The organism is Sporosarcina sp. SAFN-015 (genome assembly GCF_059415085.1).
This window is the reverse complement of sequence record NZ_JBPFDR010000006.1, coordinates 146,289-201,106: the sequence shown is the minus strand read 5'-3', so window position 1 is coordinate 201,106 and position 54,818 is coordinate 146,289. Positions and strand designations below refer to the sequence as shown.

Annotated in this window: 71 protein-coding genes and 2 pseudogenes (2 of these 73 cut by a window edge); 69 read left to right on the top strand and 4 right to left on the bottom strand. The window is 46.5% G+C overall.

Annotation, left to right across the window (positions count from 1 at the left end):
• The 3 genes in view from gcvT to gcvPB are tightly spaced (at most 25 nt apart) and all read left to right on the top strand, a layout consistent with a single transcriptional unit that may run on beyond the window.
• Window positions 1–560, top strand: partial view of a glycine cleavage system aminomethyltransferase GcvT gene (gene gcvT / locus ACR65H_RS12635; protein ID WP_440500670.1) — the 3' portion only. It extends 544 nt beyond the left edge of the window; the window shows 560 of its 1,104 coding nt (coding positions 545–1,104); the start codon falls outside the window, past its left edge; the stop codon is at window positions 558–560.
• A gap of 25 nt (window positions 561–585) precedes the next feature.
• A complete protein-coding gene (gene gcvPA / locus ACR65H_RS12630; protein WP_440500668.1) occupies window positions 586–1,932 on the top strand; it encodes an aminomethyl-transferring glycine dehydrogenase subunit GcvPA in 1,347 nt (448 codons plus the stop codon).
• Window positions 1,925–3,403, top strand: a complete 1,479-nt coding sequence (gene gcvPB, locus ACR65H_RS12625) for an aminomethyl-transferring glycine dehydrogenase subunit GcvPB (protein ID WP_440500667.1) — start codon at window positions 1,925–1,927, stop codon at window positions 3,401–3,403. Before gcvPA ends, gcvPB begins: the two co-directional genes overlap by 8 nt.
• Before the next feature lie 54 nt (window positions 3,404–3,457).
• Here gcvPB and ACR65H_RS12620 read toward each other — a convergent pair whose 3' ends face one another.
• Window positions 3,458–4,726 carry an AAA family ATPase gene (locus ACR65H_RS12620; RefSeq protein WP_440500666.1) on the bottom strand — a complete coding sequence of 423 codons (1,269 nt, stop codon included), beginning with the start codon at window positions 4,724–4,726 and terminating at the stop codon, window positions 3,458–3,460.
• Between the two features lie 69 nt (window positions 4,727–4,795).
• Window positions 4,796–5,113 (bottom strand): rhodanese-like domain-containing protein, encoded by a 318-nt coding sequence (locus tag ACR65H_RS12615; RefSeq protein ID WP_440500705.1) that lies wholly within the window; start codon window positions 5,111–5,113, stop codon window positions 4,796–4,798.
• Window positions 5,114–5,246: 133 nt separating this feature from the next.
• Between ACR65H_RS12615 and ACR65H_RS12610 the strand changes: the two genes are divergently transcribed.
• The gene (locus ACR65H_RS12610; protein ID WP_440500665.1) at window positions 5,247–6,116 is read left to right on the top strand and encodes a lipoate--protein ligase family protein; all 870 of its coding nucleotides are present in this window, start codon (window positions 5,247–5,249) and stop codon (window positions 6,114–6,116) included.
• Between the two features lie 173 nt (window positions 6,117–6,289).
• Complete coding sequence (locus ACR65H_RS12605) at window positions 6,290–8,851, top strand: vitamin B12-dependent ribonucleotide reductase (protein ID WP_440500663.1); 2,562 nt, start codon at window positions 6,290–6,292, stop codon at window positions 8,849–8,851.
• 267 nt (window positions 8,852–9,118) lie between these two features.
• Here ACR65H_RS12605 and ACR65H_RS12600 read toward each other — a convergent pair whose 3' ends face one another.
• Window positions 9,119–10,102 (bottom strand): DUF1385 domain-containing protein, encoded by a 984-nt coding sequence (locus ACR65H_RS12600; protein WP_440500661.1) that lies wholly within the window; start codon window positions 10,100–10,102, stop codon window positions 9,119–9,121.
• Between the two features lie 168 nt (window positions 10,103–10,270).
• Between ACR65H_RS12600 and ACR65H_RS12595 the strand changes: the two genes are divergently transcribed.
• From ACR65H_RS12595 to ACR65H_RS12400, 40 genes are all read left to right on the top strand, one after another.
• On the top strand, window positions 10,271–10,687 hold the full coding sequence (locus ACR65H_RS12595) for a hypothetical protein (RefSeq protein ID WP_440500659.1): 417 nt from the start codon (window positions 10,271–10,273) through the stop codon (window positions 10,685–10,687).
• A 75-nt stretch (window positions 10,688–10,762) separates the two neighbouring features.
• Window positions 10,763–11,209, top strand: coding sequence for a type II 3-dehydroquinate dehydratase (aroQ, locus tag ACR65H_RS12590; RefSeq protein ID WP_440500658.1), 447 nt, complete (start codon window positions 10,763–10,765; stop codon window positions 11,207–11,209).
• Entirely contained in the window at window positions 11,206–12,264 is a 1,059-nt protein-coding gene (locus ACR65H_RS12585) for a M24 family metallopeptidase (protein ID WP_440500657.1), read from the top strand. Before aroQ ends, ACR65H_RS12585 begins: the two co-directional genes overlap by 4 nt.
• A 22-nt stretch (window positions 12,265–12,286) precedes the next feature.
• Window positions 12,287–12,844 carry an elongation factor P gene (gene efp, locus ACR65H_RS12580; protein ID WP_440500656.1) on the top strand — a complete coding sequence of 186 codons (558 nt, stop codon included), beginning with the start codon at window positions 12,287–12,289 and terminating at the stop codon, window positions 12,842–12,844.
• Between the two features lie 129 nt (window positions 12,845–12,973).
• On the top strand, window positions 12,974–13,183 hold the full coding sequence (locus tag ACR65H_RS12575) for a SpoIIIAC/SpoIIIAD family protein (protein ID WP_060209461.1): 210 nt from the start codon (window positions 12,974–12,976) through the stop codon (window positions 13,181–13,183).
• Window positions 13,162–13,560: a SpoIIIAC/SpoIIIAD family protein gene (locus tag ACR65H_RS12570; protein WP_440500654.1), complete on the top strand. Its 399-nt coding sequence runs from the start codon at window positions 13,162–13,164 to the stop codon at window positions 13,558–13,560. Before ACR65H_RS12575 ends, ACR65H_RS12570 begins: the two co-directional genes overlap by 22 nt.
• Window positions 13,561–13,575: 15 nt before the next feature.
• Window positions 13,576–14,475, top strand: a complete 900-nt coding sequence (locus tag ACR65H_RS12565; protein WP_440500653.1) for a stage III sporulation protein AE — start codon at window positions 13,576–13,578, stop codon at window positions 14,473–14,475.
• A gap of 8 nt (window positions 14,476–14,483) precedes the next feature.
• A complete protein-coding gene (locus tag ACR65H_RS12560) occupies window positions 14,484–14,651 on the top strand; it encodes a hypothetical protein (RefSeq protein ID WP_440500652.1) in 168 nt (55 codons plus the stop codon).
• 67 nt (window positions 14,652–14,718) lie between these two features.
• Window positions 14,719–15,141 (top strand): SpoIIIAG-related protein, encoded by a 423-nt coding sequence (locus ACR65H_RS12555; protein WP_440500651.1) that lies wholly within the window; start codon window positions 14,719–14,721, stop codon window positions 15,139–15,141.
• Window positions 15,128–15,667 carry a SpoIIIAH-like family protein gene (locus tag ACR65H_RS12550; RefSeq protein WP_440500650.1) on the top strand — a complete coding sequence of 180 codons (540 nt, stop codon included), beginning with the start codon at window positions 15,128–15,130 and terminating at the stop codon, window positions 15,665–15,667. Before ACR65H_RS12555 ends, ACR65H_RS12550 begins: the two co-directional genes overlap by 14 nt.
• Window positions 15,668–15,811: 144 nt before the next feature.
• Complete coding sequence (gene accB / locus ACR65H_RS12545) at window positions 15,812–16,330, top strand: acetyl-CoA carboxylase biotin carboxyl carrier protein (protein ID WP_440500649.1); 519 nt, start codon at window positions 15,812–15,814, stop codon at window positions 16,328–16,330.
• A 14-nt stretch (window positions 16,331–16,344) separates the two neighbouring features.
• Window positions 16,345–17,691, top strand: a complete 1,347-nt coding sequence (gene accC / locus ACR65H_RS12540; RefSeq protein WP_440500647.1) for an acetyl-CoA carboxylase biotin carboxylase subunit — start codon at window positions 16,345–16,347, stop codon at window positions 17,689–17,691.
• Between the two features lie 75 nt (window positions 17,692–17,766).
• Window positions 17,767–18,168: an Asp23/Gls24 family envelope stress response protein gene (locus tag ACR65H_RS12535; protein WP_440500645.1), complete on the top strand. Its 402-nt coding sequence runs from the start codon at window positions 17,767–17,769 to the stop codon at window positions 18,166–18,168.
• Window positions 18,169–18,281: 113 nt separating this feature from the next.
• Window positions 18,282–18,662 (top strand): transcription antitermination factor NusB, encoded by a 381-nt coding sequence (gene nusB / locus ACR65H_RS12530; protein ID WP_440500644.1) that lies wholly within the window; start codon window positions 18,282–18,284, stop codon window positions 18,660–18,662.
• Between the two features lie 19 nt (window positions 18,663–18,681).
• Window positions 18,682–19,548, top strand: a complete 867-nt coding sequence (folD, locus tag ACR65H_RS12525) for a bifunctional methylenetetrahydrofolate dehydrogenase/methenyltetrahydrofolate cyclohydrolase FolD (protein ID WP_440500643.1) — start codon at window positions 18,682–18,684, stop codon at window positions 19,546–19,548.
• 105 nt (window positions 19,549–19,653) lie between these two features.
• Window positions 19,654–21,009, top strand: coding sequence for an exodeoxyribonuclease VII large subunit (gene xseA / locus ACR65H_RS12520; protein WP_440500641.1), 1,356 nt, complete (start codon window positions 19,654–19,656; stop codon window positions 21,007–21,009).
• A complete protein-coding gene (locus ACR65H_RS12515) occupies window positions 21,010–21,252 on the top strand; it encodes an exodeoxyribonuclease VII small subunit (RefSeq protein WP_440500640.1) in 243 nt (80 codons plus the stop codon).
• On the top strand, window positions 21,245–22,129 hold the full coding sequence (locus ACR65H_RS12510; RefSeq protein WP_440500639.1) for a polyprenyl synthetase family protein: 885 nt from the start codon (window positions 21,245–21,247) through the stop codon (window positions 22,127–22,129). The genes ACR65H_RS12515 and ACR65H_RS12510 overlap by 8 nt, the downstream gene beginning before the upstream one ends.
• 128 nt (window positions 22,130–22,257) lie before the next feature.
• Window positions 22,258–24,159: a 1-deoxy-D-xylulose-5-phosphate synthase gene (dxs, locus tag ACR65H_RS12505; RefSeq protein WP_440500637.1), complete on the top strand. Its 1,902-nt coding sequence runs from the start codon at window positions 22,258–22,260 to the stop codon at window positions 24,157–24,159.
• Window positions 24,156–24,977: a TlyA family RNA methyltransferase gene (locus tag ACR65H_RS12500; RefSeq protein ID WP_440500636.1), complete on the top strand. Its 822-nt coding sequence runs from the start codon at window positions 24,156–24,158 to the stop codon at window positions 24,975–24,977. Before dxs ends, ACR65H_RS12500 begins: the two co-directional genes overlap by 4 nt.
• Window positions 24,978–25,020: 43 nt before the next feature.
• Complete coding sequence (ahrC, locus tag ACR65H_RS12495; protein ID WP_440500635.1) at window positions 25,021–25,470, top strand: transcriptional regulator AhrC/ArgR; 450 nt, start codon at window positions 25,021–25,023, stop codon at window positions 25,468–25,470.
• A 32-nt stretch (window positions 25,471–25,502) separates the two neighbouring features.
• Window positions 25,503–27,203 carry a DNA repair protein RecN gene (gene recN, locus ACR65H_RS12490; RefSeq protein WP_440500634.1) on the top strand — a complete coding sequence of 567 codons (1,701 nt, stop codon included), beginning with the start codon at window positions 25,503–25,505 and terminating at the stop codon, window positions 27,201–27,203.
• A 100-nt stretch (window positions 27,204–27,303) separates the two neighbouring features.
• Window positions 27,304–28,275 (top strand): SpoIVB peptidase S55 domain-containing protein, encoded by a 972-nt coding sequence (locus ACR65H_RS12485; protein ID WP_440500632.1) that lies wholly within the window; start codon window positions 27,304–27,306, stop codon window positions 28,273–28,275.
• A 208-nt stretch (window positions 28,276–28,483) separates the two neighbouring features.
• Window positions 28,484–29,272: a sporulation transcription factor Spo0A gene (gene spo0A, locus ACR65H_RS12480; protein WP_440500631.1), complete on the top strand. Its 789-nt coding sequence runs from the start codon at window positions 28,484–28,486 to the stop codon at window positions 29,270–29,272.
• A gap of 196 nt (window positions 29,273–29,468) precedes the next feature.
• Window positions 29,469–30,074, top strand: a complete 606-nt coding sequence (locus ACR65H_RS12475; RefSeq protein WP_440500630.1) for a hypothetical protein — start codon at window positions 29,469–29,471, stop codon at window positions 30,072–30,074.
• Window positions 30,075–30,280: 206 nt separating this feature from the next.
• On the top strand, window positions 30,281–31,177 hold the full coding sequence (locus ACR65H_RS12470) for a helix-turn-helix domain-containing protein (RefSeq protein WP_440500628.1): 897 nt from the start codon (window positions 30,281–30,283) through the stop codon (window positions 31,175–31,177).
• Between the two features lie 110 nt (window positions 31,178–31,287).
• Window positions 31,288–31,614, top strand: a complete 327-nt coding sequence (locus tag ACR65H_RS12465) for a helix-turn-helix domain-containing protein (RefSeq protein ID WP_440500626.1) — start codon at window positions 31,288–31,290, stop codon at window positions 31,612–31,614.
• Window positions 31,615–32,040: 426 nt separating this feature from the next.
• On the top strand, window positions 32,041–32,241 hold the full coding sequence (locus ACR65H_RS12460) for a hypothetical protein (RefSeq protein WP_440500624.1): 201 nt from the start codon (window positions 32,041–32,043) through the stop codon (window positions 32,239–32,241).
• Window positions 32,238–32,630, top strand: a complete 393-nt coding sequence (locus tag ACR65H_RS12455; protein WP_440500623.1) for a hypothetical protein — start codon at window positions 32,238–32,240, stop codon at window positions 32,628–32,630. Before ACR65H_RS12460 ends, ACR65H_RS12455 begins: the two co-directional genes overlap by 4 nt.
• Window positions 32,630–32,950, top strand: a complete 321-nt coding sequence (locus ACR65H_RS12450; protein WP_440500621.1) for a hypothetical protein — start codon at window positions 32,630–32,632, stop codon at window positions 32,948–32,950. Before ACR65H_RS12455 ends, ACR65H_RS12450 begins: the two co-directional genes overlap by 1 nt.
• A 68-nt stretch (window positions 32,951–33,018) precedes the next feature.
• On the top strand, window positions 33,019–33,438 hold the full coding sequence (locus ACR65H_RS12445; RefSeq protein ID WP_440500620.1) for a hypothetical protein: 420 nt from the start codon (window positions 33,019–33,021) through the stop codon (window positions 33,436–33,438).
• The gene (locus ACR65H_RS12440) at window positions 33,435–33,608 is read left to right on the top strand and encodes a hypothetical protein (protein ID WP_440500618.1); all 174 of its coding nucleotides are present in this window, start codon (window positions 33,435–33,437) and stop codon (window positions 33,606–33,608) included. Before ACR65H_RS12445 ends, ACR65H_RS12440 begins: the two co-directional genes overlap by 4 nt.
• The gene (locus tag ACR65H_RS12435) at window positions 33,601–33,792 is read left to right on the top strand and encodes a hypothetical protein (RefSeq protein WP_440500617.1); all 192 of its coding nucleotides are present in this window, start codon (window positions 33,601–33,603) and stop codon (window positions 33,790–33,792) included. Before ACR65H_RS12440 ends, ACR65H_RS12435 begins: the two co-directional genes overlap by 8 nt.
• Window positions 33,789–34,193, top strand: coding sequence for a hypothetical protein (locus ACR65H_RS12430; RefSeq protein ID WP_440500616.1), 405 nt, complete (start codon window positions 33,789–33,791; stop codon window positions 34,191–34,193). The genes ACR65H_RS12435 and ACR65H_RS12430 overlap by 4 nt, the downstream gene beginning before the upstream one ends.
• A gap of 4 nt (window positions 34,194–34,197) precedes the next feature.
• Entirely contained in the window at window positions 34,198–34,416 is a 219-nt protein-coding gene (locus ACR65H_RS12425) for a hypothetical protein (RefSeq protein ID WP_440500615.1), read from the top strand.
• A complete protein-coding gene (locus ACR65H_RS12420) occupies window positions 34,413–35,123 on the top strand; it encodes a P-loop NTPase family protein (RefSeq protein WP_440500613.1) in 711 nt (236 codons plus the stop codon). Before ACR65H_RS12425 ends, ACR65H_RS12420 begins: the two co-directional genes overlap by 4 nt.
• A gap of 183 nt (window positions 35,124–35,306) precedes the next feature.
• On the top strand, window positions 35,307–35,804 hold the full coding sequence (locus tag ACR65H_RS12415) for a YodN-related protein (protein ID WP_440500611.1): 498 nt from the start codon (window positions 35,307–35,309) through the stop codon (window positions 35,802–35,804).
• Window positions 35,791–35,976, top strand: a complete 186-nt coding sequence (locus tag ACR65H_RS12410) for a hypothetical protein (RefSeq protein ID WP_440500610.1) — start codon at window positions 35,791–35,793, stop codon at window positions 35,974–35,976. Before ACR65H_RS12415 ends, ACR65H_RS12410 begins: the two co-directional genes overlap by 14 nt.
• On the top strand, window positions 35,948–37,297 hold the full coding sequence (locus ACR65H_RS12405) for an AAA family ATPase (protein ID WP_440500608.1): 1,350 nt from the start codon (window positions 35,948–35,950) through the stop codon (window positions 37,295–37,297). The genes ACR65H_RS12410 and ACR65H_RS12405 overlap by 29 nt, the downstream gene beginning before the upstream one ends.
• Window positions 37,298–37,440: 143 nt before the next feature.
• A complete protein-coding gene (locus ACR65H_RS12400; protein WP_440500607.1) occupies window positions 37,441–38,418 on the top strand; it encodes a toprim domain-containing protein in 978 nt (325 codons plus the stop codon).
• A 158-nt stretch (window positions 38,419–38,576) separates the two neighbouring features.
• Here the strand turns inward: ACR65H_RS12400 and ACR65H_RS12395 are convergent, their stop codons facing one another.
• Window positions 38,577–38,789, bottom strand: coding sequence for a helix-turn-helix transcriptional regulator (locus ACR65H_RS12395; protein ID WP_440500605.1), 213 nt, complete (start codon window positions 38,787–38,789; stop codon window positions 38,577–38,579).
• A gap of 451 nt (window positions 38,790–39,240) precedes the next feature.
• Here ACR65H_RS12395 and ACR65H_RS12390 point away from each other — a divergent pair, with 451 nt between their 5' ends.
• The 24 genes and pseudogenes from ACR65H_RS12390 to thyX form a co-directional block, all read left to right on the top strand.
• Window positions 39,241–39,798: a hypothetical protein gene (locus ACR65H_RS12390; protein ID WP_440500604.1), complete on the top strand. Its 558-nt coding sequence runs from the start codon at window positions 39,241–39,243 to the stop codon at window positions 39,796–39,798.
• A gap of 132 nt (window positions 39,799–39,930) precedes the next feature.
• Entirely contained in the window at window positions 39,931–40,095 is a 165-nt protein-coding gene (locus ACR65H_RS12385) for a hypothetical protein (protein ID WP_440500603.1), read from the top strand.
• Window positions 40,092–40,676 (top strand): hypothetical protein, encoded by a 585-nt coding sequence (locus tag ACR65H_RS12380; RefSeq protein WP_440500602.1) that lies wholly within the window; start codon window positions 40,092–40,094, stop codon window positions 40,674–40,676. The genes ACR65H_RS12385 and ACR65H_RS12380 overlap by 4 nt, the downstream gene beginning before the upstream one ends.
• Window positions 40,677–40,893: 217 nt before the next feature.
• Complete coding sequence (locus ACR65H_RS12375; RefSeq protein ID WP_440500601.1) at window positions 40,894–41,667, top strand: hypothetical protein; 774 nt, start codon at window positions 40,894–40,896, stop codon at window positions 41,665–41,667.
• A gap of 109 nt (window positions 41,668–41,776) precedes the next feature.
• Window positions 41,777–42,103: a hypothetical protein gene (locus tag ACR65H_RS12370; RefSeq protein ID WP_440500600.1), complete on the top strand. Its 327-nt coding sequence runs from the start codon at window positions 41,777–41,779 to the stop codon at window positions 42,101–42,103.
• A gap of 2 nt (window positions 42,104–42,105) precedes the next feature.
• The gene (locus ACR65H_RS12365; RefSeq protein ID WP_440500599.1) at window positions 42,106–43,605 is read left to right on the top strand and encodes a hypothetical protein; all 1,500 of its coding nucleotides are present in this window, start codon (window positions 42,106–42,108) and stop codon (window positions 43,603–43,605) included.
• 183 nt (window positions 43,606–43,788) lie between these two features.
• Window positions 43,789–46,014 carry a DNA polymerase gene (locus ACR65H_RS12360; RefSeq protein WP_440500598.1) on the top strand — a complete coding sequence of 742 codons (2,226 nt, stop codon included), beginning with the start codon at window positions 43,789–43,791 and terminating at the stop codon, window positions 46,012–46,014.
• 19 nt (window positions 46,015–46,033) lie between these two features.
• Window positions 46,034–46,318, top strand: a complete 285-nt coding sequence (locus tag ACR65H_RS12355) for a hypothetical protein (protein WP_440500596.1) — start codon at window positions 46,034–46,036, stop codon at window positions 46,316–46,318.
• Complete coding sequence (locus tag ACR65H_RS12350; RefSeq protein WP_440500595.1) at window positions 46,318–47,307, top strand: hypothetical protein; 990 nt, start codon at window positions 46,318–46,320, stop codon at window positions 47,305–47,307. Before ACR65H_RS12355 ends, ACR65H_RS12350 begins: the two co-directional genes overlap by 1 nt.
• A complete protein-coding gene (locus tag ACR65H_RS12345; RefSeq protein WP_440500594.1) occupies window positions 47,307–48,407 on the top strand; it encodes a hypothetical protein in 1,101 nt (366 codons plus the stop codon). The genes ACR65H_RS12350 and ACR65H_RS12345 overlap by 1 nt, the downstream gene beginning before the upstream one ends.
• Entirely contained in the window at window positions 48,397–48,924 is a 528-nt protein-coding gene (locus tag ACR65H_RS12340) for a crossover junction endodeoxyribonuclease RuvC (RefSeq protein ID WP_440500593.1), read from the top strand. The genes ACR65H_RS12345 and ACR65H_RS12340 overlap by 11 nt, the downstream gene beginning before the upstream one ends.
• Window positions 48,921–49,070, top strand: coding sequence for a hypothetical protein (locus tag ACR65H_RS12335; RefSeq protein ID WP_440500592.1), 150 nt, complete (start codon window positions 48,921–48,923; stop codon window positions 49,068–49,070). Before ACR65H_RS12340 ends, ACR65H_RS12335 begins: the two co-directional genes overlap by 4 nt.
• Complete coding sequence (locus ACR65H_RS12330; RefSeq protein ID WP_440500590.1) at window positions 49,058–49,243, top strand: hypothetical protein; 186 nt, start codon at window positions 49,058–49,060, stop codon at window positions 49,241–49,243. Before ACR65H_RS12335 ends, ACR65H_RS12330 begins: the two co-directional genes overlap by 13 nt.
• 60 nt (window positions 49,244–49,303) lie before the next feature.
• Window positions 49,304–50,158, top strand: a pseudogene (locus tag ACR65H_RS12325) (glycyl radical enzyme family protein); the annotation flags it as partial.
• A 133-nt stretch (window positions 50,159–50,291) separates the two neighbouring features.
• Window positions 50,292–50,981, top strand: a complete 690-nt coding sequence (locus ACR65H_RS12320; RefSeq protein ID WP_440500588.1) for an NUMOD3 domain-containing DNA-binding protein — start codon at window positions 50,292–50,294, stop codon at window positions 50,979–50,981.
• A gap of 147 nt (window positions 50,982–51,128) precedes the next feature.
• A pseudogene (locus ACR65H_RS12315) lies at window positions 51,129–52,502 on the top strand (ribonucleotide reductase barrel domain-containing protein); the annotation flags it as partial.
• Between the two features lie 105 nt (window positions 52,503–52,607).
• Window positions 52,608–53,327: a PhoH family protein gene (locus tag ACR65H_RS12310; RefSeq protein WP_440500587.1), complete on the top strand. Its 720-nt coding sequence runs from the start codon at window positions 52,608–52,610 to the stop codon at window positions 53,325–53,327.
• Window positions 53,324–53,578: a hypothetical protein gene (locus ACR65H_RS12305; RefSeq protein WP_440500586.1), complete on the top strand. Its 255-nt coding sequence runs from the start codon at window positions 53,324–53,326 to the stop codon at window positions 53,576–53,578. The genes ACR65H_RS12310 and ACR65H_RS12305 overlap by 4 nt, the downstream gene beginning before the upstream one ends.
• Window positions 53,562–53,744 carry a hypothetical protein gene (locus ACR65H_RS12300; protein ID WP_440500585.1) on the top strand — a complete coding sequence of 61 codons (183 nt, stop codon included), beginning with the start codon at window positions 53,562–53,564 and terminating at the stop codon, window positions 53,742–53,744. Before ACR65H_RS12305 ends, ACR65H_RS12300 begins: the two co-directional genes overlap by 17 nt.
• Window positions 53,741–53,917: a hypothetical protein gene (locus ACR65H_RS12295; RefSeq protein ID WP_440500583.1), complete on the top strand. Its 177-nt coding sequence runs from the start codon at window positions 53,741–53,743 to the stop codon at window positions 53,915–53,917. Before ACR65H_RS12300 ends, ACR65H_RS12295 begins: the two co-directional genes overlap by 4 nt.
• A complete protein-coding gene (locus tag ACR65H_RS12290; protein ID WP_440500582.1) occupies window positions 53,914–54,090 on the top strand; it encodes a hypothetical protein in 177 nt (58 codons plus the stop codon). The genes ACR65H_RS12295 and ACR65H_RS12290 overlap by 4 nt, the downstream gene beginning before the upstream one ends.
• Window positions 54,091–54,513: a MazG-like family protein gene (locus ACR65H_RS12285; RefSeq protein ID WP_440500581.1), complete on the top strand. Its 423-nt coding sequence runs from the start codon at window positions 54,091–54,093 to the stop codon at window positions 54,511–54,513.
• The gene (locus tag ACR65H_RS12280) at window positions 54,510–54,704 is read left to right on the top strand and encodes a hypothetical protein (RefSeq protein WP_440500580.1); all 195 of its coding nucleotides are present in this window, start codon (window positions 54,510–54,512) and stop codon (window positions 54,702–54,704) included. Before ACR65H_RS12285 ends, ACR65H_RS12280 begins: the two co-directional genes overlap by 4 nt.
• A protein-coding gene (gene thyX, locus ACR65H_RS12275) for an FAD-dependent thymidylate synthase (protein ID WP_440500579.1) crosses the window boundary here: on the top strand, window positions 54,701–54,818 show its 5' portion. It continues 602 nt past the right edge of the window; only the first 118 of its 720 coding nucleotides appear in the window; the start codon lies at window positions 54,701–54,703; its stop codon lies off the right edge, out of view. The genes ACR65H_RS12280 and thyX overlap by 4 nt, the downstream gene beginning before the upstream one ends.

Here is a 54,818-nt window from a genome sequence, read left to right as displayed (position 1 = left end):
TTGCAGGCCATCAGGTCCTCGTTTCCCGTACGGGATATACCGGTGAAGACGGGTTCGAGATTTACGGATCGCCGCAGTCAATCGTCGCTCTTTGGCCGGCCATTTTGGAAGCCGGAGAAGAGGAAGGGGTTGTGCCAGCAGGTTTAGGGGCTCGTGATACTCTTCGTTTTGAAGCAGGCTTACCGCTTTACGGTCAGGAGTTGTCGAAAGATATCTCGCCGCTGGAAGCAGGGCTGGGATTCGTGGTGAAGCTGAATAAAGAAGAGGATTTCGTAGGGAAAGAAGTACTTGCAGCACAAAAGGAAAATGGCCTTTCAAGGAAGCTTGTCGGTCTTGAAATGATTGATAAAGGAATTCCACGGACTGGTTATAAAGTGTTTATTGGTGAAGAAGAAATTGGTGAAGTCACTACTGGAACGCAATCTCCTACGTTGAAAAAGAACATCGGTTTTGCACTTCTTGCAACGGAACATACGGCAGAAGGAACTAATGTGGAAGTAGAAATCCGCGGGAAACGATTGAAGGCAGTACTGATTGCAACACCTTTCTATAAACGATAAATGAATGAAGAGGAGACATGTTGACATGAAGCATCGTTATATTCCTATGACGGAAACAGATCGTGAAGAAATGCTATCGGCGATCGGAATTGCGACGGTTGATGAACTATTTGAAGATATTCCCGAAAAAGTGCGTTTTAAAGGCGAATTAAATATTAAACCAGCGAAATCGGAAACTGCATTGACGAAGGAGCTTGCGCAACTTGCAGCAAAAAACGCGGATGCGCGTACATATGCCTCTTTCCTTGGAGCGGGTGTGTATGATCATTACAAACCGATCATCGTTGATCATGTCATTTCGCGTTCTGAATTTTATACAGCCTATACACCTTACCAACCAGAAATTTCGCAAGGGGAATTGCAAGCGATTTTCGAATTTCAAACGATGATCTGTGAATTGACAGGAATGGACATAGCCAACTCATCCATGTACGACGGTGGCACTGCATTAGCGGAGGCAGGGACTATGGCAGCAGGTCATACACGCCGCACCAAAATCCTCGTATCTGAAACGGTTCATCCGGAAGCGCGAGATGTAGTGGCGTCTTATGCAGCAGGTCAATTTATCGACGTTGTCACAATCCCCCAGAAAGATGGTGTGACGGATGTAGCTTCGCTCGAGCAATTGCTCGATGATAATACAGCAGCAGTTATCGTTCAATATCCGAATTTCTTCGGTCAGGTGGAAGACATCCAAAAAATCGGAGAAATCACACATGATAAAGGCGGTTTGCTAGTCGTTTCAGCAAATCCGCTAGCCCTAGGTATATTGACGCCACCTGGCAAATTGGGTGCGGATATCACTGTTGGAGATGCGCAACCGTTCGGTATATCGGAACAGTTCGGCGGACCACATTGCGGATATTTTGCAACTACGAAAAAGTTAATGAGAAAAATGCCGGGAAGATTGGTAGGGGAAACTACCGATGGCGAAGGCAGACGTGGTTACGTTCTGACGCTTCAAGCACGTGAACAACATATCCGTCGTGACAAAGCGACTTCCAATATTTGTTCGAACCAAGCATTAAATGCCCTCGCTGCTTCGGTTGCGATGACAGCTTTAGGAAAAGTTGGCACAAAGGAAATTGCTTACCAAAATATCGCCAAAACTGCTTATGCGAAAAATGCATTCGAAAAAGCAGGGTTCGAAGTGAAATTTGGCGGAGTGCATTTCAATGAAATAGTTGTGGAGCTTAAAAAGCCGGTTAAAGAAGTGAATGCGAAGCTTCTTGATAAAGGAATCATTGGCGGATATGATCTTGGATTGACATATCCTGAGCTATCCAACCATGTATTGATTGCCGTTACTGAACAGCGTACGAAAGAAGAAATCGATGCACTTGTGCAGGAAATGGAGGCTAGCCATGCATAAAGATAACCAACCGCTCATTTTTGAAATTACAAAGGCAGGCAGGATCGGCTATAGCTTGCCTGATCTCGATGTTCCCGAAATCGATCTTTCAAGCCATTTGCCGGAAGGTCTTCTCAGAGAGGAATCTCCTGAGCTTCCTGAAGTTTCCGAGCTTGATATTATGCGCCATTATACAGCACTATCCAATCGAAACCATGGGGTTGACACCGGCTTCTATCCCCTTGGATCCTGTACGATGAAGTATAATCCAAAAATCAATGAAGCGGTTGCTAGATTCCCGGGATTTGCGAACATCCATCCGTTACAAGATGAATCGACTGTCCAAGGTGCAATGGAAATCATGTATGATCTTCAAGAACATCTGTCCGAGATTACAGGAATGGATGAAGTGACACTTCAACCGGCTGCAGGTGCACACGGAGAATGGACGGCCCTCATGATGATCCGTGCATTCCATGAAGCGAATGGCGAATCTCACCGTACGAAAGTGCTTGTGCCAGATTCCGCGCACGGTACAAACCCTGCTTCTGCTACAGTTGCTGGCTTTGATACAGTTACTGTTAAGTCGAATGAATTAGGTCTTGTCGATATCGATGATTTGAAATCGAAAGTTGGACCGGATACAGCTGCCCTCATGCTTACGAATCCGAATACACTAGGTCTCTTTGAAGAAGAAATTCTTGAAATGGCTGAGATTGTACACGGTGTAGGCGGAAAATTGTACTATGACGGTGCGAACTTGAATGCCGTCATGGCAAAAGCAAGACCAGGAGACATGGGCTTCGATGCGGTCCACTTGAACTTGCATAAGACGTTCACAGGTCCTCATGGCGGCGGCGGTCCAGGTTCAGGTCCTGTCGGAGTTACGAAGGAATTGGCTCCATTCTTGCCGAAGCCGATCCTTGTAAAAGAGGATGATCGTTATACATTCGAATATGATGTGCCTCAAACAATCGGACGCGTCAAGCCGTTCTATGGCAACTTCGGCATCTATTTACGTGCGTACACATATATCCGTTCCATGGGTCCGGATGGCTTAAAAGCTGTTACGGAGAATGCGGTACTAAATGCAAACTATATGATGCGCAAACTGGAACCTTATTTCGACCTGCCTTACAAGCAGCACTGTAAGCATGAGTTCGTATTATCAGGCCGTCGCCAGAAGAAATTGGGCGTCCGGACATTGGATATGGCGAAGCGCCTGCTCGACTTCGGTTTCCATCCGCCAACAATCTACTTCCCGTTAAATGTTGAAGAGGCTATCATGATCGAGCCTACGGAAACTGAATCGAAGGAAACTCTTGATTCTTTCATTGATGTTATGATCCAAATCGCAAAGGAAGCTGAAGAGAATCCGGAAATCGTACAAGAAGCGCCTCATACGACGGTTATCAATCGTCTTGATGAGACGAAAGCAGCACGCCAACCGGTACTTCGATATACTAAAGAGGAAGATCTTGTAAAGGCGTAATACGATATAAATGAAGGAGAGTCCCGGATTGGGACTCTCCTTTTTTTAGTTTAATTATGAAAAACCGATGGAACCATTTTGTTCCCAGTCACCTTTTGTCGATCGGCGATGTTGTTTTTGAAGCTCTTCGATTCTGCGCTCATAGACAATTTCTCCGTCGTAATGATATCCCATCGCTACTGACATATATAATTCGTTTAATTGAGAAATGGACAATCCCTTTGTTTTGGCAGCCATTTCATCGAGTTGGTCATCATTGAAAAGCTCCTTAATATCAAGTTGTTTTAAATAAGCTCTCCTCATTTCCAAGTTTGGAGACGGTATTTCATAAGTGCTGTCAAAGCGTCCAGCTCGATTGATTAGCGCAGGGTCAATCCGTTCAGGGTAATTGGTCGTCCCGATGACGAAAAGACCATCTCGTACCCGTGCACCGTCTAACGTATTCAAAAAAGTGCTGCGTGTATGCTCGGGCATCGAGTCGATATCTTCGATGACAAGGATAGCTGGTGCCATCCTTGCGACTGTGTTGAATACTTCTTCAACAGAATAGCTGCCCGTATGCTCTGTAATTTGCCAGTAAATTACCGGAGCTGTCGTGGTACCGGTGATGGAACGGACGAGCGTTGTTTTTCCGTTTCCTGGGGCGCCATGCAATAAAATACCTCGCTTATAAGGAAGCCCATATTCTTTGTAAAAGGTTCCATCGTTATTAAAAAACTCATCGACAGAACGATAAATATCTTTTTTTATCGTATCTTCGAGAAAAACATCATCTCTATCGACTGTATATTCATGTTCGAAACTCTTCTTAGTTACACCACTCTCAGTATCAACCAAATAAGTGATCGTCTGTTTCATTTGTTCCCGCTGCAAGGTGTTCACAGACTCTATGAAGTGAAGCGCTTTTTCAGAGGAGGGTGAGAATATATGGTGTTCCGGCCAAGTTGAACCGCTATCAACATAATAGACCATTTGTGTAAAGGCGATTTCGTATTCCGGAAAATAGAACAGCTGATTTTCTATAGTTTCGGAAACGCGCAATTCAAATAATCGATCTGATTCCGTCTTCTCCACTTTCCCGGATGGCCGTGTGCCATAAAGATAACCGATTGATTCGAATTGTAATTTTCCTTTTTTCATTAAGTCATCAATGACAGATGCCGCGTGCGAAATAAGTTCTTCGGCTTGGATGATTTTCCAATGCTGTTCATTTCGATTGTTTAATGTATCAATGATTTTCCTGATGATGAAAGCGTAATTTTCATAATTGGAATGAGTATTGTTAAATATCTCATCTACTGGCAATAAAGTTGGTTTATCCATAAAGGGCTCCTATTCATGTTGATATAGAAAAAGTTCCTCCAAAGGAAGAACTTAATCTTAAGCTTATTGTTATTTACTTTTCACTTTTCCTGTCCAAGTACGGAATCCACCTTGCAATTGGTACAATTGAGTATAGTCCCGTTTTTTCAAAAATAAAGCAGCTCTGGAGCTCTTTCCGCCATTTTGATCGTAAAGATAGACTGGCTTGTCCGGACGGATTTCTTTAAAACGTTGACGGAATTGAGAGTATGGAATGTTACGAGCGCCTAATATGTGTCCCGCTTCAAATTCCTTCGGTTCACGCACATCGATCAATTGCACTTTTCTATAACCTTCGATAAATTGCTCTTGTGTTAAATTTGTAACAGCCTTTTTGACGCGAAACATTGTAATAACAAAATACAAAATGATCGCGAGTATTACCGCTCCAAGAATAATATAATCCACAACCGATTTTCCCCTTTCTTTCTATAGTTCCATTATAAAGAATGGGTAGCACTTGTTCAATGGGAATGATAAAATGATATGCATTGCAAGTAAGGGGGTAGATGATTTGGGGAAAACAGTTTGGAGTTTTCTTAATTCAGGCAAATGCTCACCATCATATAATATGGCGCTAGATGAAGCGTTGTTGGAATGGCATAGCAGGGGGGAAATTGGTCCCGTGCTGCGTTTTTATGAATGGGAGCCGGCAACATTATCGATCGGTTATTTTCAACGTGTTGAAAAAGAAATCGATTTGGATGCTGTTAAGAAGAACGGACTTGGATTCGTACGCCGTCCGACTGGTGGAAGAGGCGTCCTGCACGAACACGAACTTACATATAGCGTTATCGTAACAGAAGAATACCCTGGAATGCCGGAAACTGTCACAGAGGCTTATCGGGTCATTTCCGGTGGTCTATTAGAAGGTTTCCGAAACCTTGGCCTGCATGCCGAATTCTCTTTGCCGGCGACGAAGGAACAAAATGATAATTTGAGAAGGCCGAAAAGCGCTGTTTGTTTCGATGCGCCAAGCTGGTATGAACTTGTTGTTGAAGGCAAAAAGGTTGCTGGCAGTGCTCAAACCCGTCAAAAAGGCGTCATTTTGCAGCATGGAGCTATTCTGTTAAGTTTGGAAGAAGATAAGTTGGTATCTTTGTTCAAGTTTGATTCTGAAGAAAGCAGAGAGCGTATGCGTCAAAGTTTGCCTGAAAAAGCAGTCGCTATTGATCGGTTGACAGATCGGGATATCTCCATGGAAGAATGCGTCAAAGCATTCGCCAAAGGGTTCGAAACAGCTTTGGATATCGTTCTTATGCCAATGGAACTAACGGAAGAACAACAACTTTTTGTAAAAGAGATCGAAGAGAAAAAATATGCGAATAAAGACTGGACGTTTAGAAAGTAGCATATGGACCTTTTGTTCTATTTTTTAATGAAAATCATGTTAGTAAAGCCGTTTGGGTAAATATGTAAAAATCTATGTTCTTGAATGATGTTTCAAGATATAGTAGATTAGGTAATGTACATAATACAACATGTTGTGTTTGGTTATAACAATTACAGAGGGAGGATGCAAGGATGGTCATAGTTTCAAAAGGGCAAACGCCGAAATTGGACAAGCATCAATTGAATGCGGATATTGCGAAATTTCCACAAGTGCACCCAATTACGGAAGATATGAAAATCGTTCATAACGGAGTGTCCCGCCTTGTCATGATCGATCGCTATTCATTTAAGGATACTGAAAAGAAAACTTTGAAGGTTGGAGATTTTGTTGTCCTTACGGTTAAGGAGGATCCAAAGTTCCCGGCTCGCGGTTTAGGATTCATTCAATCTCTTGATAGTAAAAATGGGAAAGCGGATGTTTGGATCGAACCTGAATACCGTTCTTCAATTGATAATCCCGAAGAGCAGGAAAATGGAGTTGTCACAAGGCCGCTTGAAGTGATTGAGAAACCGCTTGAAGTGTTTTATGAGCAGATTGCCAAAAGGAATGCGACCGGTCTTGCCCTTGTAGAAGATACAGAAGAGAAACGCGAAGAGTCCTTCAAACGTTTCTACGATCAATTATCTAATTTGAACTTTATCCCGGCAGGCCGGGTTTTATATGGTGCAGGTTCAGAAACAGAAGTTACATTCTTCAATTGTTACGTGATGCCGTTTGTCCCGGATTCCAGGGAAGGGATTTCGGATCATCGAAAACAAGTCATGGAAATTATGAGCCGCGGCGGTGGAGTTGGAACGAACGGGTCGACATTACGACCACGAAACACGCTTGCGAGAGGTGTCAACGGAAAATCGTCAGGTTCTGTATCATGGCTAGATGATATAGCGAAATTGACACATCTTGTCGAGCAAGGCGGTTCGAGACGCGGCGCACAAATGATTATGCTTTCAGATTGGCATCCTGATATTTGCGAGTTTATCATTTCGAAAATGCAGAATCCAAGAATTCTTCGTTATCTTCTTGAACATACAGAAGACGAATTGATTAAGAAGCTTGCAAACGAAAAATTGAAATTCAAACCACTTACTGCGCAAGAGGAAGCGATGTACCAAGGAATCCTCAACTATCGCACAATCCCGGGCATGGGTGGTTTCAATGAAGCGATCTTGAAAGACGCAGAGACAAAACTACGTGATGGCGGAACATACTCTGTACACAATCCAGAATTCCTTACAGGCGCTAACATTTCCGTCACATTGACAGATGACTTCATGAAAGCTGTCGAGCAAGATGCTGATTATGAGCTCCGTTTCCCAGCAGTTGAAAAATACTCATCTGTGGAGATGGCAGCATATAATGAGGAGTGGCATAAAGTTGGTGATGTACGTGAATGGGAGCGTCTAGGATATGAGGTCCGAGTTTACCGGACGATCAAAGCGCGTGCACTATGGGATCTCATTAATATTTGTGCAACGTACTCTGCAGAACCAGGCATTTTCTTTATCGATAATGCAAACAATGAAACGAACGCAAAAGCATACGGCCAGCAAGTCGTAGCGACAAACCCGTGTGGTGAGCAGCCATTAGCACCATATTCGGTTTGTAACCTTGCTGCTGTAAACCTTGCTGAGTTTGCGGATAAAGAAACAAAAACAGTGAACTACGAAAAATTAAAAGAAACAGTTCGTGTCGGCGTCCGCATGCAGGACAACGTCATTGATGCGACACCTTATTTCCTTGAGGAAAATAAAGTACAAGCCCTCGGCGAACGCCGTGTTGGACTTGGTGTCATGGGACTTGCCGATCTACTGATCTATTGTGAAAAAGAATACGGCTCAGAAGAAGGCAACGAACTTGTCGACAAAGTATTCGAAGCAATTGCGACAACTGCCTACCGCGAATCAATCGAGCTCGCGAAAGAGAAGGGAAGCTTCCCATTCCTTATCGGCAAGACAGAGGAAGAAACGAAAGCGTTACGCCAAGCATTTATCAACACAGGTTACATGAAAAAAATGCCAGAAGATATTCGTGAAGCGATTTTGGAACACGGTATTAGAAACTCCCATTTATTAACGGTCGCGCCAACTGGATCCACTGGAACCATGGTCGGAGTTTCTACCGGTCTTGAACCTTATTTCTCATTCACATATTACCGTAGCGGACGTCTCGGAAAATTTATCGAGGTCAAAGCGGGCATCGTAGAGGAATACTTACAACGTAACCCTGAAGCTGATCCTGACAATTTGCCAGAATGGTTCATTTCATCGATGAGCTTAGCGCCAGAAGCGCATGCAGATGTACAATGCATCATTCAACGCTGGATCGACAGCTCGATTTCCAAGACGGTCAACGCACCACGTGGCTATACAGTAGAGCAGGTAGAAAGCGTCTACGAGCGTCTTTATAAAGGCGGAGCGAAAGGCGGCACTGTGTATGTCGACGGTAGCCGTGACTCACAAGTACTCACATTGAAAGCCGAAGAGAACGAAATCGACTCTGATTATGTAGTAGAGACTGTCGAACAACGAAAAGTAGTACTCGTTAATACGATTCAGGACTTGCGTTCGACTAACGTAACAATCGGTTCCGAAGTCGGTGACACATGCCCTGTATGTAGACAAGGGACTGTGGAAGAAATGGGCGGTTGCAACACATGCACGAACTGTAATGCGCAGTTGAAATGCGGTTTATAATACGGACTATCTAATATGACTGGTGAGGAATAGTTTTCCTCACCTGTTTTTTCTATCTTCTTTCGATATGTCAAGTTATGCGCGAGTTTGAATAAGATATGCTCAAGTTAGAGGGCGATTTGCGCGACTTCTAGCAAGTTATGCTTGAGCTTGACATAGTTATGGCGCAATCCTCGACAGTTATGCCCATCTTGTGTCTTTAGAACTAGCATAATACAATAAAAAGGCTGCTTGGAAAGTTAGGTTGACTTTCCGAGCAGCCCTTTATTAATTCGCAGGAACTGTTGAATTTTGTACTTTTGTGTCTGTCGATTTCAGAATATCAACATTCTCAATACCTTGTTCTTCAATTTCAAGCAGCTTATTGAAAGAGGCAATCGCAACCTCGACCTGATTATCTTCAGGCTCCTTCGTCGTCAACAATTGCAACCATAATCCCGGATATCCTAGATACTTCAAAACTGGGATGTTACGAAGGCTGTTCGTAAACTGCAATACTTCAAAAGAGACGCCAATTACAACGGGTATTAATAGAATGCGGTTGACAATCCGTAGCCAAAATGGATCGGTAGGAACTAAGAAGTAGATGAACATCCCGACAATCACTGTAAAGAGCAAGAAACTGCTTCCGCATCTATAATGCAGGCGGGACTGTGCTTGGACATTCTCGACGGTAAGTGGAAGTCCGTTTTCGTAAGCGTTGATTACCTTATGCTCAGCTCCATGATATTTGAAAACTCGTTTGATCAACGGTGTCATGGAGATGAGGGAAATGTACAACAACAGTAAGGCCAATTTGAAAAAGCTTTCCAGCAATATTTGAGCCGTCTTACCAGGGGCAATGAAATCAAGCATTTGCGCTAAAAAGACCGGAACAAGGGTAAAAGCGAATTTGCCGAACAAAAAGGAAAGTACGCCGACTGCGGCAACACCGATGACCATCGCAAGCTTAGAAGTTTCTTCACCGTTCTCTTCCACTTCTTCGCCGGGCATGACATCATAACGTTCATTCGCAAACGTCAAATGTCTTGAACCGATACCTGCAGATTCAATCAATGCAACAATCCCTCGTACAAAAGGAATCTTTTTCAATTTCATGGAGAGCGGCTTTTGCTCTTTAGGCACATAGAAATAATCGAGGGAATCATCTTTTCGCCGGATGGCTGTTACTGTATGATTTCGACTGCCGAACATAACTCCTTCGATGAGCGCTTGCCCACCATATGCTGGCGGTTGCTGTTTTTTAGACATGGGTTAACCAACACCTTCTCTTCAATTGAATAACTAATTTAGATTTACTGAATTTACATTATAACAAATAACTTATCTTTCTATTGTACAAAAAAATGGTTGATGACTCCACCATAAAGGTTTAAAAAAGAGCCTTATTTCCGACACTCATCGTAAGGAGGGGTCAAGATGTTCACTAAAACAATGATATGGACGACGATCTTTGCAGCATTATTCACAACGGGAGCTTTAAAATTCTTGCATTTTTTCAATTTCATTAAATGGTCGCCTGTCGGCTGGGGTAAAAAGTGGTTAGTATTCGGGTCTACAAATGAAGGTTGGAAATGGGCATTACTATTCATTTTCCTATTACTTGCTTTTGGAATTTTCTATGTGTTTTCTAGAGCTACTTCAAAAATTCCACCGGCTTTAACGGCCATTTGTATAAGTGTTATTGCAGCTATTGCTATTGAATGGATCATTTATACACCGCAAAGTCTTACGGAAGGTCTTAAGAAGCTATCTATCCCGTTTCTATCAACCCTTGCCATTGTCAGCAGGTTCATTACCGGCACTGCTGTATATATGAAGAAAACTTTCGGTTGACAACTATAAATAGGTTGCGCCACTGGAACGATATGATAAAATGGGGAAGAAAATGGTGAGGGGAATGGTGTAGCTGTGAGACTGCTCGTTCTGAATGGACCGAATTTGAATCGGCTTGGAAAAAGGGAACCTGGGATCTATGGTGCGGAAACTTTGTCGGATATCGAAAACAATTTACAAACCATTGCGACGGAACACCTCGTGGATATTTCATTTTATCAATCGAATGTAGAAGGTGCATTGATCGATAAAATCCACGAAGCTGCAGACGTTGGATGTGATGGAATCATTTTCAATCCCGGTGCCTATACACATACGAGCGTCGCATTAAGGGATGCAATCGCTTCTGTTGATGTCCCGGTCATCGAAGTCCATATTTCAAACATACATAGTCGGGAGCCGTTCAGACATACTTCTATGCTCGCTCCGGTGTGCCTGGGACAGATGTCCGGCTTTGGTACTAGCGGTTATGAGCTGGCACTCCAAGCTTTCCTTCTCCGAAGAAAAGGGGTAAAGCTATGAAACTGGCAAAATTGCGGGAAGCATTGAAAGAAAACGGTTTAGATGCACTTTTGGTGACGAATCCATATAACAGAAGGTATGTGACTGGATTTACGGGGAGCGCGGGTGTTGCGGTCGTTTCCGCTGAGGATGCAGTGTTCATTACCGATTTTCGGTATACGGAACAGGCAGCTGAGCAAGTGCAAGGATTCCGCATCGTTAAGCATGAAAAAACGATCATCGAAGAAGTCGCAAACCAAGTAGAGCAGATGAAAATTAAAACATTAGGCTTCGAAAAAGATAATGTTTCATTTGGCACGTATGAATTATATAATGACAAAGTGGATGCGGAACTGAAAGCGGTATCCGGCATCGTAGAAAAACTTCGTATGGTGAAGAACGCCGATGAAATTGAAATCCTTAAACAAGCTGCAAAAATCGCAGATGATGCATTTGCTCATATTTGCACTTTCATCAAACCAGGTGTCACTGAGCTTGAAGTATCAAACGAACTTGAAATGTTCATGAGAAAACAAGGGGCAACTTCATCTTCTTTCGATATTATTGTAGCTTCTGGCGAGCGTGGAGCATTGCCGCATGGTGTTGCTTCAGATAAAGTAATTCAATCCGGAGAGCTCGTCACTTTGGATTTTGGAGCACTTTATAATGGTTATATTTCAGACATTACCCGGACTGTTGCAGTTGGAAAACCTTCCGAAAAGATGAAGGAAATTTACGAAGTGACTCTTGCGGCGCAAGAATTGGCTTTGGAAAAGATCAAATCGGGTATGACTGGAATAGAAGCAGATGCGATTGCCAGGAACTATATCAAGTCAAAAGGTTATGAGGATGCTTTCGGACATTCAACTGGTCACGGCATTGGCTTGGAAGTGCACGAAGGTCCGGCATTATCATTCCGTTCTGAAACGGTACTTGTGCCAAACATGATTGTCACTGTTGAACCAGGCATTTATTTACCTGGAATCGGTGGCGTCCGTATTGAGGATGATATCATAATCACAGAAGACGGCAATGTCCGTTTGACGCATTCACCAAAAGAACTTATCATCCTATAACGAACACAATGGAGGAAAAAGCATGATTTCAGTAAACGAATTTAAAACAGGGCTTACAATTGAATTTGAAGGGGACATTTGGCGCATCATTGATTTCCAACACGTTAAGCCAGGAAAAGGTGCTGCATTCGTCCGTTCAAAACTACGCAATCTGCGTACGGGCAATGTAAATGAAAAGACATTCCGTGCAGGTGAGAAAGTTGAAAAGGCACAAATTGACAACCGTCGTATGCAATACTTGTATGCAAACGGTGACGACCATGTTTTCATGGACAATGAATCGTACGAGCAAATCGAGTTGCCTTCAGCACAAATTGAAGAGGAATTGAACTACTTGAGAGAAAATATGGAAGTCCATATCATCTCATTCAAAGACGAAATCCTCGGCGTGGAACTTCCGGCAACTGTTACTCTCGAAGTTACTGAAACAGAACCGGGCATTAAAGGCGACACTGCAAGCGGCGGATCGAAGCCAGCTACACTCGAAACTGGTCTAGTCGTTCAAGTGCCATTCTTCGTAAACGTCGGAGATAAATTGATCATCAACACAGATGAAGGTGAATACGTTTCAAGAGCATAAAAAATTGGGCACTCCGACTCCTTTGAGGAGACGGGGTGTTTTTTTGTTGCTGAAATCCATTTTCCCTCAGAAACTCCATCATATTCCCCGACAGTTTTTCATAAGTTGTTCATGAAGGGGGACCCCGAATTGGAATTGAATGATTTATTGCGCATCGCCGGTATTGGATTGGTCATCGGTTTTCTTCACGTCTTTTTCGAACAGACCGGTAAGAAGGAGTTCTCTTTTTTCCTTTTCTTTGTAGCCTATATTTATATCGCCGCTGAAATGCTCCGTTTCCTAAGAATCTTCTTTTCGGAAATTGCCGAGTTCTTTCAATGGCTCTCCTTAGCATTCTAATGGTTACGCTTTTCCAACTAGTCGTCATCTACCTCCTTCTGTTAATCGTGTCTTTCGCTTCCAAGAGTTTGCAGCCGATCATATACGCAGCCATCTTCTTCTTCTTTTTGTCATATGTTGGAGTGACGATCATCTTACCTTTCGGAAAAACCTTCTTGCAATTGTTCGAACCGTTGCCAGGATCTTATGCCAAGCTTTTGATAGGAAGCGTCTTTTTGTTTTATTTCTCCGAATTAATATCGAAGCATATCGCCGAAGCCGGCTATGAATCCGTTGCCTCCATTGCACATATAGCCATTAAAATCGCTATTCTGACACTCTGGCTCCCGCAGTTATCAATGTTGCTCGACACGCTCTCCAAATTTATCATTAAATGATCGGATGAAGAATCCATGATACCTTTAATCGAATCTGTACTCGGAACCGTCCTATCCAGCTTCATTATTGTCATTATCTCGACTTTCATGGCATTGGTACTAGATTTCCTTTTTCCTTCATTCAGCAAATGGACGAGAACCTTTCTGTTTTTCATCGTGTTAACCGTCGTCCTATACCCGGCATATGAACATCTGCAAATGATCCGGTCGATTACACAGACGATTGCAACTATGTTCATTTCTATTTATCCGTTATTGACTGCAAGTATTTTGGCTTCCGGAGGTTCATTCAGCATGCTGAATTTCCAGCCGGCAATGCTGTTATTCGCCAATGGAGCAGTAATTTTATCGGACAAGATTCTTATTCCCATGTTGTCTGCAGCAATGCTGTTTGACATAGTTTCCAGATTTCATCCCGCTATTCCATTTACGAAGATAGCAGACTTGCTGCGAGGCTCCCTCATCGGCCTAGTTTCAGCTGTTGTCGCCGCGTACTCCATATTCATTACAGCGGGAGGGACGATTTCCTGGGCTTTGACAGGAGTAACGAGTGAACCGATTAAGAAGTTGATCAGTCAGAATATCCCGCTAGTCGGTTCTTTTATGACGGATAGTTTAGGAGCAATCGGGAGATATTCATCTGGTGCAAGCGTTTTTATCGGTGCCTGGCTCATTATCACCATCTGGTCGGTCGCCTTATTGCCAACATTAAAGACATTATTGACCGGCTTTTTGTACCGCTGGACAGCTGCGCTCATCGAGCCGTTTGCGAACGAGGATATAACAGGCATCCTTGATGATATCGGTAAGACATTATTCGTCCTTTGCGCAGTATCCTTTCTCGTCGCTTTCGCATTCATCTATACCGCTTTGTTTACCGTCATCCTTGTCAAATTGATAACCGCGGTGAAATGAGGAGTCGTATGCAGGAGTTTTTGATAGGAGTACTATTCATCACGGTACTGTCATCGATTTTATTATTATTCCTACCTGAGGAGAAAGAGGACGAATTTTTACCGCTTGTCAAAATGGCGATGGGAATTTGGATCATTCATTCTATCACGAGAATTTTTGGTCATAGCCTCTTCTGAACAAGCATAATATGCAACATAGATAACACGAACCATATCCGCATTGAAGGGATGAAATGGTGATCATATGCAAAAATCAAAACGAAAAACTCATATGCTCTTCATCGGAACGCTGCTTGCGATCTTCATCATTTTCATCAATTCGACGATTGGTTCGATGGGAGGGGAGAAAGGGAAAGGGGAGGAGAGCCGGGAAGAAGCTCAACTTGAACAAGCATTAATGAAGATAGAAGGGATTGGGGAAGTATTCATCCACTTCCATTACGATCAAAAAGAAGAGCCAAGCCCATTATCCGGTTATTTTTCGGGCACCGGATCCTCAGCGGTAAAAAAGAATCCGCTCCAAGGAGTTTTAGTCGTTGCAGAAGGGGCGGACAATCCTAAAACGAAATACGAATTGATTCGAATCTTGTCGACAGTACTTCAATTGCCTGAACATAAGATAGTCGTCGAAGAAATGAAAAGGGGGATATATGTTGAAAGCGAATAAACGAACAGTCTGGTTCTTAACTCTACTAAGTCTAGTAGCGGTCATCTCCATCTATTATTTAAAGAATGAAAAACCAATGGATTTAGATGGAATGGCAATTTTCGGAGATAATGATGCAGTGACCGTTTCAACTCCAGGAGAAACAGAAGGAGAAATAAAAACAGTCTATGCCGACTCGATGCTATTCGAAGAGATGAGAATGCAAGTGTTAAATGAAAGAAGCAGCTTGAAAGATCAATTGTTATCCAAAGTGCAATCTCCCGATACAACTGCTGAAGAAAAAAGTGCAGCATACGATGAAATGGCAGAACTTACGAAACGTACATCAGCTGAAGAATTAATGGAAACTCAATTAAAAGCACTTGGCTATCCGGAAGCATTCGTACGGAAGGATGGCGGTAAAGTAAATGTCTCTGTAATTGCAGAAGATGGGGGACATTCCACGAAAATGGCAGCAGAAATTACACAATACGTATTGACGAGTTGGGAAGATGCACGCACCGTTCAAGTCGACTTTATGGAATAAAGTTATATGAGGCCCTAAATGGGTCTTTTTCTTTTTTATTTTGCCCTATTTCATAGCAAATACAGTATAACTGTTTCAATATGAATGAAAAACGTCTAAAATAGGGAGGAGGTACGTAAATAAATATGAGTCAGGAGAATTGTCATGTTGAAAATTCAAGAAATCCGTGAAATCATTAAATTAATTGATCAATCATCTATTGAAAAGTTCACATTCGAGTCAGAAGGAACAAAAATAAAACTGGAAAAAGGAATGAATACTCAACAACCATCCATACAAGTGGAACAACGGAAAGAGGAATCAGTTCAGCAAGCTGCACCTGCAGTACAAGAACCGAAGAATGAAGAGCCAATGCAAGCACCTGCAAAACAAGAAAGCAAGGAGCCGGCAACAGATTCTTCAGCCTCTGTTAACGATCCATCATTGCATAAAATAACATCCCCAATGGTCGGCACATTCTACAAATCTTCATCCCCTGATGCGGATCCTTACGTCAAAAAAGGCGACACGGTCAAATCAGATTCAATCGTTTGCATAGTTGAAGCGATGAAGCTCTTCAATGAAATCGAAGCGGAAGTTTCTGGAGAAATCGTGGAGATCCTAGTGGAAGACGGTCAATTGGTCGAATATGGACAGCCTCTCTTCCTTGTTAAACAGAATTGAGGGGGAATACAAAGATGAAAAAAGTATTAATTGCAAACCGTGGTGAAATCGCGGTCAGAATTATCCGTGCATGCAAAGAAATGAATATTCAAACAGTCGCGGTTTATTCAGAAGCAGATCGCGATGCTCTGCATGTCGAGCTTGCCGATGAAGCATATTGCATTGGGCCGAAACTTTCAAAAGATAGCTACTTGAATTTTTCCAATATCATTAGTATTGCCAAGCTGACAGGATGTGATGGCATTCATCCGGGATATGGATTCCTCGCTGAAAACGCTAGCTTTGCGGAACTATGTGAAGAAGTGAACATTGAGTTCATCGGTCCGACTGCTGACGCCATTTCGAAAATGGGAACGAAAGACGTAGCGAGGGAAACGATGAAACAGGCTGGCGTTCCAATTGTTCCAGGTTCTGACGGTATTGTCGCCGACGAAGTCGAAGCTTTAAAAGTAGCGAATGAAATCGGATTCCCAGTCATCATAAAGGCGACAGCCGGTGGTGGCGGAAAAGGAATAAGGGTAGCGAGAAATGAAGAGGAACTCGTTAAAGGCATTAAGATTACACAGAAGGAAGCAGCCGCAGCATTCGGCAATCCAGGTGTGTATCTTGAAAAATTCATTGAAGAGTTCCGTCACGTCGAAGTGCAAGTCCTTGCAGATAAGCATGGCAATACGATCCATTTAGGAGAACGCGATTGTTCCATTCAAAGAAGGATGCAAAAGCTAGTCGAGGAAGCGCCATCACCTGCCCTCACTCCGAAACTGCGTGAGAAAATGGGGGAAGCAGCTGTCAAAGCAGCAGAGGCTGTCAACTACAGAGGTGCTGGGACTGTCGAGTTCATTTTTGATCATATCAATCAAAAATTCTACTTCATGGAAATGAACACACGCATCCAAGTGGAACATCCAGTAACTGAGATGATTACTGGAATCGATCTTATCCAACAGCAATTAAAAGTGGCTGCTGGTGAAAAGCTTGCTTACCGTCAAAAAGATATTAAAATTAACGGTTGGTCAATTGAATGCCGTATCAATGCAGAAAATCCGGCGAAAAACTTCATGCCTTCTCCAGGAAATGTGACAATGTACATGCCACCGGGCGGATTTGGAGTAAGGGTCGATTCTGCAATGTATACAGGATATACAATCCCGCCGTTCTATGATTCAATGGTGGCGAAATTAATCGTTCACGCAGACACGCGTGAAGAAGCGGTCGCTAGAATGAAGCGTGCACTCGACGAATTTATCATTGAAGGCGTCGATACAACGATTCCTTTCCATCTGAATTTGATGGACCACGAAGTTTTTAAATCAGGAGATTTCGATACGAAGTTCCTTGAGAAATATACAGTTATGAAATAATTTGCTGCACGAAATGTAAAGTTGGTCAGAAGTAAGACGGAGTATGAAATGCATATGAGAGGGAGGAGAAGTGGCATGGCTGAAAAGGCAAATCCTTCATTCGCAGGAAAGAGCTCAAAAGGAGACGAGGTTTTGGGACGCGTTCAACTAGCTCCTGAAGTACTTGAAGTCATCATTGGCATTGCAACGAACGAAGTTGATGGTGTCGCAACAACCAAAGGCAATTTCGCAACTGGGGTTGCGGAGAAGTTCGGCAAAGTGTTCCACGGAAAAGGTGTCAAAACTGATTGGACCGGCGATAAACTTGTAATCGATGTGTATTGCGTCGTCCAATATGGCCACTCGATACCCACTGTAGCGACGGAGATTCAAAGACAAATTCGTCATGCAGTATACAATATGACCTCGCTTGAAACAGAAGAAGTGAACGTCCATATAACCGGCATTGATTTCGATACGCCCGCCGAAACAGAATGATCTGAAAAGCATCGTCCATTGGATGGTGCTTTTCAACTTGTCCTGCTATATCTTCGTCAACTGAATATGCTATGATAAAGCCCAAGAGACACAGTAGTGGAGGAGACAAACGAATGAAACGAAGAGAAGCACGCGAAAAGGCCGTTCAAACGCTTTTTCAATTGGATAACACAGATATGTCGATCGAGGAAGCTATAACTTATATAATGGAACGGCCAATTGATCCTTTCTATGAATCACTTGTCAAAGGAACGACTGAACATCGAGACGAAGTGGACAAGGTGCTTGCAAGCAAACTTGAAAACTGGTCGCTTGACAGATTGCCGAAAATTGAAAGGACAATCCTAAGATTGGCAGTCTATGAATTGCTGCACCATGAAGATGTGCCGCATAAAGTTATATTGAACGAAGCTGTTGAGCTATGTAAGCAATTTGGAGATGAAAAATCGGGCCGTTTTGTTAACGGTGTCCTATCCAAATTCGAAGAAAAATAAATCGGTGGAGGGAAATCGGATGTCCGCAAAATTGATAGATGGCATTGCAATTGGCAAAGAACTTAGAGAAGAAATTAAAGAAGGGGTAGGTATTCTCGAAGCTTCTGGCTGTAAACCAGGTCTTGCAGTCATTCTCGTAGGGGAAGATCCTGCCTCCCAGACATATGTGAAGAATAAGGAAAAGTCCAGTATTGAAGTAGGGATGAAATCAGAGTTGATCAGATTGCCTGCGACAGTGACTGAAGAGGAATTATTGTCTCATGTAGATCGATTGAATAACGATGAGTCGATTCATGGTATTTTAGTCCAACTGCCTTTGCCAAAGCATATCAATGAAGATCTCGTCATTCAAGCAATCGATCCTAGCAAGGATGTAGATGGATTCCACCCTCAAAGCGTTGGCAAAATGATGATTGGACAAAAGACATTCCTTCCTTGCACCCCGCATGGAATTATGGAAATGCTGAAACGTTCCAACATTGATATTGCCGGAAAGCATGCTGTTATCATCGGGAGAAGCAACATCGTAGGGAAACCGATGGGCCAATTACTGTTGCAAAAAGATGCAACAGTGACATATTGCCATTCAAAGACGAAGGATCTTCCGTCATTCACGAAACAGGCAGACATACTAATTGCTGCCATCGGCCGGGCGAAATTCATAACGGACGAACATATTAAAGAAGGAGCAGTCGTCATTGACGTCGGTATGAATCGGGACGAACACGGGAAATTATGCGGCGATGTCGATTTTGAGAAAGCGAAGGAAGTTGCTTCCTCCATTACGCCGGTTCCAGGTGGCGTCGGTCCAATGACAATTACGATGCTGCTAAAGAATACATTGCAAAGTGCAGAAGCGACATGCACATTAAGAAAAGACAATTAAGAAGGGTAAGCGTTCCTTACCTAAACTTCCATAAATGAAGAGCGGCGCTGTTTTTCAAAGGAAAGACAGCGTTTCTATACGTCGAAAACTCCGGGGGTGAAGTTATTGAGTGAAAATGCGTATCTTTCTGTACATTCGTTGACAAAATACATAAAACGTAAATTTGAAGCAGATCCATACTTGAGAAATGTATTTGTGAAAGGTGAACTTTCCAATGTAAAAATTCATCCGAGCGGGCATATTTATTTTACACTGAAGGATGATAAAAGCAGAATACAGTCTGCCATGTTCCGGACTGCTGCAGGATCCTTGAAATTCAAACCGGAAGAAGGCATGAATGTTCTTATCACTGGAGATGTGAATGTTTACGAATCGAGTGGCCAATATCAGCTTTACGTCCAATCGATGCAACCAGATGGTGTGGGGGCATTATTTTTAGCGTATGAACAATTGAAAAAGACGCTGGCGAAGGAAGGCCTTTTCGAAGAACGTTGGAAGCAAAGATTGCCAGCATTGCCAAGGAAGATTGGTGTTATTACTGCCCAGTCCGGAGCTGCAATCAGAGACATCTGTTCTACACTGCAACGTAGATACCCATTAGCGGAAATATGCCTGTTTCCCGCAATTGTGCAAGGTCCACAAGCCGCACCTTCCATCGTACAGGCATTGGAGCTAGCTGAATCTCATGGATCGATTGATGTGTTGATCTTGGGACGAGGCGGTGGATCGATTGAAGACCTATGGGCATTTAACGAAGAGACGGTAGCTCGGGCGATTTTTTCGTGCCGAATTCCATTAATCAGTGCTGTCGGCCACGAAACGGATACGACAATCGCGGACTTTGTAGCTGATATGCGAGCGCCGACGCCGACTGCAGCTGCTGAACTGGCGGTGCCTTCTAGAGAAGAATTATTCGAGAGAATCTTGGAGCGGAAGCGCTCGATTTACATTTCTTTCTCGAATCAAATTAAACATGAACGTAAACGGCTGACAACATATCAGCAATCCTATCCATTGCAATTCCCGGAAAGGCTTTATCGTCCATTTACAGAGAAGTTAAGCGGATTGGATGACCGACTTCTAAGAAGTAGGAATGAACTAACCGCCAATAGAAAAGCTGATCATGACCGGTTGAATAGGATGTTAGCTTTTTATTCACCTCTGCAACGGATAAAAGAGGAAGATCGGAACCTTACGTTATTCACAGAAAGAATGACAAGGGCAATTCAAAATGATTTGCGGAATAAAACGGATCAATTTACTTCGGCGATCAGGATGCTTAAAGCGTTAAATCCACTAGAGGTTATGGATCGAGGATTTGCGATCGTTTATAAAGAAGGAACGGTCACTAATTCCGTTTCTAGCCTCGAAGTCGGAGAAACTCTGCAAGTCCGTTTGCAGGATGGAACTGTGGAAACGAAAATAAAGTCAATCAAGATGAAGGATGAGGAGGAAAACTAAATGAGCAAGGAAACACTTCGATTTGAAGAAGCGATGTCGAAGTTGGAAGGCATTGTTCAAAAATTGGAATCTGGTGACGTTCCATTGGAGGACGCCATCACGTTATACAAGCAAGGAATGGAGCTTTCTGCTTATTGTCATGGGAAATTGCAGGATGCGGAAAAACAGCTCATTTCAATTATAGACGATAACGGTGAGTCGACCCCGTTCGACCCTTCGAAAGGACGGGAATCGAATGGATAAGCATTTAGAGACTTTCATTTCAGAAAATGCACCATTAATTGATGCAGAAATGAATCGTTTAATCGTCAGTGAAAAAGCTCCACGGTCTTTAAAGGAATCTATGCTCTATTCGGTAAATGCAGGAGGTAAAAGAATCCGTCCACTTCTCGTCCTAGCAGTTCTAACCGATTTCGAGAAAACGTCCGATGACGCATTTAAAGTTGCGTGCGCCGCCGAACTTATCCATACATACTCTCTCATCCACGATGATCTTCCTTGCATGGACGATGATGATTTTAGAAGGGGAAAACCGACGAATCATAGAGTGTATGGGGAAGCGACGGCTGTTCTTGCCGGAGATGCGTTACAGACGAGAGCATTTGGAATATTAGCTTCCTTGGAAAACGCGAGACCAGAACAGGTCATTAAATTAATTGCTCTGCTGGCAGATGCCTCTGGCGCAAATGGCATGGTAGGCGGGCAAATCCTGGATATGGAAGGGGAAACGGCATCCTTGTCTCTGGAAGAGCTCGAAGAAGTCCACGTGCATAAGACAGGCGCTTTATTATCATTCTGTATAGAGGCGGGCGGAATTCTTTGCGATGCAAGCGAAGAAGAAATGACACAGCTTCGCAATTATGCAAGAAACATCGGACTGGCTTTCCAGATCAAAGACGATATTTTGGATGTTACGTCAACTACTGAGCAGCTTGGCAAGACAGCGAATAGCGATGCAGCAAGTGACAAATCAACGTACCCTTCCCTTTTAGGAATTGACGGTGCACAGCAACAGCTAGACAAATATCACCTAGACGCAATCGAAAGCTTAGGTTTTTTAAAGAAGGAAACCTCAATGCTAAAACTTTTTGCTGATTATATCGTCCAAAGAAATGCATGACATTTCATTTGTATGAAAAACCGGATATCCGGATTATGGTCCAATAGTTCCTATTGAAGAACCTTCTTGTTATAATATAAATATTACTTTGACTCCGTGGCAATAAATTATGAAGGTGTGTGATAGTAGTGGATCTCACTAAAATTACAAATCCGTCTTTTCTTAAGACGCTTGATAAAGAGCAAATGACGGAATTGGCAAAAGAAATCCGGAAATTTTTAATTGAAAACTTGTCTGTGACAGGCGGTCATATCGGGCCTAACCTAGGTGTCGTCGAATTGACTATGGCGTTGCATAAACTGTTTGACAGCCCGAAAGATAAAATCATTTGGGATGTCGGACATCAAGCGTATGTGCATAAGATATTGACAGGGCGAGCAGGCCAATTCGGCACTCTCCGCCAATATAAGGGACTAAGCGGCTTCCCCAAGATGTCTGAAAGTGAGCATGATGTATGGGAGACAGGGCATAGCTCGACGTCCCTTTCTGCCGCTTTAGGAATGGCTGCGGCAAGAGATATGCAAGGTGATTCGAACCATGTCATTCCTATCATTGGCGATGGCGCATTGACGGGTGGTATGGCTTTGGAGGCATTAAACCATATCGGTCATTTGAAAACGAATATGATCGTCATCCTAAACGACAATGAAATGTCGATTGCTCCGAACGTTGGTGCGCTTCATGATATTCTAGGCAAGTTAAGGACTGCTGGAAAATACAATAGCGTAAAAGACGAATTGGAATATATATTGAAAAAAATTCCAGCAGTCGGTGGAAAAGTGGCTGCAGCTGCTGAACGAGTGAAGGATAGCTTGAAATATCTGCTCGTTTCAGGCGTGTTTTTTGAAGAGCTTGGGTTTACGTATCTAGGACCGATTGATGGCCACGATTTCAATGATTTGGAACGGAACCTTCAGTATGCCAAAAAAGTGGAAGGGCCTGTACTTCTTCACGTTTTGACGAAAAAAGGAAAAGGCTACACGCCAGCGGAAAATGATAAAATTGGAACTTGGCATGGAACTGGTCCTTATAAGATAGAAACAGGCGACTTCTTGAAATCGCCGACAACTGCTCCATCATGGAGCGGATTAGTTGCTGAAACTGTCAGGAAAATCGCACGGGAAGACAAGCGAATAGCAGCCATTACTCCTGCTATGCCTGTCGGCTCTAAACTGGAATCCTTTGCAGCAGAATTCCCGGAACGTTTCTTTGACGTGGGAATTGCTGAACAGCATGCCACTACTATGGCAGCAGGTTTGGCGACTCAAGGAATGAAACCGTTTTTAGCAATCTATTCGACATTCCTACAACGTGCATATGACCAAATGCTTCACGATATTGCAAGACAGAAACTGAATGTATTTATCGGCATCGATCGTGCTGGGCTAGTAGGAGCAGATGGGGAAACTCATCATGGCGTGTACGATATTTCGTTTTTACGCCATATGCCGAACCTCGTCATTATGATGCCAAAAGATGAAAACGAAGGGCAACATATGGTGAAGACTGCGTTGGAATATAATGACGGTCCTATTGCAATGAGATTCCCTCGAGGGAACGGTCTCGGAGTCGTAATGGATGAGAAGCTGAAAACAATTCCTATCGGTACATGGGAAGTATTGCGTGAAGGTGCAGACGGTTCGATTTTGACATTCGGAACGACTATTGCAATGGCTTTAGAAGCTGCTAATTCTCTTGCTAAAAAGGGGATCCATGTAAAAGTCGTCAATGCAAGATTCATTAAGCCGTTAGATACAGATATGCTTAATCAGCTTTTCAGAACAGGCAAACCGATTGTAACTGTTGAAGAAGCGGCATTGGCTGGCGGCTTCGGCAGTGCTGTTATTGAATACGCTCATGATGTCTCTTCGAATGTCTCCATCAGCCGTATCGGCATTCCGGATGAATTTATTGAACATGGCAGTGTAGATAAATTATTTGAAGAAATCGATTTGACTGCAGAAAATGTAGTTCGGACGATGGAGTTGGCTGTCAAAGGTTTCACACCGGCAGAAAGGGAAATTGTATGACGAATGGTCAATCTAAAGAACGCGTCGATGTTCTCCTTGTCCAACGAGGACTAGTGGAGACAAGGGAACAGGCGAAGCGTTCCATTATGGCGGGAATTGTGTTTTCTGCTGAAACAAGATTGGACAAGCCGGGTGAAAAGATTAAGATAGACGCTCCGCTTACCGTGAAAGGTTCAGCCTTGAAATACGTGAGTCGAGGCGGCTTAAAACTCGAAAAGGCTCTTGACGTTTTTGACTTATCTGTTAAAGATAAAATCGTCTTGGATATTGGCTCCTCAACGGGAGGATTTACGGATTGCGCTTTGCAGAACGGAGCAGACCATTGCTATGCACTCGACGTTGGAACAAACCAGCTTGCATGGAAAATTCGAAGTGATGAACGGGTTACCGTCATGGAGAAAACTAATTTCAGACATGCGATGCCTGAACAATTCACGAAAGGAACGCCGCAAGTAGCAACGATTGACGTGTCATTCATATCACTTTCCTTAATATTACCGCCACTGAAGCGAATAATTGCTGATGGCGGAGATGTCGTGGCCCTAGTTAAACCCCAGTTTGAGGCAGGAAAAGACAAAGTGGGGAAAAAAGGGATCGTAAAGGATAAATCTGTTCATTTGGAGATTCTCCACAAAATAGCGGAATCATCAAGGGATAATGGTTTTTCATTACAGGGCATATCTTATTCTCCTGTGACAGGGGGAGAAGGGAATATTGAGTTTCTGTTCCATTTGCGCTCGGAAGAAGAGCCTGTCAATCCATACGATGACACGGCTTTCGCGACATTAGTCTCTGAAGCGCATGAAGCGTTGAGTTGATATCTGAATGAAAGGTGTGAATATAAGCATGGGAGTGATTGTTTTGAATAAAGGGCAACGGCATCTTCGTATCCGAGATATTATTACTAATGAGGAAGTTGAAACTCAAGACCAGCTTGTCGATAAATTGAAAAGTGCTGGAGTTGACGTAACTCAAGCGACAGTTTCCCGCGACATTAAAGAATTGCATCTTATCAAAGTCCCATTGTCTGATGGTCGTTATAAATATAGCCTGCCGCCGGTCCATAAATTTAATACGGAAGAAAAGCTTCGTCGAATGATGACTGACGCATTTATCAGTATTGATAGTGCGAGCCATTTCATCATTTTAAAGACACTGCCAGGAAATGCACATGCAGTCGGCTCTCTTGTTGATAATTTGGGATGGGATGAAATGCTCGGAACAATTTGCGGTGACGATACATGCATGATCATTTGCAGGGATGAGTCGTTAACAGTAGATGTAAAATCGAGGCTATTAGCACTTATTTGAGCTGATCGTTCAATGAAGGAGGTGCATATTGAATGTTAAGTGAAATTTCCATTCATAACTTTGCCATAATAGAGCATCTCGAAGTGTCTTTTGACGAAGGATTGACTGTTCTTACTGGGGAAACAGGTGCCGGAAAGTCCATAATCATTGATGCGGTTCAGCTCCTTGCTGGTGCTCGGGGTTCACAGGAATTCATTCGACATGGCGCAAAAAAGGCCGAATTGGAAGGGATGTTTACGATCGACGACGAACATCATCCTGTCTTCGAGAAACTCTCTGAATTCGGCATTGAATGCGAGGATGGCAGTATTATTCTAAGACGCGATCTGAATGCTAATGGCAAAACGACTTGCCGTGTAAATGGTAAACTGGTGACAATTGCGAGTTTAAGGGAAATAGGTTCCCAATTAATAGATATTCATGGTCAGCATGATAACCAAGAGTTGATGAATGAGAGGCGGCATATTCATCTTCTTGATCAATTTGCTGGATCAAACTTGGCCGAAGCGCATCACAATTATTTGGAAGTTTATACTCAGTACTCCAAATTGAAGCGTAGATTAGAAACAGCAAATGAAAACGAACAACAAGTGGCGCAGCGAATCGATCTTTATTCGTTTCAATTGAACGAAATAGATAATGCAGAACTTGTTATTGGTGAAGAAGAAGAACTTGAAGAAGAAAAATTGAAGCTTCAACATTTCAACAGGATTTTTGAACGTTTGAATACTGCCTATGAATCTATTAGTGGCGACAATCATGCTTTGGATTGGGTTGGCTCTGCAATGAGCGATCTGGAAGATGCTGCTTCAATCGACAAGGATCTTGCATCTCATTCAGAAATCATTTCAACATGCTTTTACTCGCTTCAAGACACTTCACACGAATTAAAAAGCATTATTGACAGAATGGAGTACGACCCGACTAGATTGCCTGTCGTGGAAGATCGGCTAGCAATGCTTCAGTCATTAAAGCGGAAATATGGTGCAACGATAGAGGATATACTTATTTACCGAGAAAAAATTTCAGACGAGCTTGATCAGCTGCTCAATCGTGATGAACGGCTTGGACAAGAACAGGAAAAGCTGGCACAGCTTGAAAAAGATTTAGAAGTGGAAGCGAATGAGTTATCAATTATCCGACAAGAGTCAGCTATACGATTAGAAGATGCAATAATGCATCAATTGAAAGAGCTGCATATGGAGAAATCCACATTCAAAGTTTCCATCAATCGAAAAGCTTCTCTTGTTTATGACAGAAATGGTTTTGATGAAGTGGTGTTCCTCATATCAACAAATCTTGGGGAACCATTGAAGCCTCTTGTTAAGATTGCATCAGGTGGAGAGTTATCCAGAATTATGCTGGCGTTGAAAACGATTTTTTCTAAACACCAAGGGATTACTTCGATTATTTTTGACGAAGTTGATACGGGTGTAAGTGGTCGGGTTGCCCAAGCAATTGCAGACAAAATCGCAATGATTGCCACTCATTCTCAAGTACTTTGCATTTCGCATTTACCTCAAGTCGCAGCAATGGCTGATCATCATTTACATATTCGGAAAGATGTGAAAATGAACCGGACAACGACCTCCGTTGCAGAAATCACCGATTTGGAAAGAACGAAGGAATTATCCAGAATGTTGTCGGGGGCGGAAATTACACCGCTCACACTCCAGCATGCTGAAGAACTTTTAACGATGGCAGACGAACGGAAAACAACTTTTCGCATTTAGGCGCATACGTTATGTATGCGTTTTTTTACATGATTTAACCTTTCATAAGATTCATCTGAACGGACATACCAATAGTATCTTTCAGCCGAGGAGGTGAAACATGGGATGGAGTAAACGACTGATGTTATCCGCTTCGTTTGCCACGCTATTGCTTTTCCTGCCGTTCCAACACGATATTTCAGCTTCGTCAAGTGAACGGGTAATTCCGATGGGACATTCAATTGGTATTCAAATGGATTTGTCGGGCATTTTTGTTACAAATGATGTATTAATCAACAATGAGCAATGGCTAAAGGCGGGTGACTCCATTAACCGTCTAAATGGGACAGACATCGTCAGTCTCAACGATTTCGAAAAAGTCATGGCGAAAGCGAATAAAGGGAAAATCCACATGAATATCAGTCGAAAAGGCAAGTCTGTTGAAGTGATGGCGGAAAAAGAAGCCGTAAATCGTCTCCTTCCGTTCCTTAAAGACCGAACAGAAGGAACCGGGACATTGACGTATGTCGATCCGAATCGAGGCACTTATGGAGCCCTTGGCCATCAAATCGTTGACAGCTCCTTGAAATCTCCACCGCCTTTTAAAAATGGGGCAATTTACCTTTCTGAAATTGAACAAATTAAGAAAAGTGCACCAGGCACTCCGGGTTACAAAATCTCCTCCATTGTTGATGATGACGAGTATTTAGGCACAATCCAAACCAATGGAATTTACGGAATATTCGGCACTTGGAACGATGCTCATAAGGAAGTGTTAGCTGATCCACTCGAAATTATGCAACCCGCAGAATTACAAGCGGGGGCAGCGGAAATTTTTACTACTGTAAAAGGGACGGAAGTCGAAAAATTCTCCATCCGAATCACAGACGTTGAGGAGGAACAGTTCCATTTTATTTTAACCGATGCAAAATTGCTGGAAGAAACCGGAGGAATTTTACAAGGTATGAGTGGAAGTCCAGTCATCCAAAATGGAAAATTTGTCGGGGCAGTCACTCATATGTTTGTCGATGAACCCAAAAAAGGCGCCGGCTTATTTTTAGTTACGATGCGGGACGGTGAACGAACACGGTAAAAAAAGTCGATCCGCTTTTGGATCGGCTTTTTTCATTGAATTTCGTCGAATATTGGCGAAACTATAATCCGTAAGTTTCATTTTTCAAAAAAGGAAAGGATTGTTCAAATGTTTGTCGAATTTTTCCTTTACAGCAGTTCATTTTCATGCGAATAATATATTCATGGGAGTAATGTAAATGGATGAATAATGAGTAGGGGGAAACGGGATGGGGAAAGTAAGGATAGCAATTGCGGACGACAATAAAGAACTAGTGAACACGATGGATGCATATTTCGAACAGCATCCAGATTTGGAAGTGATTTGGACAGCTCATAATGGCAAGGTCTGTCTATCCATGTTACAAGAGAACAAGCCTGATTTACTACTATTGGACATTATTATGCCTCATTTGGATGGGATTGCAGTGTTGGATACAATAAAAAAGAATCCAGCATTAGCTGATATGCATATTATTATGCTAACAGCATTCGGACAAGAAGACGTCATGGCACAGGCAGGTGGGTTAGGGGCTTCCTATTTTATGCTGAAACCTTTTGAATTTGACAGGTTAGTTTCGCAAATATTCCAAATAGCAGGCATACAAAAACAGTCAAAGCCGGTCGTTCAAAAGTCGGTGGAAGCAGATTCCGCGATATCACAAAGGATGCTTGACACAACCATTACGTCGATTATTAAAGAAATTGGAGTACCGGCCCATATTAAAGGTTATGCGTTCCTTAGAGAGGCTATCCAAATGGTCTATACCGACGTCGATCTGCTCGGTTCAGTTACAAAAGTTCTTTATCCGGATATTGCAGAGAAATATAAAACAACCCCATCTCGTGTCGAGCGTGCAATTCGGCATGCAATTGAAGTTGCGTGGAACCGGGGGAATTACGACGTCATTTCAAAAACATTCGGCTATACAGTCCATCATTTGAAAAGCAAGCCTACCAATAGTGAATTCATTGCAATGATTGCAGATAAAATACGTTTAGAGCATGTAGCAAGTTAAACGTTGCTACTACGGTGTTTGTAGCGTTGAATTGAGCGGTGTTTGTGCCGTGAAATTTCGTTGCCACTCCGATAAATTACGGGCAATCATAGCGACAAAATTGACGTATGACCGCATTATACCACATTCGCGCTAACTTGCTACTGGAGACGTTTTCCAATATAATAAGAAAAAGAGCGAATGGAGCGAATTATTGATGAAAAAACCGTTTTATAAACGTTGGGCTACGTACTTATACGCATTTCTTGCGATAGTTCTACTCGGCATGATACTGCCGGACGCGCCTGACGGTAAGCCTGCGGCGGAAAACATCGCGGAAGCTGCTGCGGAGCCGACCGCAGAAGAAAAGGCGGCCGCGGAAGAACAAGCTAAGAAGGACGCCGAAGCAGCGGCGCGTATCGCGGAGATAACGAAGAAGAACGAAGCGGAAGCCGCGAAGAAGGCGCAGGCTAAAGCGGCCGAGGATGCAAAAGCGGAAGAACAAGCCGCGCAACAGACGGCAGCACTATCGGAAGCATACGACCGTCTAATCGCAGAATCGGACGGTGTGATCGTTAGTATTGTCGCGGAATCCGACTACGAAATCGTAAACGTGCGTTTGACCGACGACTTTGCGTATCTGCCCGTGACGTTACGACAGCAATTCGTCGATGACTTCGGCGGCAGGATCGAATCCAATACACGCGCGCAAATGTTCGAAGGGCGCGGCAGTAGCGATTTCGTTTACGTATATTTCGTAAATAGTAAAGGCGAGCACCTAGCTGAAACGAAGCACTTGGAGCGCGGATGGAAAGTTAAATAACGGAATTACGAAGGCCCTGCGCTTAATTGCGTGGGGTCTTTTTTGCGTGGTGTGCGTAGGACTTTCGAATTAAATTACGCAATCTATGTCCCATATCGCGTATATACCGTCCCCTTCTGTAGTAAAGGCGGAAAAGAATTTCGCAAAATTACTCCGCACTTTCGTTTTCAAAACGATATGGAAGTAAGGACGCAAAATATCGGGAGGTGGTTAGGATTTTAGAAGTTGAACTAGTTCAATCGGATTTAGACGCGGGGATGTCAGTATCTGCAATCGGACGGAAATATGGAGTACATCACGAGACTGTTCGTAGGTTCATTAAGCGTAATTCCTTTGAAGATTACGTAGCTTTCGATGAAATTGAATATCACGCTATTCCTCCAGTACTGTTAGCGGATTGCTTCCATATTGATAGTCCGTATAAAGTTGTTCCGAACGAACCGGTATGCGAGTACGTAATGCGTAATTTTAACGTAGACATGCCCGGCATCACATCGCTTGCGGATGACTATCGTAGTGATTTGGAGCGAGAAGCACTTTCTCAATTCGTTGCGGATCACAGCCCGGACGATTTAAATAACGCAGCACTCACAGAATATCGGCATATCGTTCATTATATTTATAAACATTACGGCGGTTTCGATAATTTCCGAGCTTACCACAATATTTCGGTCCCATTAGTCGAATATACGTCCAGTTTGAATCGCTCGTATTTCGCAAGAATGGGCCATCGTTTTGAGTCGATGTTACACAAGTCTTTCCAAGTAATCGGCAGTCCCGTATCAACCACATACTATCAAGATGGCTGTCTACCTGATTTCGTTCTCGAAGACGAATGGCTCGACGCGAAACTATCAAAGAGTACAGCGTTTAATAGGGGATGCAAGACAATCGAAAAGTACACGCGCCACACCGACTACTTAACGTTAATCTACGCAATAGACGATATGCCTGACGATGACATTCCGGATTTACCCGAAGGCGTCCGTCTTGTGCACGTATTCGACTACTTTCCGGATATTTCACCGGGGCTACGTGACGAAATTCAGACGTTAATTGACGAAGTGTCAGCGCGAAAAGGAAGGACGGTGAAAACCGCATGACGGAAATCGGTAAGGCGCTGTGGATGGCGTATGTGGTTGTAATAGTTTGCATGTTACTGGCGCAAATGTGGCGGAGTGCGGGCGAGGAATGAGCGGGGAGGAGCGTTGACATGCCGAAAGATAAAGTCGTAATCGACTTCCGTGAGCGCCCGTTCTTCTTAATGACGCGCGATGTAGTCGACAAAGACACGAAGTTGGAAAAGCCAGTTGACATCGCAGTATATGCGGTCTTGTGTATGTACGCAGATAACAACGACAAGACATCGTACCCTAGCGTCGAAACTATCGCAAAGAAGGCGCGGTGTAGCGAGCGAGTAGCGCGTAGATCGTTGCAGAACTTGAAGGACGCCGGTTACATCGATATTCGTAAGAGAGCGGATGCGCGAGGGTTTCAGGCGTCGAATCAGTATGTATTATTGGACGTAGCCCTGTCGTAATTGACAGCCCGGCACTGTCGTTTTTGACAGCCTCGGGGTGACGGAAAGGACAGACGAACTATACTTACAGTTATCTATACTTATAGTTAACTAAACTAAACATACGTCGCAAAGGAAATAAGTGATAAAAGATAAGTTCAAGACCGTTGCTCGAAAACAAGTTTTCTCGCTATGTATCCTTTTAGAGAAACGCAATCTATATAAGAGATAGAAGGGCGCGCCAAATCTTTTAAAAGATAAAAGAAAACTAAAGCAAAAGAAAGGCGGCGGCCGCATCGCACTTCACCGGAGGACCAACACATAACGTAGTTTGCGCCCACCTTAGAGCGCTCCTAACCCGATTAGGAACAAACACTCACGGACGAGCCTACAAACGATTCTACGCGGTGAAATCCCGCTCAAAACAAGCGAAGGAGTGACGCAATCATGACGCAATTAAAACGGCTACAAGTAACACGCAAGCAAGCGGCGGCAGTCGAGCAATATCGGCAGGCAAGCGCCGGCAACGACTTTAACGCATATCTATTCGCAATTGTCGCGCTGAACGACGCAGGACTTTACGAAGCTGACGCGACAAGGGCGTTGGCAGTCGGTTACGTAATTACAAACGGGGAGGAATCGGAATGACAAACGGAAAAGTGAAGATACCGCAAAAGGTTATGGAAGCGATCGATAAATTGCTCGGAGGAATCGACGGTTATCATTTTACGAAATACGGAATACTTGCGCATTTAGATGACGCGAAAGAACTTGCTAAATTCGCGGAGTTGCGCGTGCTGAACGATTATTATAACTCGCTCGAAATGGATTCACAGCGCCATCCTAACGAGTTAATGCGCGCACTCGTCAACGGCTACGAAGTTGAAAAGACGCCGGAGGAAAAAGTGCGCGATTACTACGGCAAGATTAACGCATTAATCGCGGAGCACAGGTACTCGCACGACGTCGGAGTTCGCTTTGGAATCGAGAAAACACTCGACTTGCTCGGTATTAAAATCGAAGGAGTGAATGCGTAATGACAACGCCAGCTAAACGCACAATCGCAATCGACGCAGAATATCGCCTAGCATTTCCCGACGCGGACAATATCGTAATCGAGCGCCTTATCACGGTCGACCCGACGAAATCACCGGCATTCGATCCGGATAAACACGACGCAACAATCCGGCAGGAATGGCGGAGCGTCGGCAAATATTTCGCAACTATACCGCGCGCCCTCACGTTTCTGAACGAATATAAAATACGGACGGGCGACGCTACTACATTGCGCGAAGTCCTCGACGAATTACGCGCGTTTAAAGCGCACGTAGACGCGTTGTTGAGTGCGGAGGTATAAACGCTCGGACAAGCGGTTAGAAACGCGTAGGCACGGTGAAATCGCAGCAAAACTAAGGAGGAAACGGAATGAAACCACTTACAACGCAAGACCTCGAAGCAATCCGCAAGCGAGCGGAGGCGGCTACGGTGGGTCCGTGGAAATATAACGATCAGCACGGATATTTGGCGCCAGTAACACCGCAACGGGAAATATGCGCCATAACTAACGAAATAACGCGGTATTATGACGCCGAATTTATCGCCCATGCACGCGAGGACATTCCCGCGCTACTTGCGGAGGTTGAGCGGTTGCGGGACGAAATCGAATCACATGCGCCGCATGGACGTAATTATACGAATCAGCAGTATGTAGATTTACTGACCAAATACGAAGATATGACGTCGATTGCGTTATGGTCTACGCGCCGATTATCGCACAGACAGCACAAAGACTTCGCATATGACGCTATCGAGCGGAATCTTGGACGGGAGGTTGAGCGCGTATGATTCGGCGATTATTCTGCAGACATGCGTGGATGTGGGTCGGACGTGATTGGAAACTTTCTGCGCATGTATACGGATGTACAAAATGCGGAAAGGCAATGGGAGTATCCGACAGTAAGGGATTGCTGTGGAGATTGCGCAGAGAAATGAAAGGAGAGACGTTCGATGACTAAGCGATTCCCTACGGAAAAACTCGCAGTATTTAAAACAACCGTAGTAAATTCGAATAAGCTAAAACAGTACGCACAAGATAACGAACTGTACATCGAGACACACGTAACGATGGGCGGCATAGCAGTATATACGGAAATAGATTCGAATAAAATCGTAGAATTGCTCGGAGGCGTTAGCGAATGACTAAACTCGCACCTGCGAAAGACTGGCGGAATCGTCCGCTAGATACGTGGAATACGACTACTTTTCACGCTTACCTTGCGGACAAGCATAAGGAGTTATTCGGAATCGACTACGCACCTTTTCGCGGATGGACTGCGGAAAAGGGAATGATCGGCGATTTAATCGGCACACGAACGGGCAAGCCGCGCAAGGCATCGAATGAAGCGGTCAAGCGTTTTATCGATATTACCTTCGATAATTATACGCCTACACCGCAATATCCGGGCGTTAATTTCGGGTGGATATGGACGTATCGGAAAACGGACTGGCAACGGATACAAGCGGACGAGCTTGCGCAGGAAAGACGTAAGGCGAGCGTAGAAGAAGCGCCTGACCTCGAAGAACTGAACGGGTGGTGGTGACGGAATGGGAAACGGAAATTTATGCTTTAGTTGCTTCGATGATATTACGTTTCAATATCACGGGTATAACGCGGAGAAGTTCCAATCGGAAATAAATCGATATACTAACGCAATTTACGAAGGCTTGACGGTTAACTGCTCCCTTTGCGGACGTACAGCGAAATATAACCGCGACGAACCTTCGGGCAAGTGGCAACAAACGTACGAGGAGGCGGTAGGATGAAATGCATACTCGACGGCTTTAAACGCGGCGGCTGCGCTACTTGTCCGGCACAATGTCCGCATTTTATCGCCCTCTACGGACTAAACGGCAAGGGCGGCCGGATCGGCGCGGCGGGCATACCGGACGACTACCGCAATGTGACGCTCGCCAACTCGCCAGCGCGCGAGAGCCAAGCGGACATATACGCCAGTCTTGCGCGCTATGCCGACACGTTTGCAGGCAATGACGTAAAGAGCGCGTATTTATGGTCGGAATCTCCAGGTACGGGCAAGACTACGACGGCGGTTGCGCTACTGCACGAATATATTGCGCGCAACTATATCGCGGCGTTAAAGAGGGGCGAACAGCCGGCGCAAGTTATGGCGGTATTCCTCGATGTGAACGAGTTTCAGTCCGAATATAACCTCGCAGCTATGACGCATGACGAAGACGCAATGAAGCGGATCGGTGCGAAAATAAAGCGCGTACAGCAAGCGCCTTTCGCCGTTCTTGATGACGTTGGCGTGCGTAGCGCTACGGAGGCATTTTCTGCGTATTTACACGCAATTATCAATCACCGCGTCGCTAACGGACTGCCGACCGTGTATACGTCGAATGTCGCGATAGACGAGTTAAGGGACGTATTTACTGCGCGGTTGTATGACCGTATTCGCGATAATTGCGGCGTGATTCATTTCGGCGGAAGTAGTAAGCGTGGAAGACGTTAGTACGAAGGAGGTAATAATATCGACTACTTCGACAAGTTCAATATAGTCTGTGATAACTGCGGAAGCGTGTCTGTAAACGTGTATTTAACTAGCTCCCAAAACTTCGCAGTCATAAAAATCGAATGCGATGAATGCGGAAATGAAGAAGCGAAAGACAACGGTTAATTCGAAAGGAGGGCGCACATGCTCGAACCAATCGCGCAAATTGACGACTTAATCACGATCGAAGGATACGGCGACCGCGTATTCCGCGTAGACGGCTACACGCGCGAGGAATCGTACAACCGCGATTTTGAGGCGGAGGACATCTACTACGATTGCCATTGCGTCGTAACTGCGGAATATATGATGGCCGACCAAGCCGACGTTAAACTCGCCTGCAGAGCGGTCGAAGCTGACGCCTATTTGCACCACTATAAAATGCCGTCGTTTCTATCGCCATTGTTCGGAATACCATTTTATGCGGAGGTGGACGAAGTGTTTAAACCGAAGGTAAAAACGCCAGCCAAGCCGAAGGTTCTCACGCGTGCCGAAAAGATCGACGCGCTACTCGACGAAAGAAATAACGTAGGTTCTTCCGATGACTTCGTAACTGTTGCGGACATGGAAGCGTATAAGCAGCACAGATATGACGAAATTGATGCGCAAATAAAGGAGTTGACTGCGGATGGACAATCGTAGTTTTAAAGCGAAATCACTTGACGCGGTTAATTCGTGGACATTCGCAGAAATGGGCGAAAAGAAAGCGAAGAAGGAGCATAAAGCGGACATAAAACGTCGTAGGCGGACGTTAGAAAAACGCCATGCAGAAAAGGAGGTAGACGATGGAATACGCGAAACTGATGCTCAATAAAGTAATCGAAGAAAACGCAGTCGACGCCCTAACGCGCCATCAAATTACGCTCGACGACATGCCGTCCGACGTAGACCGCGCGACCTATCGTTTCGTAACGGATTATGCGGCGCAAAACGGCGGGCAGGCGCCGAGCTATTTGACGGTAGCTGCGGAAGTTTCGGGCTACGAATACTTGCCGGACGTGAGCGATCAATACGAATACCTCGCGCGTAAGATTAAGGACTTCACGGCACAGCGGCTAATATTGCGATGGTTCGAGACTGGCGAGTTCGAGCGCAAGCTAAACGAATTAGGCGGCGAAAGTTTCATAAATGACTACTTGCTTCCTGCGGCTGAATCGGTTAAACTTAGAACAAGCGTTCGAGAAAAGGTAGGAACGGACATAAAAGCGGATGGTTCGAAATTCCTAGACGAATATATTGAACGCAAGGAAGGACGCTCGTTCAAGTTATGGAAATCGAAGTTCCCGCTAATCAACGAACAAATAGGCGGCTATTTCAGCGGTAACATGTATACGTGGTATGGACGATCAGGGCGCGGTAAATCCGTTTTTACTATGGAAGAAATCGTAGAAGCAGCGTTTCAGGGCGCGACCGTACTCGTGTGGGCCATGGAAATGAGCCGCTTCGAATGGATGGCGCGTGCCTATTCGACAATCAGCGCAAGGGTTAGCGGAACGACCGAGAAAATAGACGGCATAGATTACGAGGTAGGTTTCGAGAATCGTGCGCTATTGTCCGGTAAGTTGTCGGAAGGTTACGAAGAAGGATTGCGCGTGTTCGTCGATAAGCTCGCAAAAGGCGAAATACTGCCCGGCAATATCATCTTACGCGCAGCGGACGACAGCGATTTCCTTACGCGCGATACGAAGCAACTTGCGGCAGACATTAAAGCTACGAAAGCAGACGTCGTACTGATTGATCCGATTTATCTAATGGACTTCGACGCAAATACGTCGCGAGTTGCGGGCGGAGACGTTGCGAATACGTCAAAACGCATACGGCGACTGTGCGGGTCGGAAAAAGCCGTTATTCATATCGTGACGCAAGCGGAAGAAGTTCGCGACGACACAGACGACGAGGGCGACCGTATCTTATGCCCGCCGAAACGCGCAGAAATAAAAAAATCGAAAGCTGTACTAGAGGACGCGACGAATACGTTCGGTATCGATTCGCTAAACGGAGAGGGAATTATTGAAATCGGCAAAGGTCGTAACGGAGGGGAAGGTACGCAAATAAACGTATTGTACTTACCTAACTTCGGGATTGTGCGCGAAATGGAAACGGGCGAGGCGGTTGCGGCGGACTTCGACTTCTAGTTAACTCTCGCGCCGATTTGACGTAGAATAATAGTAGGGAGCGCAAAATAAGTTGTTTCAAAACGGACGACTTTTGGTAGTACTTATTATACGCCGTGTGAATCCGATCGAGTTACGTACTATAGATAGTAGGAGGTGCATTTATGGCACTCGTAAAAATTCGCAATCAAACGCTCAACATCGACATCGCCGAGGAACTCGCGGAATACGACTTCGGCTACAATGCCGACTGGCGCGCGGACAAGCTAATCGCGCAATCACCGTTTCGCGACGACAGGACGCCTTCCTTTTACGTCCACCTTGCGGGTGAACACGCCGGCACATGGGGCGATAGCGGTTCCGGTCAAAAGGGCGGCTTGCTCGCACTACTTGCGGAGCTGCGCGGCGAAACGACCGAAGACGTTGCGGACTACCTGACGGCAAAGTACGGCGCGCCCACGCGTCAGGGCGAACCTATACGGATTAATGCGCCGCAATTACGCACGCGCCCAACGTACAACACGCCCGAACCCGTCACGCAAGCGGTAAGTCCTTATTTGCGGACGCGCGGCATAACGGATGACGTACAGCGGCTTTACGCGGTTGGCTACGGGGAAGACAAGCCAGGCTTTACGGCAATTCCGTGGCACACACCGGACAGCAAGCTCGCGAACATAAAATATCGCAGTACGCGCGGCAAGGACTTCTTCTACGTTAAAGGTGCGACGCCAATTGCCGATATAGTCTATGGGCTGGACGCGATAAACGAAAGGCGCGAAACTGTTGCGGTATTGTGCGAGGGCGAAATCGACGTAATGTCGTGGCGTGTTGCGGGTATTGCGGCAATTGCCGTCGGTAGTGCTTCGATCAGCCCTGCGCAAGTGGACGCAATAAAGCGGTCGAGCTTGCGCATGATAGCGTTGGGCGGCGACAATGACGCAGCGGGCCGGCGGCTGAACGAAAGAGCACGCGCGCAGTTAGCGGGACATTTGGAATTATGCGTTATTGAATACGGCGACTGCAACGACGCAAACGATTGTTTAATGCGTCACGGGCCGGATCAGTTACGTTATTTGTCAAACTTTTCCGTGTCTAAATTGCGTGAAAGTGCTATACAAATACCGAAATTGGCGGTAAAATAAGGGGCGAGCGGATAAAATATTACGGATTGTCGAAATTTGGAATAAACGTCTTTACAACGTACTACTATCGCGTTATGATGTAACGGCGACGAAAGGTAAACAAAACGTTACCTTGCGCCCGGACGGTAAGAACCCGTCCCGACCTGCGATACTGCGCATTAAGATACTTCGAACTCGTAGAGGTCGTCGAGCGAACAATTCAGCGCAATAGCGAATTTAGCCATCGTACCTACGTTCATTAGGCGCCTATTATTCTCGTAGGCGGAGATAGTTTTCTCGCTAATGCCCGTCCTAACTTCGAGGTCGTATTGCGTATAGCCGCGCGCAGTCCGGAGGTCGTACAACTTACAGCGCAGTGTAACGTTTATCACCGACCACCTCCGCGGATAATTTTACCATAACGGAGGGGATAAACGTAAGCCAAATAAAAAGACGCCCGATTAGGCGTCAGTATTGCGGATTATTTCGACTACGGATTCGATAGGTAAGTCGAGGTGTAGGCATATACTTGCGATGTGCTCCAACTTTACAGGCCGATCATTATTTAGCGCAACTCCAACATTTGTCGAGAGACCAAGCTCGGACGTAATCCTCTTGATTGAAAGACCCTTTAGGTCCAAGTAATCCCTTAACGGTTTGAATGTGAACATTAATACCCACTCCCTATGTAAATTGTAAGATAAATGGTTTGACTTTCTCAAGCTATTATATTATGATTCAATTAATAAGTAAATAGCCGAAAAAACTTTTGAAGAAATGTCCCATATTGCTAGGTGACTGTCCCCTTCTATAGTATAAGGCGAAATAAAAGGAGGAAGTAAGTTGATCGCAAGTAAAAACTTAATATTTATCAAAGCCGCGATGCAAAACAAAACCGTTGTAAGTTTAGTAGAAAAAGCATCTGCGGAAATTTGGTACAAGCTGCCCGACGCAACATCATTTGAGCATACTTGTTATGTATCTATTGGCAAGGAGATAGTCGAGAAGGAAATAAAGTCGGTAGCAGCAATTGCACGATATTGCATTAACCGCGCGGCAGCTCGACATTTAAAGCGTAGCAAGTACGAAGCTCCTACATCATTCAGAGATTTGGCAATCTCAAAGGGTAATGACGAGGAAAGTGCCGAGTACGAAGCGGAGGACGTTTTGGCGAACGTCGAAAATGCATTGGTAATGAAAGAAACGCAAAAAGAAACGATCTCCCTGTTGGCGCAAGGAGACCGTCGCAGAAACTTAGTTTTGAACGCTTGGGCAAATGGATTTACGGATAGTCGAGAAATTTCCAGTATCTTGGCGGATACATTAGGCGGAAAATCCGAATCACACCGAAAATTCATTACGCGATTCAAAACAGAATGTAGAGCGGTATTAACCGCATAACAATGGTGTCTTATTTAGTTGCGGGTAATATTTCATATAAGTACTTTATTAAGTATTTATAAAAATACTATCCGCAAGCTATTATACCACCGTTGACTATAGTATACAACTACTTTTAGGAGGTATATAGAAATGTTTATACACGTTATGGAAAATTTAGGTGCTAATGTAACGCAATCACAACGCAATATCGACGAAGCTAAACTAACATATGCGGAATATCACGGCGATATTCCTTGCGATGACGATCCGGCGGACTACTACACGCCAGCCCTGAAAGGGGTGCGCCTCGCATGACGACATTAACTGGCAAGCGTGCGTATGCTTGCACGGAACACGCGAAGCAGCGCGCAACTGAACGGCTTGGCATCGATTACGCCGACGCGCATCGCCAGCTCATGAACTACATGCAGACGGCGGTTTACCGCGGCGCAACGTCCAACAGTCGCATCTTCGACCACTATAAGTCACGGACGCGCCTCGTACTCGATCCGGTCAAGGACGTAATTATCACGGTTTACAGCCTCGATGACATTGCGCAACACCGTGGGTTCGAGCCGCAAACCGGCGCACTCACCGACGTAATCCGCACGACAATCGAGCGCGAACTACGCAAGGCGCGCCGAACGTTTAAACGGTCTTACAGGCAGTATACCCTCCGGCTTGCGGACTTAAACGTAGAAATTGCGGAGTTATTTCGTAATAAAGTACGCTGCAAACATCCGGGTACGCAGGCGCTAATACAAGCGCAAATTGACGTATTGGAAGACGAAGCGCGGGCGGTTCAGAACGCAATGCAAACGCAAGAGTCCGAATATCGCGCCATCGAGCAAGAGGCTTCGGTATATCTACGGACGGAAGGCGAAATGGTTTCGTAAAGTTGACGAAAGTTTGACGTAATAAAGCCGGCACTTGCGTCGGCTACATCGTTCAACTACCGATACAATACGCCCTTGCGTAGCAGGGAGCGTTGTAAAGGTTAATGCGCATAGTTGAGCGGTGTAGCGGGCGCAAGAGTGGACGCACACTTGACGGGCAACGCGTGGACGCACGCAACGCCTTTACCGATAAAACACACGCAAAGGGGACGTTAAATTGACGAACTACACAGCAGGAGCAGACGCTCTCAACGCATTAAACCGATCCGACGACGCAGGCACGGCGAATGAGTTTACGAGCTTTAAAAGCGGTACAACGTTCTTCGTTAAAGCGCTCGGCACAGCGGACTTGATTCAGTTTTTCAGCTACGGCATTTTCAATAAGGTAAATTCGTTCGTTGCCGACAAGCCCTCGAAGAAATCCGCGAAAGGCTATCCGGTTGACGACTTAACCGTTTGGGATCGCGCTTGGAAGCATCATAAGGACTTGTCGCAAGAGTTCAACGATTACCACGGTCAAGAGGCGTCTAAATACCGTTGCAAGGAACGTTTTGCGATGGGCTTCTACGACCTAACGACGGGCGAACTAATCGTCATTGACGTATCGAAGAAGCAAGCGCAAGCAATCCACGCAATCATCGTCAAGAACGAGAAGCGCCTCGACAAAATGGCGTTCGAACTATCGAAGCAAGGTAGCGGAACGTCGACAACGGTCAGTTTGTCGCCGGTCATGTTCCCTGACGAGGACTTGACGGACGTACAGCGCGCCAACCTCGACAAAGCGCCGGACAAGTTCGATATGTCGCGATTCGACGGTATTCTGTTCGAAGCGGACGAGAAGCAGCAAATCGAAAACTTGATTCAGGCGGGCTTCGATATCGCGCTAATCGGGTTGGAACGGCCTGCAATCGGAGAGTCAGCATCGACGAATGACCCGTTTGCTCAAGGCGAAGGACCAATCGAAGTAAGCGACGATGACTTGCCGTTCTAACCGACGGCAGGTTTCTCGCAAACTATAACGAGGAAGGAAGGCGGACAACATCGCACATGAAACGCAGGTAACAGGCGCAATCAGCGAGCTAACGGCAGCTTCGCTACTTATGACGCAACTGGGCTACGAGGTCGCCAAGCCGCTAGTCGCGGAGGTCTACGATTTCCTAGCGCGCGATCCGGCAAACGGCGAAACTTATCGCGTACAAGTGAAAACCCTTCGCGTACGGACAGACCGCGACAATGCGCTCGTAGTCTATGCGCGCAAAGGTAACGGCGAGCCGTATACGCCGGACGAAGTAGACTTAATAATCGGAGTCGACCATACTCGTGCTTTTATGTTCGAGTGTACGGGATTATCCGAATATTGGAGTACGGAGCAGACGGCGCGCAAGCGGTGGATTCTATTAAAAAACGACGAAAAGGCGGCGGTTTGAGGATGGCAAAACTTACAGGCGTAAAGACGATCGATATGGTTAACGGCGAAATTACGAAGATTGAGTATGATGGCGCGGAGTATGCGAAGGTTGACGAACATGCGCAAGCTGGCGACGTTGTGCAAGTCGTCGGAAGGTCGTGGGGAACTATCGAAAAAGGCGACTTCTATATTGCGAAATATACAGACGGTAGATTTACGCATATTGAGTTTCCGAGGCGCGCAAACGGCTATACGTCAGACTTCGAAGTATTCCGCAAAATCACCGCAGACAAGCCCGCACTCGACTCGCGAGTTGACGCATTGGAAGAACGCGTTGATAAGCTAGAAGGCAAGGCAGGTAACGCGCCAGCCAAGCCGCAATACAAAACGGAAAATCGCCACGCAAAAGTGGGCGAGCGGATTTTGATTGCGAATGCTACGCAAACGGACGGTAAGTATGCGAATGGCGACGTACTTACGGTTAAGGAAGCGGATATATGGCGATTTGCAGGCGGAGGCGGAACAGTACACGTCGAAGAACACGATCGGCAGATTTATCCGGAAGAATACGCAGTCATCGTCGAAGACACTGCGCCGGCCAACGCAAAGCCAGCGCAAACAATCGAACACAACGGCGCAACCTACGAACTAGTTTCGCGCAAAGCACAGCCGGGCGATGTCGTAGTGTTTACGGAGAACGAATACCGCTGTTTAGAAAACGGTACGCCGTACAAAGTCGAAGATGGCGGAGGCATTACGGATCGTGACGGCGATTACGCGGCGGTATACAACCGATTTAACGGACGCACGGAAGCGAACGTACTCGTATACGCGCCGGTTGCGCAGCCGAAGCCAAAGACGGGCGACATCGTAGTCATTACGGCGAATACGAGCTACTCGAACAATAAAGTCGGAGACATCGGGAAGGTCGGACGCATCGCAGAAGGCATGTCACGCGCCGAGGTCTTAGTTCCCGGCGGACCTACAAGGTCTGTTTGGACGGAGTTTGCCGAAATGCGCCTCGCCACGCCTGCGGAAGTTGCGGAGTATGAAGTAAATGCGAAGCCTGCTGCGAAGCCGAAAACGCCAAAACTGTCCGAAGGCGACTACGCTAAGACGCTAAAGGACGGCGAGTTCGGCGACATTAAAGCGGGCACGATCGTAGAAATCACCGACCTTGATTGCGGAGACTCATACGATTCTTACGAAATTTGCGCCGAACTACCGGACGGCGGCGAACACGACTACTTCCGTCCGCAAGACCTCGAAAAGCTCGACGGTAAAGACGTAGCATTTGCGAAACTTGGGCGCAAGCCTAACGAGTTCAAGAAGGGCGATATTGTACGCGTCCTAGACGACGAAGAATATCCGGAATTGAACGGTAAACTAGCCGAAGTAAGTCGGGAGCCTTACGGTTCGTGTGGCGGAGGGAACGTGGAATTAAACGAAGGAACTGCGCTTGTACTAGGCGAAGACATCAAACTAATCGCGCCAGTAGAATCGCGTGTTGACGTGGTGTGAATACGTGCCACTGCGGTAAGGAATTGAACGCAACTGAACCGCACACAGACGCGACATACGACGAGCATACGCAACGTTACTACTGCTCGTCGGACTGCTTCCGCGATTGGGCGGACGAGCATTACGAGGAAGTTATCGCGTACTATGAGCGAATGAATATTCATTGACGGAGGCGATGCGTAAATGAAAGACGTAAAGTTGACGTTAAACCTACGTAGCCCGACAGCAGAGGCGAGCGCAAGTGTCGCAAAGGCAGCAGCCACTAAGCGGGCGAATACCGAAACGTTAGACGAAGCGTGGGCGCGCATACTTGCGACGAAGTTATCCGATTTAGACCGCGCTAGGCTTGCGTCTGTCCGCGCGGCAATGGACGCAGGCAAGCTAGGACGCGACCCTGCGGACTTAACTACGAAGACTGGCCGACCAAAACGTTTCAGCAAGGCGGAGGCATTGCGGTTGTATGCGGTACTCGAAGAACAAACGCGTGTCGAACGCTTGGCGGAAATGGTCGAGAACAAGCCGGACAACTACGTTCTGATTACGGACAAGACAGCGCTGCAAGATGCAATAGACGTGATGTCGCGCGAAACACTAGTCGTATTTGACGTAGAGACAACGGGCGTAGACGTTTATCGCGACAAGATCGTCGGTCATGTACTTTCGGCAACTAGCGCGGACGTGCACTACTACATTCCGACCGACCATCAGGACGCTAGTAAACCGCAACTAGACCGCGATTACGTAGCCAGCGCGCTAAAGCCGTTATACGAGAACGCGGACATCGGCTTCATTGCGCACAACGCGAAGTTCGACCTGCAAATGCTGCGCAATAACTTCGGCATTGACGTGAAGAACCTCGCGTGGGACTCGCAAGAAGCTATGATTCTATTGAACGAAAACGAGCCGTCTAAGGCGCTGAAAGTGCTTGCGACGAAGTATCTGCGAGATGAATCGTACACATACGGCCAGCTATTCGGCGACCGCGGCTTTGACGAAGTTGACTTGACGACTGCGCTTGCATACGCGGCAAAGGACGGCGACATAACGTACAGGCTTTACGAGTTCCAGCGCGAACACCTCGCACAGCACGGCAATATGCTGCGCTACTTCGAAACGGTTGAAATGCCGCTATTAAAGATCGTGTCCGATATGGAGCTACGTGGCTACGACATCGACACAGATTATGCGTCTATTATTGCGGAGGACTTGCGCAAGCAGGCGGAAGCGGCGCATAAACGCGTTGTGGCTGCGCTCGGCGACGACGTAAACCTTAATAGTCCTGCGCAACTAAAGACGGCTATCGAGACGCACGTCGGCAAGACAATCGCGGACACGGACGCAAAGAAGACGCTAAAGCCGCTCGCAAAAGACTGGCCGATCATTGCGGACTTGCTCGAATATCGCGAAGTTACGAAACTACTATCGACTTACTACGACGCGCTTCCGTCATTGATTAACGAGCGCACGGGACGCATTCATACGCGGTTGCACCAAAACGGCGCAAAGACAGGGCGTTTCAGTTCGGGCGGAAGCGGCAGTTTTAACATACAGAATCAGAGCGGAGAAGCGCGCAAAATGTTCGTAGCTCCTCCGGGCAAGTTTATCGTCAATGCCGACTTCTCGGCGCAAGAGGTGCGGATTATTGCGTCGGTTTCGCAAGAAGAAGTCCTGCTCGACGCCTTTGCGCGGGGCGTGGACGCCTATGCGACGCTGGCGAGCGAGTTCTTCGGCAAGCCGTACGAAGAGTGCTACAAAATGCCGGACGGTAGCGATACGCCCGAGCGGAAGATGATGAAGGTCGTACTATTGTCGTCCATGTACGGCGCAAGTAAGTACGGCTTATCGGAATCGCTCGGCATTAGCGTAGAAAAGGCGGAACAGTTCCGGCTAGACTTCTTCGCGAAGTATCGTAAGATTGCGCAGTTTATCGAGGATACGCAGGCGTTTGCTAAACGCGAAGGCTTCGTATGGATTGGCGACGAGGACCGTAAGCGGCGACTGCCCGAGGCGCGTCAGAAGGAAAAGCGCATACCCTACGGCAAATGGAACGATCCGAAATACAAGAAGGCGCGAGAAGTTAATAGCGAGATACGGCGGGCAATGCGACAAGGGCCGAATGCGCGAATACAAGGACTGGCCGCGATACAGACGAAAGTTACGATGGTTGCGCTCGATGCGCTACTCAAACGCAAGGGGTGGGAATGGTTTGCGCCAATACACGACGAGCTGGCGTTCATTACAGACGACGCACTCACTGCGGAAGACATTGCGGAAATCGATCGTGTTATGACGCATTCATACCTGTTGCCGGGCGTTGAGAACGGGACCGACATCGAAATACAGCGCCGTTGGTCGGACAGCATTACGGCGCGTGACTACCTCGCAGGCAAAGCGGTTCCTGCGCTATAAACGAAAGGGGAGCGATATTATGACGATCAAAATTACACAGGCGCAAGTTACTGAACTATTTTTCGAAGAGGAAATTGAAGTTGACGGCGTTACGCTAACAACCGTCGAAGAAGGGGACTTCGAGCAAGATGGAAAGATGCAGTCCGCGGAATTAATTTTTACAGACGGTACGAAATTCTATCGCGGAACAGTAATGCGAAGCGGCTCACCTTTCACGGATTGGTATTACGATGAAGATACGGATTTCGGCGTAGATGAAGTCGTAAAGAAGGAAGTTACTATTACACGTTGGGTGGCGGTTTGATGACGGGCTTATCCGCACAAATAGAAGGCGACTTGATCGCGCTACTGGACGATTGGTTTAGCTTGCCCGAGGTTTTCGATGACGCGCTAGATTCGCAGATTCACGCATGGTACGTCAGCCCGCCGAAGGTTTGGCCGCAAAAACCGTACTTCTCGCCGTCGTCACTCGGCAGTTGCCCGCGCGAGCTGTATTTGAAGGCGAAGGGCGCCAAGCGCGATAACTTCCGCAGGCCACCGCACCAAGCGCGGCAAGCGAAAATGGGAACGCTAACGGGCGATATGATCCAGCGCGAACTACTATTCATCGAGAAGCACTACGAGCGCCTGACGGGTAATGCGCCGCGCTTCCGATTCTTGCGCGACGAACAAGGGCGTCCGCGCTTCGAGGAGTTTGCGAAAGCGAACGTCAAAGTCACGCACAACGGCGAAACATTCTATCTAAGTGGCGCGCCTGACGGAATCATGGAGTACATTACGGACGACGGCGAGGCGATCCGAGTTGGCCTCGAAATCAAGTCGAAGGCATCGACGGCGGCCAAGACGTCGCACTATTCAATGCGCGAGCCGGACGCAAGCCACCGACAACAAGCAACGGCCTATGCGCGCATGTTCGGCTGTTCTTACTACGTCGTGCTGTACCTGAATCTCGCGAAGAAAGGCTGGTTTATGTCCGATGAAGATTACGCCAAAACGCCGGACTTGCGAGCGTTCTGCTTGCGCATTACTGACGAAGACATTGCGCAAGTGCTCGACAAGCCTGCGTATGTGACGCGATGTGTAAGGGAAGGAACGCCACCTCCGCTAAGTCTCGACGATTGGACATTTAACGGATTTAAGACGGCCTGTGCGCTCGACTTAACGGACGATGAGTTCGCGGAATTGATCGAAGTGAACCACCGCGCGCAACATTCGAATATGAGCGCGAGTAAGAAGCGGGATTATGCGGCGGCTATCGAGTTTATAACTGAAACGCGAAAGGGGACGTTATAATGGCGAAGTTCAAAGTTGGCGATAAGGTGCGCGTTTTGGACGTTAATGCGATTTTATTCGGCAGTAAGTATTTCGAGAACGGCGAAATCTACGAAGTTCTAAACGTTAGCCGAGACGGAAATCTGTATGTTGGAGGAGCAAATTGCACTGATAGAGGAGCGCGTGAAATCGGTCTTCTAATTATGCCGTCTGAATTTGACGCAATCAAACTCGTAAAGGAGAACGGTATAGTGACGAAACAATACCGTACAGAAAAACGCAAGGCACGCGTAGGCGAGCGGATTTTGATTACGAAGCCGCTAACTTCGAGAGGTTTTTACGATGTCGGAAGCGTACTAACAGTACGAAGGGGAATGGGCCATAGCGGGGCGATTGATGCTGTACTCGTTACGGAGAACAACCTCGGTATTTTCGACTATGAATACGAAGTCATCGTAGCCGAGCCGACGCACAACGAAAACTACGTCCTCACGCGCCTATCCGACGCCGAAGCCGAGATCGAAACGTTAAAGGCGAAGGTAAATGCGCTAGAAACGCAGCTTGCGGACAGACCGAAGCAAGAGCCAATCATTAAAACGCCAAATCAACGCCGCGCAGACGTAATCAAGCAGGCGCGCGCATTCGTGGCGGACTTGGAAGAACGCGCATATAACGGCGACGGTTCAGACGGCAACTATACTTTCGAATGGCTGACGACGCGACTGACGTTCCATGTAAACGCGGATAAAGGCGTCGTTACGGCGCTTGCGCACGGATCGGCTAACGGTAAACTAATCGACAAAGCATTCGCAAAATGCGCGCCGGGCGACGTATTTAACGCAGACATCGGCAAGGCAATCGCAGCAGGACGTTTGTATGGTGTAAAAGTACCGGCCGAGTTCTATAATGCGCCGCAACCGACGGAGATTGTCGTAGGGATGCGCGTAAATGGCGAGAGCGCTTCTGGATATTATCGCAAGTCGCGGGTTTTTACGCTTACAGAACCGCGCGCGGGTGGTTGGGCGTATACAGCGGACTTTGAAGCTGACGAGGGCGACTGGATTACGAAACGCGACATTGGCGCAATCATCGACGACACGGACGCGCAATATGAGTCCTAAAAAGAGCCTACGCATACTCGCGCTCGACATTAGCGCATCGCCCGGCTACGCAGTCCTCGAATTGCGTCAACTCAAAGCCGGTCCGCGCTTGTCGCTATTGCACGTCGATCATGCGGCCACTGACGCAAGCCAGCCGGATTCGCAAAGATATGCATACATCGAAGCGAAGACGGTCCAAGTCGTCCATGAATACGGACCATTCGACGCCGTAACACGCGAACATTTCACGAAGGGTCGTAGTAAACGCGCCACGCAACTCGTATTCGGCGCATGGGCGGCAGTGGACGCGGCGTTAGGACGTTACGGCTATGCTATCGCAACAGCGGACGAAATTACGCCAAGCGCGGTCAAGAAGGCGGCAACGGGCAACGGCAGCGCAGACAAGGCGGAAGTCGAGGCGGGCGTAAGGGCGCTGCTTAAATTGCCGGACGACTTCGTATTTGCGACGGATGACTGTTCGGATGCGACTGCGGTGGGCATTGCGTATTTAAAATCGAAAGGAATGATTGCGGAATGACAACGCCTAAAAAGAAGTTAACAACGAAGGTTGGCGAGTTTATCGGCTATTCGATCGTCGCACTATACATGCTTGCGCTAGTAGTCGGAGGATTCTTCGCACACCTTGCGCTAATCCGTTGGGGACTACGCATATGGCCGCTTTAACGGAGGCGCGCAGGCTCGAAATGCTGCGGCTTTTAACGGAGCGGCGCGGCGAATTACTATTCGATATAAGCCACGCAAAAATAGCGCTTGGACGTCTAGAGCGCGAATTGATCGAAATTGAGGACGCGATGCAAGACTTGCAAGCGGAAGACAAACGTAAAGGGGACGATTAAGTGACGGCGAAACTACTAACTAACGAATTTTTATCGAAATACCCGGACTTTCCAGCGCACATGAACGCGCTCGGCCAGTTCGTTTACTATCGGACATATTCGCGCTTCCTGCCCGCAAAAGGACGGCGCGAAACGTGGAAAGAGACAGTCGCGCGTGCTACGGAATACAACGTAGGACTTGCGCAGAAGCATACGGACAAAATCGGCTACACGGCGGACTATGACGCCTTGCGCGCAGAAGCCGAGCTGCTATTCGATAACATGTTCAATTTGCGCCAGTTTGTAAGCGGACGGACGTTATGGATTGGCGGAGCTGACGGCGGCGTTGCCGACAAGTATCCGCTCGCAAATTTCAACTGTTCCTACGTTTCCATCCGAAGTTGGGACGACCTCGGCGACTTGTTCTACTTGCTACTCGTCGGCACGGGCGTTGGTTTTAAATGTACGAAAGAGTACGCCGCAAACTTGGCGCCAATTCGCGCAAACGTGAAAGTAACGCATGAGCCGTTTACGCAACGTTATCCTGCGACAAAGATCGCTGACACTTCGCTACACATCATTAACGACGGTACAAAGGCAGTCATTCACGTAGGCGACTCGAAGGAAGGATGGGTCGATTCATTGCGCGAGTTCTTCCGCCTATTGACGGATAAGCAGTACGAAGCCGTCGAAGAAATCAGCATTTATTACGATTACATTCGACCGCAAGGCGCGCGACTTAATACATTCGGAGGCACAGCGTCAGGTCACGAACCATTACTAGAAATGTTCGAAGGTATATCGAAGGTATTGCGCAATGAAATGGATGCCTCGCTCGCGCCACTAGAGGACGCAGGCAACGGCTATAAGCGCGTCAGACCGATTCACATACTCGACATCGGCAACTTGATCGGCTACAACGTCGTAGTCGGTGGTAAACCTTATGCCTCCGACTTAAATAAAAATTCCTCTTTATCGGTGAAACTCTGACCGCGTAATGGCGAAGACAATACCGAGGGAAGCAATCTAAAGTCGTTCTCTCTATAATTAAATTATGGAGGTCGATAATATGTTCTACGTATATGAGTATTACAAGAAAGAAAATGATGAAGTGTTTTACGTCGGTAAAGGTACTGGCAATCGAATGTACGAACTTCATAACAGAAGTAAGTATTTCATGTCAGTTTACAGAAAATATAAATGTGACGTTAGGATCGTATATGATGGCCTTACAAACGAAGCTGCTTGCGAAAAGGAGATTGAAAGAATTGCAGAAATGAAGTCTATCGGACAAGCATATTGCAATTTCACGTTTGGAGGCACTGGCTTTTCAACTGGTAAGCTTAACCCGATACACAAAAGACTTGCGAGAGGCGAAAAGTCGTTATTCGCTAAAAGGAAGTTCTTCGGAGCAGATAACGGTTTCTACGGAAGAAAACACTCAGGGGAAACCAAGAAGAAAATTTCCGAAAGTCGAAAGGGTAAAGGCGGTCAGTTTGGAGAGGACAATCCTATGTACGGAGTGCAACGATTTGGTGAGGATAACCCGATGTTCGGGAAAACAGGGGATCAGCATCATAATAGCGTTATGTACAACGTCACTTATACCGACGGAACGGAAGAAAGATTAACCGCGAAGCAGTGCGAGTTGAAGTTCGGAATTGCTTTCACTAGAATCCGAGGCATTGGCGGAAAACTTCATTATAAAAAGAAAACTAAGAACGACATATACGAGGGAGCGACTGTCACGTTAGATTGAACCTGTAACGACTAGCCGCAAGGCGTAGGGCGCAAGCGATTGGCGCTCGAAACGGGGAACTTAGAAGATATAGTCTGATCTATGCGGAAACGTATAGCTGCGCGTAAAGGCGCGGGCGAGGCGTAGCGAACCTCGTTGAACATAATGGTAAGAAGGACGGCGGAAATCTTCTTATTTGACGCGGACGATTACGAGTCGATGTTCGCGAAGTACGGCATTAACGGAATATGGAACGTCGAGCAGCACGAAAAAGTTGTAGGAGCAGTAGAAGCGGCAGGTCTTAACGATGTTGCGAATATGCTTGCGTCGATTGAGCCGTTTAATGCGGAAGCCCGACCGTTGCATCATCGCCGCATGTCTAATAACTCAATTGCTTTTACGAAAAAGCCAACAGAAGAACAGCTCGCGCTAATCTTCGAATTGATGCAGGCGGAAGGCGAGCCGGGCTTCGTGAACCTCGAAGAAGCGCAAAGGCGACGACCTAACGCGGAGGGACTAAACCCCTGCGTGGAGATCATTCTCGACAGTTACGGCGTGTGTAATCTAACGACGGTCAACTTAGTGCAATTCGTTAAGCCAATCACGGACTATTCGTGGGGCGAAGATGGTGTGTGTCACGGAATGGTGGGCGAACGGTATGTACTCGATGTACTTGCGTTACTCGAAGCGCAGAGAGTGTCTGCTCGTGCTGGACTACGTATGACACTCGCGCAACTAGAATTGCCACATTGGGACGCGGTTCAGCAACGCGATAGACTGCTAGGCACCTCGCTAACTGGCGTAAAGGACGCGTTTGCAATGATTGACTATTCGGAGGAAGAAGAAGCGGACTTGCTTGCGCTATTAGGCGACGTGGCGCGCAATGAAGCGGACAAGTATGCGAAAGAACTACGCGTGAATGCGCCATTACTCGTTACGACGGTCAAGCCGGAAGGCACGATTTCGCAAGTCGCAGGAGGCGTAAGTTCCGGCCTACATTGGTCGCACTCGCCGTACTATATCCGCAGAATCCGGATCAACGCGACAGACCCGCTCGCAAAAGCGGTACAGTCGATAGGCTGGCCGGTACATGCGGAAGTAGGCACGCCGGGCGAAACGGTTGAGGAACGCCTAGCAAACGCAAGAACGCTCGTTATCGACTTCCCTGTCGCATCGGGCGCAAGCAAGACGAAGGACGACGTAAAAGTGCCGGAGCAGTTCGATACGTACTTCCGATTCCAGCGCGAATATACCGAACATAATTCGTCCAATACGATTCACGTACGACCGGATGAGTGGAGCGAAGCGCAACGGATTGTATACGAAGGATGGGACGATTTCGTAGGCGTTAGTTTCCTCGCGCATGACGGCGGTTCTTACGAGCTTGCGCCGTACGAAGCGATTACGCGCGAGCAGTACGAAGACCTCGCCGCAAAGATGGCCACATTCGATCCGGCTATCCTCGAACAATTCGAAACAGGCGCGGACAGCGACCTCGACGGAATGGACGGCTGCGAAGGCGGCGTTTGCCCTATCCGATGAGTTACCGCACAATGCTCGAAGCTAAACGACTAGCCGCGGACAAGCCCGACGTCTTAATGACGTTGCGGGAACTCCGCGAGCATGAGGTTAAAGGGGAGCGATCAAATGGCATTTTTCGGAATAACTTCGAAGAACGGCGCACAGAAAGCGCTAATGCAGGCGCTAATTAACGATAAGCCTTTCACATTCGTTACGGGGCCTAGCGGATGCGGTAAGACACTGATTGCGCAGGCAGTCGGCTTGGAGCGCGTCGTCGAAGAACAGCGTTACCGCAAGATGATATATACGCGGATGCAGACGCAAGTTGGCGAAAACCTCGGCGCATTGCCGGGCGACATCGACGAGAAGACGTATCCGTTTATCGCGCCATTTATGGATAACCTCGATGTAATGAGCGATATGTCGGCGGTAATTCGCCGGTATATCCTCGATGGCGACGAGGACAAGCGCAAGGTATTCTTCGACCCGATTCAGACGGTGCGCGGTCGTTCGTTAAATCACACGTTCTTCCTCGGTGATGAAATGCAGAATGTCGACATTCATACGATTGCGGCGATTGCTACGCGACCGGGACATAACGCTAAATTCGTATTTACCGGCAACTTCTCGCAGATTGATAGTCCGCGTTTGCGCAATCCGAATAATAACGGACTCTACTGCTTACTGAAAGGACTGTACGACGCCGAGGCGCATCAATACTTCGATCATATTAACCTAACGGAAACGCAACGCCATCCGGTCGTAGAAGTTGTCGAAAAGATATTACGCAACCATGACGTACCGCCGGAATTTGAGGCGTTGGAATTGCGAGGTAATGTCGTATGACTACGGAAATAACGTACACATTCGGAATCAACGTTGAGCGCGCGGAGGAACTGACGGACATCGCTCCACACGTCCGTGATTTCATTACGACTATCGGCGCGGGCAGTTGCGATATACAAGTCGCAATCAATCCGGGGCTAGGCGATACGCATCCAACGCAGCAGCTTGCGCCGGCTATCGGCTTCGTGACGGACAGCGCGCAATATTACGAAGATGAAACGGAGGAAATAGGACATGACGACGAAGAATAACGGAATGCCCATACGCAACAGACGAATACGGCGCGACTTCATGCGCCTGCTTGCGTTATTAACCGACGCAACTAACGATCCGGACTACGCAGAAATCGAGCAAATCGCGGCGCGCAACGGACTATACTTCGATGATGACGGCGCAATACAGGAGGTGGCGGAATGATCGTAGCGGAGTACGCTTGCCCGGAATGTGGCGCTAAATACGGCGATTTTGAGGACTTTCTCGACCACGTAGCAGTTTGCGAAGAATGCGCGGGCAAGACCGTTAGTATTCCGGTGCCCGCGCCGATGGAACGGATTTACATGACGGTTAATTTAGGGGAGGCGGAGGAATGAAGGCGACAACACACGGGATATTTGCGCTTGCATGGGCGTTCCTAGCCGCGGTAAACGTCGTCTTATGGGCGATAATTGACGACATAACGTTACTAGTTATTGCGTTGATATTCTACGTATTCTCCGCAGAACACGGCATTATAGCCGCAATAAAACGTAAGGAGGACGTATAAATGGCGTATTTACGCGAACGAGAGGACTTCTTTAAGCCGCCTAGCGCGGAGGTAAGGGCGCCGGGCAACGTAAGACATACAAAGACGGACTTAATCCGCCAGTGGTCGATTGATCGCAACTTACACACGGCAGACCCGACTAAGCAAGCGCTAAAGCTCGGCGAAGAGTTTGGCGAACTGTTCGAAGGGCTGGCGAAGGGAAATGCGGATTTAACTAAGGACGCAATCGGAGATATGTACGTCGTAATGACGATTCTATCGCAACAACTCGGCTTTACAATCGAGGAATGCATCGACATTGCATACGACGAAATCAAGGACAGACGCGGTAAGATGGTCGACGGAGTTTTCGTTAAGGAAAGCGACTTGACGGACAGTAGCGGACAACTAGCGTTTAACTTCGAAAAGGGGACGATTGAATGAGTCGAACTCACGCATACCTATTTGCGGTATATGACGCTGACGGCCGTTTTATACAAGCGTACGCATCCGCTAAATGGGCGATGGCACGCGCGGATAAGCACACAGGTTCGCGAGTTGCTACGTACGTTCATGAAGGAAATAAGTTCGGCGTCGAAATGGCGCATTACATGAATGGGAGGACGAATAATTGACGCAATCACAACGCATAGACGTACTCGACAAGGGCTACGTCATCTTACACGACATTCTCGGCGACGACCGCACGGTAGCGAACGCAGCACGCGTTTCTTACGACAAGAAAACGG

What these genes read in the sequence shown, in the direction of transcription:
- ACR65H_RS12565 (WP_440500653.1), top strand. Translation starts at nt 13,576, where the DNA reads ATGATACCTTTAATCGAATCTGTACTCGGAACCGTCCTATCCAGCTTC.
- ACR65H_RS12280 (WP_440500580.1), top strand. Translation starts at nt 54,510, where the DNA reads ATGAGTCGAACTCACGCATACCTATTTGCGGTATATGACGCTGACGGC.
- accB (WP_440500649.1), top strand. Translation starts at nt 15,812, where the DNA reads ATGTTGAAAATTCAAGAAATCCGTGAAATCATTAAATTAATTGATCAA.
- ACR65H_RS12380 (WP_440500602.1), top strand. Translation starts at nt 40,092, where the DNA reads ATGACGACATTAACTGGCAAGCGTGCGTATGCTTGCACGGAACACGCG.
- ACR65H_RS12450 (WP_440500621.1), top strand. Translation starts at nt 32,630, where the DNA reads ATGACAACGCCAGCTAAACGCACAATCGCAATCGACGCAGAATATCGC.
- ACR65H_RS12595 (WP_440500659.1), top strand. Translation starts at nt 10,271, where the DNA reads ATGTTCACTAAAACAATGATATGGACGACGATCTTTGCAGCATTATTC.
- ACR65H_RS12335 (WP_440500592.1), top strand. Translation starts at nt 48,921, where the DNA reads ATGACAACGCCTAAAAAGAAGTTAACAACGAAGGTTGGCGAGTTTATC.
- ACR65H_RS12320 (WP_440500588.1), top strand. Translation starts at nt 50,292, where the DNA reads ATGTTCTACGTATATGAGTATTACAAGAAAGAAAATGATGAAGTGTTT.
- accC (WP_440500647.1), top strand. Translation starts at nt 16,345, where the DNA reads ATGAAAAAAGTATTAATTGCAAACCGTGGTGAAATCGCGGTCAGAATT.
- ACR65H_RS12560 (WP_440500652.1), top strand. Translation starts at nt 14,484, where the DNA reads ATGCAGGAGTTTTTGATAGGAGTACTATTCATCACGGTACTGTCATCG.
- ACR65H_RS12340 (WP_440500593.1), top strand. Translation starts at nt 48,397, where the DNA reads ATGAGTCCTAAAAAGAGCCTACGCATACTCGCGCTCGACATTAGCGCA.
- ACR65H_RS12415 (WP_440500611.1), top strand. Translation starts at nt 35,307, where the DNA reads ATGCTCGAACCAATCGCGCAAATTGACGACTTAATCACGATCGAAGGA.
- ACR65H_RS12330 (WP_440500590.1), top strand. Translation starts at nt 49,058, where the DNA reads ATGGCCGCTTTAACGGAGGCGCGCAGGCTCGAAATGCTGCGGCTTTTA.
- ACR65H_RS12405 (WP_440500608.1), top strand. Translation starts at nt 35,948, where the DNA reads ATGGAATACGCGAAACTGATGCTCAATAAAGTAATCGAAGAAAACGCA.
- ACR65H_RS12465 (WP_440500626.1), top strand. Translation starts at nt 31,288, where the DNA reads ATGCCGAAAGATAAAGTCGTAATCGACTTCCGTGAGCGCCCGTTCTTC.
- ACR65H_RS12425 (WP_440500615.1), top strand. Translation starts at nt 34,198, where the DNA reads ATGGGAAACGGAAATTTATGCTTTAGTTGCTTCGATGATATTACGTTT.
- ACR65H_RS12535 (WP_440500645.1), top strand. Translation starts at nt 17,767, where the DNA reads ATGGCTGAAAAGGCAAATCCTTCATTCGCAGGAAAGAGCTCAAAAGGA.
- ACR65H_RS12570 (WP_440500654.1), top strand. Translation starts at nt 13,162, where the DNA reads ATGGCTCTCCTTAGCATTCTAATGGTTACGCTTTTCCAACTAGTCGTC.
- ACR65H_RS12290 (WP_440500582.1), top strand. Translation starts at nt 53,914, where the DNA reads ATGAAGGCGACAACACACGGGATATTTGCGCTTGCATGGGCGTTCCTA.
- ACR65H_RS12310 (WP_440500587.1), top strand. Translation starts at nt 52,608, where the DNA reads ATGGCATTTTTCGGAATAACTTCGAAGAACGGCGCACAGAAAGCGCTA.
- ACR65H_RS12305 (WP_440500586.1), top strand. Translation starts at nt 53,324, where the DNA reads ATGACTACGGAAATAACGTACACATTCGGAATCAACGTTGAGCGCGCG.
- spo0A (WP_440500631.1), top strand. Translation starts at nt 28,484, where the DNA reads ATGGGGAAAGTAAGGATAGCAATTGCGGACGACAATAAAGAACTAGTG.
- nusB (WP_440500644.1), top strand. Translation starts at nt 18,282, where the DNA reads ATGAAACGAAGAGAAGCACGCGAAAAGGCCGTTCAAACGCTTTTTCAA.
- ACR65H_RS12445 (WP_440500620.1), top strand. Translation starts at nt 33,019, where the DNA reads ATGAAACCACTTACAACGCAAGACCTCGAAGCAATCCGCAAGCGAGCG.
- ACR65H_RS12410 (WP_440500610.1), top strand. Translation starts at nt 35,791, where the DNA reads ATGGACAATCGTAGTTTTAAAGCGAAATCACTTGACGCGGTTAATTCG.
- ACR65H_RS12435 (WP_440500617.1), top strand. Translation starts at nt 33,601, where the DNA reads ATGACTAAGCGATTCCCTACGGAAAAACTCGCAGTATTTAAAACAACC.
- ACR65H_RS12360 (WP_440500598.1), top strand. Translation starts at nt 43,789, where the DNA reads ATGAAAGACGTAAAGTTGACGTTAAACCTACGTAGCCCGACAGCAGAG.
- efp (WP_440500656.1), top strand. Translation starts at nt 12,287, where the DNA reads ATGATTTCAGTAAACGAATTTAAAACAGGGCTTACAATTGAATTTGAA.
- ACR65H_RS12440 (WP_440500618.1), top strand. Translation starts at nt 33,435, where the DNA reads ATGATTCGGCGATTATTCTGCAGACATGCGTGGATGTGGGTCGGACGT.
- recN (WP_440500634.1), top strand. Translation starts at nt 25,503, where the DNA reads ATGTTAAGTGAAATTTCCATTCATAACTTTGCCATAATAGAGCATCTC.
- ACR65H_RS12400 (WP_440500607.1), top strand. Translation starts at nt 37,441, where the DNA reads ATGGCACTCGTAAAAATTCGCAATCAAACGCTCAACATCGACATCGCC.
- ACR65H_RS12605 (WP_440500663.1), top strand. Translation starts at nt 6,290, where the DNA reads ATGGTCATAGTTTCAAAAGGGCAAACGCCGAAATTGGACAAGCATCAA.
- ACR65H_RS12555 (WP_440500651.1), top strand. Translation starts at nt 14,719, where the DNA reads ATGCAAAAATCAAAACGAAAAACTCATATGCTCTTCATCGGAACGCTG.
- ACR65H_RS12460 (WP_440500624.1), top strand. Translation starts at nt 32,041, where the DNA reads ATGACGCAATTAAAACGGCTACAAGTAACACGCAAGCAAGCGGCGGCA.
- folD (WP_440500643.1), top strand. Translation starts at nt 18,682, where the DNA reads ATGTCCGCAAAATTGATAGATGGCATTGCAATTGGCAAAGAACTTAGA.
- ACR65H_RS12515 (WP_440500640.1), top strand. Translation starts at nt 21,010, where the DNA reads ATGAGCAAGGAAACACTTCGATTTGAAGAAGCGATGTCGAAGTTGGAA.
- ACR65H_RS12420 (WP_440500613.1), top strand. Translation starts at nt 34,413, where the DNA reads ATGAAATGCATACTCGACGGCTTTAAACGCGGCGGCTGCGCTACTTGT.
- ACR65H_RS12620 (WP_440500666.1), bottom strand. Translation starts at nt 4,726, where the DNA reads ATGGATAAACCAACTTTATTGCCAGTAGATGAGATATTTAACAATACT.
- ACR65H_RS12585 (WP_440500657.1), top strand. Translation starts at nt 11,206, where the DNA reads ATGAAACTGGCAAAATTGCGGGAAGCATTGAAAGAAAACGGTTTAGAT.
- ACR65H_RS12455 (WP_440500623.1), top strand. Translation starts at nt 32,238, where the DNA reads ATGACAAACGGAAAAGTGAAGATACCGCAAAAGGTTATGGAAGCGATC.
- ACR65H_RS12350 (WP_440500595.1), top strand. Translation starts at nt 46,318, where the DNA reads ATGACGGGCTTATCCGCACAAATAGAAGGCGACTTGATCGCGCTACTG.
- ACR65H_RS12370 (WP_440500600.1), top strand. Translation starts at nt 41,777, where the DNA reads ATGACGCAACTGGGCTACGAGGTCGCCAAGCCGCTAGTCGCGGAGGTC.
- ACR65H_RS12500 (WP_440500636.1), top strand. Translation starts at nt 24,156, where the DNA reads ATGACGAATGGTCAATCTAAAGAACGCGTCGATGTTCTCCTTGTCCAA.
- ACR65H_RS12295 (WP_440500583.1), top strand. Translation starts at nt 53,741, where the DNA reads ATGATCGTAGCGGAGTACGCTTGCCCGGAATGTGGCGCTAAATACGGC.
- ACR65H_RS12510 (WP_440500639.1), top strand. Translation starts at nt 21,245, where the DNA reads ATGGATAAGCATTTAGAGACTTTCATTTCAGAAAATGCACCATTAATT.
- ACR65H_RS12345 (WP_440500594.1), top strand. Translation starts at nt 47,307, where the DNA reads ATGGCGAAGTTCAAAGTTGGCGATAAGGTGCGCGTTTTGGACGTTAAT.
- ACR65H_RS12385 (WP_440500603.1), top strand. Translation starts at nt 39,931, where the DNA reads ATGTTTATACACGTTATGGAAAATTTAGGTGCTAATGTAACGCAATCA.
- ACR65H_RS12610 (WP_440500665.1), top strand. Translation starts at nt 5,247, where the DNA reads ATGATATGCATTGCAAGTAAGGGGGTAGATGATTTGGGGAAAACAGTT.
- gcvPA (WP_440500668.1), top strand. Translation starts at nt 586, where the DNA reads ATGAAGCATCGTTATATTCCTATGACGGAAACAGATCGTGAAGAAATG.
- ACR65H_RS12485 (WP_440500632.1), top strand. Translation starts at nt 27,304, where the DNA reads ATGGGATGGAGTAAACGACTGATGTTATCCGCTTCGTTTGCCACGCTA.
- ACR65H_RS12430 (WP_440500616.1), top strand. Translation starts at nt 33,789, where the DNA reads ATGACTAAACTCGCACCTGCGAAAGACTGGCGGAATCGTCCGCTAGAT.
- ACR65H_RS12600 (WP_440500661.1), bottom strand. Translation starts at nt 10,102, where the DNA reads ATGTCTAAAAAACAGCAACCGCCAGCATATGGTGGGCAAGCGCTCATC.
- gcvPB (WP_440500667.1), top strand. Translation starts at nt 1,925, where the DNA reads ATGCATAAAGATAACCAACCGCTCATTTTTGAAATTACAAAGGCAGGC.
- ACR65H_RS12615 (WP_440500705.1), bottom strand. Translation starts at nt 5,113, where the DNA reads ATGTTTCGCGTCAAAAAGGCTGTTACAAATTTAACACAAGAGCAATTT.
- ACR65H_RS12285 (WP_440500581.1), top strand. Translation starts at nt 54,091, where the DNA reads ATGGCGTATTTACGCGAACGAGAGGACTTCTTTAAGCCGCCTAGCGCG.
- ACR65H_RS12365 (WP_440500599.1), top strand. Translation starts at nt 42,106, where the DNA reads ATGGCAAAACTTACAGGCGTAAAGACGATCGATATGGTTAACGGCGAA.
- ACR65H_RS12355 (WP_440500596.1), top strand. Translation starts at nt 46,034, where the DNA reads ATGACGATCAAAATTACACAGGCGCAAGTTACTGAACTATTTTTCGAA.
- ACR65H_RS12475 (WP_440500630.1), top strand. Translation starts at nt 29,469, where the DNA reads ATGAAAAAACCGTTTTATAAACGTTGGGCTACGTACTTATACGCATTT.
- ACR65H_RS12300 (WP_440500585.1), top strand. Translation starts at nt 53,562, where the DNA reads ATGACGACGAAGAATAACGGAATGCCCATACGCAACAGACGAATACGG.